At 58.7% G+C, this 57671-nt stretch carries 51 protein-coding genes, 1 pseudogene and 1 riboswitch (1 of these 53 running past the window's edge); of the genes and pseudogenes, 19 read left to right on the top strand and 33 right to left on the bottom strand.

What is annotated here, in order from left to right:
- A protein-coding gene (locus ACXAH8_RS15700; protein WP_475219769.1) for a proton-conducting transporter transmembrane domain-containing protein crosses the window boundary here: on the bottom strand, positions 1-74 show its 5' portion. The gene continues 1477 nt to the left of window position 1, outside the view; 74 of the gene's 1551 nt are visible here — the first part of the coding sequence; its start codon is at positions 72-74; the stop codon falls past the left edge of the window.
- A 116-nt stretch (positions 75-190) separates the two neighbouring features.
- On the opposite strand from ACXAH8_RS15700, the gene ACXAH8_RS15695 reads away from it, so the two are divergent.
- Positions 191-1069 (top strand): LysR family transcriptional regulator, encoded by an 879-nt coding sequence (locus ACXAH8_RS15695; RefSeq protein ID WP_419740541.1) that lies wholly within the window; start codon positions 191-193, stop codon positions 1067-1069.
- On the opposite strand, the gene ACXAH8_RS15690 is transcribed toward ACXAH8_RS15695, so the two are convergent.
- From ACXAH8_RS15690 to ACXAH8_RS15665, 6 genes are all read right to left on the bottom strand, one after another.
- Positions 1063-2796, bottom strand: coding sequence for a thiamine pyrophosphate-binding protein (locus tag ACXAH8_RS15690; RefSeq protein WP_475219768.1), 1734 nt, complete (start codon positions 2794-2796; stop codon positions 1063-1065). The two genes, ACXAH8_RS15695 and ACXAH8_RS15690, sit on opposite strands and share 7 nt — an antisense overlap.
- Before the next feature lie 102 nt (positions 2797-2898).
- Positions 2899-3810: an SMP-30/gluconolactonase/LRE family protein gene (locus tag ACXAH8_RS15685; protein ID WP_475219767.1), complete on the bottom strand. Its 912-nt coding sequence runs from the start codon at positions 3808-3810 to the stop codon at positions 2899-2901.
- Entirely contained in the window at positions 3807-4781 is a 975-nt protein-coding gene (locus ACXAH8_RS15680; RefSeq protein ID WP_475219766.1) for an ABC transporter permease, read from the bottom strand. The genes ACXAH8_RS15685 and ACXAH8_RS15680 overlap by 4 nt, the downstream gene beginning before the upstream one ends.
- Positions 4778-5704 carry an ABC transporter permease gene (locus ACXAH8_RS15675; RefSeq protein ID WP_475219765.1) on the bottom strand — a complete coding sequence of 309 codons (927 nt, stop codon included), beginning with the start codon at positions 5702-5704 and terminating at the stop codon, positions 4778-4780. Before ACXAH8_RS15675 ends, ACXAH8_RS15680 begins: the two co-directional genes overlap by 4 nt.
- Position 5705: 1 nt before the next feature.
- Entirely contained in the window at positions 5706-7175 is a 1470-nt protein-coding gene (locus tag ACXAH8_RS15670; protein WP_475219764.1) for a sugar ABC transporter ATP-binding protein, read from the bottom strand.
- A 4-nt stretch (positions 7176-7179) separates the two neighbouring features.
- Positions 7180-8193: a substrate-binding domain-containing protein gene (locus tag ACXAH8_RS15665; RefSeq protein ID WP_475219763.1), complete on the bottom strand. Its 1014-nt coding sequence runs from the start codon at positions 8191-8193 to the stop codon at positions 7180-7182.
- A 224-nt stretch (positions 8194-8417) separates the two neighbouring features.
- Here ACXAH8_RS15665 and ACXAH8_RS15660 point away from each other — a divergent pair, with 224 nt between their 5' ends.
- Entirely contained in the window at positions 8418-9608 is a 1191-nt protein-coding gene (locus ACXAH8_RS15660; protein ID WP_475219762.1) for a GAF domain-containing sensor histidine kinase, read from the top strand.
- Positions 9581-10336, top strand: coding sequence for a response regulator transcription factor (locus ACXAH8_RS15655; RefSeq protein WP_475219761.1), 756 nt, complete (start codon positions 9581-9583; stop codon positions 10334-10336). The genes ACXAH8_RS15660 and ACXAH8_RS15655 overlap by 28 nt, the downstream gene beginning before the upstream one ends.
- A gap of 8 nt (positions 10337-10344) precedes the next feature.
- On the opposite strand, the gene ACXAH8_RS15650 is transcribed toward ACXAH8_RS15655, so the two are convergent.
- The 11 genes and pseudogenes from ACXAH8_RS15650 to ACXAH8_RS15600 form a co-directional block, all read right to left on the bottom strand.
- Positions 10345-11355: a FecCD family ABC transporter permease gene (locus ACXAH8_RS15650; RefSeq protein WP_475219760.1), complete on the bottom strand. Its 1011-nt coding sequence runs from the start codon at positions 11353-11355 to the stop codon at positions 10345-10347.
- A 1-nt stretch (position 11356) separates the two neighbouring features.
- Positions 11357-12307: an ABC transporter substrate-binding protein gene (locus tag ACXAH8_RS15645; protein WP_475219759.1), complete on the bottom strand. Its 951-nt coding sequence runs from the start codon at positions 12305-12307 to the stop codon at positions 11357-11359.
- Positions 12308-12319: 12 nt separating this feature from the next.
- On the bottom strand, positions 12320-13096 hold the full coding sequence (locus ACXAH8_RS15640; RefSeq protein WP_475219758.1) for an ABC transporter ATP-binding protein: 777 nt from the start codon (positions 13094-13096) through the stop codon (positions 12320-12322).
- Positions 13093-13440, bottom strand: a complete 348-nt coding sequence (locus ACXAH8_RS15635; protein ID WP_475219757.1) for a DUF1636 family protein — start codon at positions 13438-13440, stop codon at positions 13093-13095. The genes ACXAH8_RS15640 and ACXAH8_RS15635 overlap by 4 nt, the downstream gene beginning before the upstream one ends.
- Before the next feature lie 106 nt (positions 13441-13546).
- Positions 13547-13751: riboswitch (cobalamin riboswitch) on the bottom strand.
- Between the two features lie 34 nt (positions 13752-13785).
- Positions 13786-14274, bottom strand: coding sequence for a hypothetical protein (locus ACXAH8_RS15630; protein WP_475219756.1), 489 nt, complete (start codon positions 14272-14274; stop codon positions 13786-13788).
- On the bottom strand, positions 14271-14492 hold the full coding sequence (locus ACXAH8_RS15625) for a hypothetical protein (RefSeq protein ID WP_475219755.1): 222 nt from the start codon (positions 14490-14492) through the stop codon (positions 14271-14273). The genes ACXAH8_RS15630 and ACXAH8_RS15625 overlap by 4 nt, the downstream gene beginning before the upstream one ends.
- 119 nt (positions 14493-14611) lie before the next feature.
- Positions 14612-15277, bottom strand: a complete 666-nt coding sequence (locus tag ACXAH8_RS15620) for a D-lyxose/D-mannose family sugar isomerase (protein WP_170690525.1) — start codon at positions 15275-15277, stop codon at positions 14612-14614.
- An 18-nt stretch (positions 15278-15295) separates the two neighbouring features.
- A complete protein-coding gene (locus ACXAH8_RS15615; protein ID WP_475219754.1) occupies positions 15296-16222 on the bottom strand; it encodes a carbohydrate kinase family protein in 927 nt (308 codons plus the stop codon).
- Positions 16223-16250: 28 nt separating this feature from the next.
- Positions 16251-17213: a glucokinase gene (locus ACXAH8_RS15610; protein WP_475219882.1), complete on the bottom strand. Its 963-nt coding sequence runs from the start codon at positions 17211-17213 to the stop codon at positions 16251-16253.
- 63 nt (positions 17214-17276) lie between these two features.
- Positions 17277-18578: pseudogene (locus ACXAH8_RS15605) on the bottom strand (GH1 family beta-glucosidase); the annotation flags it as partial.
- Complete coding sequence (locus ACXAH8_RS15600) at positions 18575-19612, bottom strand: LacI family DNA-binding transcriptional regulator (protein ID WP_475219753.1); 1038 nt, start codon at positions 19610-19612, stop codon at positions 18575-18577. The pseudogene ACXAH8_RS15605 and the gene ACXAH8_RS15600, both read right to left, overlap by 4 nt.
- Before the next feature lie 216 nt (positions 19613-19828).
- Here ACXAH8_RS15600 and ACXAH8_RS15595 point away from each other — a divergent pair, with 216 nt between their 5' ends.
- The 10 genes from ACXAH8_RS15595 to ACXAH8_RS15550 all read left to right on the top strand — a co-directional run bounded on the left by ACXAH8_RS15595 (position 19829) and on the right by ACXAH8_RS15550 (position 32468).
- Entirely contained in the window at positions 19829-21187 is a 1359-nt protein-coding gene (locus ACXAH8_RS15595) for an ABC transporter substrate-binding protein (RefSeq protein WP_475219752.1), read from the top strand.
- 55 nt (positions 21188-21242) lie between these two features.
- The gene (locus ACXAH8_RS15590) at positions 21243-22250 is read left to right on the top strand and encodes a carbohydrate ABC transporter permease (protein ID WP_170377422.1); all 1008 of its coding nucleotides are present in this window, start codon (positions 21243-21245) and stop codon (positions 22248-22250) included.
- Positions 22251-22253: 3 nt separating this feature from the next.
- Positions 22254-23402, top strand: coding sequence for a carbohydrate ABC transporter permease (locus ACXAH8_RS15585; RefSeq protein WP_475219751.1), 1149 nt, complete (start codon positions 22254-22256; stop codon positions 23400-23402).
- Between the two features lie 9 nt (positions 23403-23411).
- On the top strand, positions 23412-25067 hold the full coding sequence (locus ACXAH8_RS15580) for an alpha-glucosidase (RefSeq protein WP_475219750.1): 1656 nt from the start codon (positions 23412-23414) through the stop codon (positions 25065-25067).
- Between the two features lie 3 nt (positions 25068-25070).
- Positions 25071-26153: an ABC transporter ATP-binding protein gene (locus ACXAH8_RS15575; RefSeq protein WP_475219749.1), complete on the top strand. Its 1083-nt coding sequence runs from the start codon at positions 25071-25073 to the stop codon at positions 26151-26153.
- Between the two features lie 80 nt (positions 26154-26233).
- A complete protein-coding gene (locus ACXAH8_RS15570; protein ID WP_475219748.1) occupies positions 26234-26980 on the top strand; it encodes a sugar phosphate isomerase/epimerase family protein in 747 nt (248 codons plus the stop codon).
- A complete protein-coding gene (locus tag ACXAH8_RS15565; protein WP_475219747.1) occupies positions 26981-28021 on the top strand; it encodes a LacI family transcriptional regulator in 1041 nt (346 codons plus the stop codon). It abuts the gene before it with no gap.
- A 27-nt stretch (positions 28022-28048) separates the two neighbouring features.
- Complete coding sequence (locus ACXAH8_RS15560) at positions 28049-28798, top strand: basic amino acid ABC transporter substrate-binding protein (protein ID WP_419740815.1); 750 nt, start codon at positions 28049-28051, stop codon at positions 28796-28798.
- Between the two features lie 65 nt (positions 28799-28863).
- Positions 28864-30510 (top strand): amino acid ABC transporter permease, encoded by a 1647-nt coding sequence (locus ACXAH8_RS15555; RefSeq protein ID WP_475219746.1) that lies wholly within the window; start codon positions 28864-28866, stop codon positions 30508-30510.
- Positions 30507-32468 carry a beta-galactosidase gene (locus ACXAH8_RS15550; RefSeq protein WP_475219745.1) on the top strand — a complete coding sequence of 654 codons (1962 nt, stop codon included), beginning with the start codon at positions 30507-30509 and terminating at the stop codon, positions 32466-32468. The genes ACXAH8_RS15555 and ACXAH8_RS15550 overlap by 4 nt, the downstream gene beginning before the upstream one ends.
- A gap of 10 nt (positions 32469-32478) precedes the next feature.
- Here the strand turns inward: ACXAH8_RS15550 and ACXAH8_RS15545 are convergent, their stop codons facing one another.
- From ACXAH8_RS15545 to ACXAH8_RS15500, 10 genes are all read right to left on the bottom strand, one after another.
- A complete protein-coding gene (locus tag ACXAH8_RS15545) occupies positions 32479-34392 on the bottom strand; it encodes a beta-galactosidase (RefSeq protein ID WP_475219744.1) in 1914 nt (637 codons plus the stop codon).
- The gene (locus ACXAH8_RS15540; protein WP_475219743.1) at positions 34389-35249 is read right to left on the bottom strand and encodes an SMP-30/gluconolactonase/LRE family protein; all 861 of its coding nucleotides are present in this window, start codon (positions 35247-35249) and stop codon (positions 34389-34391) included. The genes ACXAH8_RS15545 and ACXAH8_RS15540 overlap by 4 nt, the downstream gene beginning before the upstream one ends.
- The gene (locus ACXAH8_RS15535) at positions 35246-35851 is read right to left on the bottom strand and encodes a 2-dehydro-3-deoxy-6-phosphogalactonate aldolase (protein WP_475219742.1); all 606 of its coding nucleotides are present in this window, start codon (positions 35849-35851) and stop codon (positions 35246-35248) included. Before ACXAH8_RS15535 ends, ACXAH8_RS15540 begins: the two co-directional genes overlap by 4 nt.
- Positions 35848-36741 (bottom strand): 2-dehydro-3-deoxygalactonokinase, encoded by an 894-nt coding sequence (locus tag ACXAH8_RS15530; RefSeq protein WP_475219741.1) that lies wholly within the window; start codon positions 36739-36741, stop codon positions 35848-35850. Before ACXAH8_RS15530 ends, ACXAH8_RS15535 begins: the two co-directional genes overlap by 4 nt.
- A 4-nt stretch (positions 36742-36745) precedes the next feature.
- Positions 36746-37510, bottom strand: coding sequence for an SDR family NAD(P)-dependent oxidoreductase (locus ACXAH8_RS15525; protein ID WP_475219740.1), 765 nt, complete (start codon positions 37508-37510; stop codon positions 36746-36748).
- The gene (locus ACXAH8_RS15520; protein ID WP_475219739.1) at positions 37510-39219 is read right to left on the bottom strand and encodes an IlvD/Edd family dehydratase; all 1710 of its coding nucleotides are present in this window, start codon (positions 39217-39219) and stop codon (positions 37510-37512) included. Before ACXAH8_RS15520 ends, ACXAH8_RS15525 begins: the two co-directional genes overlap by 1 nt.
- A 55-nt stretch (positions 39220-39274) precedes the next feature.
- Entirely contained in the window at positions 39275-40615 is a 1341-nt protein-coding gene (gene melA / locus ACXAH8_RS15515) for an alpha-galactosidase (protein WP_475219738.1), read from the bottom strand.
- 22 nt (positions 40616-40637) lie between these two features.
- Positions 40638-41486, bottom strand: a complete 849-nt coding sequence (locus tag ACXAH8_RS15510; RefSeq protein ID WP_170377452.1) for a carbohydrate ABC transporter permease — start codon at positions 41484-41486, stop codon at positions 40638-40640.
- A 1-nt stretch (position 41487) separates the two neighbouring features.
- Entirely contained in the window at positions 41488-42411 is a 924-nt protein-coding gene (locus ACXAH8_RS15505) for a carbohydrate ABC transporter permease (RefSeq protein WP_475219737.1), read from the bottom strand.
- Between the two features lie 93 nt (positions 42412-42504).
- Positions 42505-43764 (bottom strand): ABC transporter substrate-binding protein, encoded by a 1260-nt coding sequence (locus tag ACXAH8_RS15500; RefSeq protein ID WP_170377456.1) that lies wholly within the window; start codon positions 43762-43764, stop codon positions 42505-42507.
- Positions 43765-43913: 149 nt separating this feature from the next.
- On the opposite strand from ACXAH8_RS15500, the gene ACXAH8_RS15495 reads away from it, so the two are divergent.
- The 4 genes from ACXAH8_RS15495 (at position 43914) to ACXAH8_RS15480 (ending at position 49366) form a co-directional block, all read left to right on the top strand.
- Entirely contained in the window at positions 43914-44720 is an 807-nt protein-coding gene (locus ACXAH8_RS15495) for an IclR family transcriptional regulator (protein ID WP_475219736.1), read from the top strand.
- Positions 44717-45775: a sn-glycerol-3-phosphate ABC transporter ATP-binding protein UgpC gene (locus tag ACXAH8_RS15490; RefSeq protein WP_170472620.1), complete on the top strand. Its 1059-nt coding sequence runs from the start codon at positions 44717-44719 to the stop codon at positions 45773-45775. Before ACXAH8_RS15495 ends, ACXAH8_RS15490 begins: the two co-directional genes overlap by 4 nt.
- A 123-nt stretch (positions 45776-45898) precedes the next feature.
- Positions 45899-46930 (top strand): trans-3-hydroxy-L-proline dehydratase, encoded by a 1032-nt coding sequence (locus ACXAH8_RS15485; RefSeq protein ID WP_475219735.1) that lies wholly within the window; start codon positions 45899-45901, stop codon positions 46928-46930.
- A 222-nt stretch (positions 46931-47152) separates the two neighbouring features.
- A complete protein-coding gene (locus ACXAH8_RS15480) occupies positions 47153-49366 on the top strand; it encodes an NADP-dependent isocitrate dehydrogenase (RefSeq protein WP_475219734.1) in 2214 nt (737 codons plus the stop codon).
- 376 nt (positions 49367-49742) lie between these two features.
- Here the strand turns inward: ACXAH8_RS15480 and ACXAH8_RS15475 are convergent, their stop codons facing one another.
- The 5 genes from ACXAH8_RS15475 to ACXAH8_RS15455 form a co-directional block, all read right to left on the bottom strand.
- On the bottom strand, positions 49743-52163 hold the full coding sequence (locus tag ACXAH8_RS15475; RefSeq protein WP_475219733.1) for a GcvT family protein: 2421 nt from the start codon (positions 52161-52163) through the stop codon (positions 49743-49745).
- A gap of 194 nt (positions 52164-52357) precedes the next feature.
- Entirely contained in the window at positions 52358-52597 is a 240-nt protein-coding gene (locus ACXAH8_RS15470; protein WP_475219732.1) for a hypothetical protein, read from the bottom strand.
- Complete coding sequence (locus tag ACXAH8_RS15465) at positions 52579-54051, bottom strand: aldehyde dehydrogenase family protein (protein WP_475219731.1); 1473 nt, start codon at positions 54049-54051, stop codon at positions 52579-52581. Before ACXAH8_RS15465 ends, ACXAH8_RS15470 begins: the two co-directional genes overlap by 19 nt.
- Positions 54048-55205 (bottom strand): aromatic ring-hydroxylating oxygenase subunit alpha, encoded by a 1158-nt coding sequence (locus ACXAH8_RS15460; RefSeq protein WP_475219730.1) that lies wholly within the window; start codon positions 55203-55205, stop codon positions 54048-54050. Before ACXAH8_RS15460 ends, ACXAH8_RS15465 begins: the two co-directional genes overlap by 4 nt.
- Before the next feature lie 103 nt (positions 55206-55308).
- The gene (locus ACXAH8_RS15455) at positions 55309-56214 is read right to left on the bottom strand and encodes a LysR substrate-binding domain-containing protein (RefSeq protein ID WP_475219729.1); all 906 of its coding nucleotides are present in this window, start codon (positions 56212-56214) and stop codon (positions 55309-55311) included.
- A gap of 256 nt (positions 56215-56470) precedes the next feature.
- Between ACXAH8_RS15455 and ACXAH8_RS15450 the strand changes: the two genes are divergently transcribed.
- Entirely contained in the window at positions 56471-57415 is a 945-nt protein-coding gene (locus ACXAH8_RS15450; protein ID WP_475219728.1) for a PDR/VanB family oxidoreductase, read from the top strand.
- Positions 57416-57490: 75 nt separating this feature from the next.
- The coding region (locus tag ACXAH8_RS15445) for a hypothetical protein (RefSeq protein ID WP_475219727.1) at positions 57491-57671 on the top strand (181 nt) is incomplete at its 3' end.

Genomic DNA, 57671 nt, shown 5'->3' with positions numbered 1-57671 from the left:
GGATTGCGGCTGGCATAGTAGGCCGATGCCAGCAAGATCAGCGGGCTGAGCAGGGGTAGAAACAGATAGGTCATGATGCGCGTTCCTTGTGAGTCCAGCCTGATTTGGCCGGTTGAGTAGGACATATTGCGCAATCTTTCGTATGAAAAATTCATTGTTATGGAGATTACGTTCTACTAAATAGAACGATATGCCACTTAACTATCATCACCTGCGTTACTTCTGGGCGGTCGCCCATGATGGCAATCTGACCCGGACAGCCCAGCGGCTGAACCTTTCGCAATCCGCGCTCTCTGTTCAGATCAAGGAGCTTGAGGAACGGCTGGGTCACCCCCTGTTTGAACGTCGTGGCCGCAAGCTGCATCTGACCGAGGCCGGGCGTATCGCGCTGGACCATGCGGACGCAATTTTCGCGACAGGGCAAGAACTTGTGGCCACTCTGCAGGATGAAGGCAACGCGCGCACGGCGCTGCGGGTTGGTGCGCAGGCGACGTTGTCGCGGAACTTTCAGATCGGCTTTCTGCGCCCAATGCTGGCGCGCTCAGATGTTGAGGTGATCCTGCGATCAGGCAATCCCAGCGAGTTGCTTGAGGGGCTGGAGACGCTGAATTTCGACCTGGTTCTCATGAATCATGAGCCTGCCAGTGACAGCTTGACCAGTTTTGAAACGCACCATCTGGCGGAACAACCCGTCAGCATCGTCGGCACGCCGGCGCGACTGGATCCGAAGCGCCCGATCCGGGATCTGTTGGAAGAGCAGCCCTTTATCCTGCCAACCACCAATAGCAGCGTCCGCACGGCGTTTGATTCGATGGCCAGCCGCATGTCCGTCCGGCCTCAGATCGCGGCCGAAGTGGATGATATGGCCATGATGCGCCTGCTCGCGCGTGAAGATATCGGGCTTGCACTTGTAGCCCCGATCGTTGTGCAGGATGAGCTGTCCTCGGGCCGTCTGGTCGAGGCCGAGGAACATCCCCGCATCAATGAAAGCTTTCACGCCGTCACCTTCAAACGTCGTTTTCCCAATCCGCTGGTGCGGGAGTTGCTGACCTATAGCCTGCCTCAGTAGAAGTGGGGCAAGTTCTTTGCGCGCGCGACGCGGACCCAATTGGGCACGAAGGGGATGATCTTGTCTTGTGAGGGCACCATCATCTCAATGAAATTCGCACCGGGATTGGCGATGGCGTCGGACAGGATGGGTTCGATATCGACCTCGGAGGTGATCCGGGCGGTTTTGAAGCCGAACCCTTCTGCAACCTTGCAATAGTCGACGCGTCCGAAATCGGTGGTCCAGGGCTCATCCACATCGTCGAGCAGGATCGCCTCACCCCTGATCCATCCAAACGTGTCGTTGCGGGTCAGGATGACGGTGATGTTCTTGCCGCTGCGCTTGAGGGTTTCCATGTCGCCGATGACGAACCCAAACGATCCGTCTCCGGTGAAGGAAATGACCGGGCCGTCATGGGCATAGATCGCGCCCACTCCGGCAGGCACCGAATATCCCAGCGCCCCCATCGAGTAGTTGGTGATATAGCGCCGCCCCGGTTTGCGGAAGGTCAGCAGCGCCGAAGGATAGATCGCGCTGACGCCGGGCTCAGAAGTGACAAGCGCGTCATCGGGCATGATCCGGTCCAACACCTGAGACAGCTTGACCGGTGAGATCGTACCTTCGGGCATCGGGATGTTCGAGTTGAAGACCTTGTCCAGCGCCCTTTGTTTTATCGGGTTTAAATCCAATGGCGTCCGTTGAAGGCCGGGATGCTCAGCCTTCAGGATTTCGATCATATATTCAATCGTTGCGCGGGCATCCCCTACAAGGCCAACCTTCAGCGGGAAGGTGTTTCCAACATGCGCCTCGGCAATATCGAGGTGCAGGAAGTTTTTGGTATAGGGATCGCCGTAGAGCTTCCAGTGATCCGTTCCAGCGCTGTCGGTATTTGAGCCGATGAAGAAGATCGTGTCCGCTTCGAGAAGGTATTGGTTCGAATACTCCATCCCGCCGCGGCCACCGATGACGCGCAAGGCCAGTGGATGATCCTCGGGGATTGTGCCTTTGCCGGGCGTGGTGGTGCCGACCGGGATTTGCAGCCGTTCAGCCAGTTCAAGGATCGCATCCGAGGCTTGTGAGATCAGCGCGCCCTGGCCACAGACAATCGCAGGTTTTTGCGCCGCCAACAGCACGTCGATTGCAGCGCGGATCTTGCTGTGATCCGCGACCGGCCGGTGCGCGGGATAGGTGCTGTAGTCCGGTTCGGCATACAGGTCGGTGATCTCGGCCTCTTCGCCAAAAATGTTGATCGGCACGCGGATATGAACCGGCGCCGGGCGGCCCGAGGTCGCCACGCGAAAGGCCCGTCGGATCAGGAACGGGATTTCGCGCGCATTGGTCAGCACGAAGCTTTCTTTGCAGATACTGTTATAGAGCCGAGTTTGATCGACGCCGGTCAGACCGTGCTTTTTGTCCTGATTGATCGGAATGTCCGAGCTGAAATAGATCACCGGAACCGAGCTGAGGAACGCCTCAGTAATGCCTGGGGTGCAATGGGTCACACCGGGGCTGGGCGCTTCAAGTACGGCGGGGCGACCTGTGATCTTTGCATAGGCCTCGGCCGCGAAAGCTGCGGTGCGTTCATCGCGGGTCAGCACGAACTCGATCCCGCTATTGGCGCGCCATTCCTTGTACCAGCCAATCGTTGTCTCACCGGGCAGACCGAAAACATGGGAAACGCCATGAAGCTCCAGCATTTTCAGGATGATCTGCGCGCCATTCTTGCGCGTCGTTTGGGGCTGGTTCATCAGGTGGACCCTTGTTGGTGGCATGTTTCGGGCAAACCCTTTTGAGGGGGTTTGCGTACATCGCCACCATGTCTAGGCGAGGATCGGAAGTCCAGAATTTGCTTAGCCGACAGCGCCCTTGGTGTTCACGTGAACTGCGTAGACGCTGGTGGTTGCGGTGATGAACAGCATATTGCCGCGCGGGCCACCGAAACACAGGTTCGCGACGGTCTCGGGCGTTTTGACCTTGCCCAGCAGCTCTCCATCGGGTGAGAACACATGCACTCCGTCCGCCGCTGAACACCAGACGTTGTCGTATTGGTCTACGCGTAGCCCGTCGGGCAGACCCTGATCAATCGCGGCGAAATCGCTGGGTTTGCCAAGCCCGCCGTCCGGCCGGACATCAAAGACCTTCAGTAAAGAAGGAACGTCCGGATCATGACTGCTGCCGGATTCGGCGACGTACAGGCGGTTTTCGTCTTTCGAGAATGCCAGCCCGTTCGGCTGCACGAAATCACGCGAAACGATGGTGGGGTCCGGAGCGCCGGGATCAAGGCGGAAGACAAAGCTGCCCTCCTGTTCGGGCGTGGCTTTGTGACCTTCAAGATCAGAGAGGATGCCGTAAGTCGGATCCGAGAACCAGATCGAGCCATCCGACCGGGTGATCACGTCGTTGGGCGAATTCAATCGGCGGCCATCATGATGGTCAGCCATTGTTGTCAGTTGCCCATCATGTTCGGTCCGCACCACTGAACGGGTTGCGTGCTGGCAGGTCACCAGCCGCCCCTCGCGATCACGCGTGTTGCCGTTGGAGTATTTCGAGTTCTGGCGGAACAAGCTGGTGCCGCCATACGGGGTCCAGCGATACATGTGGGCATTTGGTATGTCCGAGAACAGCAACGTTTCATGCGCTGGAAACCAGACCGGCCCCTCGGTCCAGACATGGCCCGTCGCGATCCGTGCCAGCGTGAGGTTGGAGTGGATCAGGTCCCGAAACACGGGACGGATGACCTCATATGTCTGCAAATGACTCATGCGCTATATCCCTTCCGGCTGGCCAGAGTGACTACGCCCACAATCACAAGCCCGGTCAAAATCAGGCGAATTCCGGCGCCCAGACCGTATGAATTCAGCATCGATACGATCAGGAACATGAACAGTGCCGCCCCCCAGATGCCCGGCACGTTCGAATTGCCTCCGCCAATGGACGACCCACCGATGACGACGACTGCAATGGACATCAGCATGTATTCGGTGCCCATGTTCAGGTTGGCCCCGCCCGAGAAGCTGGCCAGCAGAAACCCCACCAAGGCGGCACAAACGGCCGAGTTGACATAGATGCCAAAGCGCACCGCGTTCACCGGGACTCCGCTGAGCCTTGCCGCGCGCAGGTTTTGCCCGATGGCCGAGATCCACCGCCCTGCAATCGCGCGTTCCAAAAGCAGCCATGCGCAGACGGCCAGCGCAATGCCGACCCACGCGACATTCGGAACCCCGAACGTCCCACCCGAGGCGAACTCGGCCAGGGGGTCCGGTGGCTTGATACGCAGCCCCCGGTTCGACCAGATCGCCAGCGACTGGTACAGGAAGGAGGCAGACAGGGTTGCTATGATGGGCGGGATGCGCAGTATCAGGATCAGCGCAAAGTTCACGATCCCGCAACCGATGCCTATCCCGATTGCAACCAGCAGGCCGGGCAGGATCAGCGCGGTTTGCGTGTCCATGAACTTTAGCGCCAGTGTGGCGGCCAATGTCATTGTAGCTGGAACAGAAAGGTCGATATTGCCGGGACCAAGCGTAATCACCAGCATCTGCCCGATGCCGACAATGGCCGAGAAAGAGGCAAAGGTCAGCGCCGCATAAAGCAGCGACCCCGCCCCGGACCCGGCCAGTAGGCTGGTGGCAACAAAGGTGATCGCCGCAGCCAGATAAGCCCAGAGCCACGGTTTCTGCACGAGTGCCCGCAAGGGGTTGGATCCCGCGTCAGAGGTAGTTTGGTCACTCATGCCGAGACCTCCCTACGGACAAAAAACAGGCGCACGGCCAGAACGAGGATCAGGATCGCGCCCTGTGCACCGATCTGCCAATCTGGCGAGAGGCGCAGAAAGGACAGGAAACTGGCGGCAAGGGTCAGGGTCAGCGCCCCGATAACGGCCCCGAAGGGCGAGACGCGGCCACCGACAAATTCGCCTCCGCCAAGGATCACGCCCGCAATCGACAACAGCGTATAGCGCAGCGCGATATTGGCATCCGCCGCAGTGGTTAGTCCGACAAGGCACATGCCTGCCAGCACTCCGAACAGGCCCGCCAATCCATAGGCAGAGGCCCGCAGGCGGACGACCGACCAGCCAGCGCGCTCCATTGCGCGTTCATTGCCGCCAACGCCCTGAAGAACCACGCCCACCCAGGACCGCTTGATCAACAGATGCACGGCAAAAGCCAAGACCAGTGGAGCGATCACGGCCACCGGCACCAGCGGGGTTTTGAAATTCATCAGGGTTTTTAGCCACTCAGGTGACGCTCCGCCGGGTGAAGGCAGGATCAGCACCGCCAGCCCGCCCCAGACGAAAGACATGCCGAGAGTCACTACGATTGCGGGCAATCCGCGCAGTTGGATCAAGGCCCCCAGCGCGGCATAAGCCAGAACCGCCCCGGCCAGAATGCCATAGCCCAACAGAGGTGTGTCGTGAACGAATGTGGCTGTGACACAGGCGCAGAAACTCACGAAGGTGCCGATGGACAGGTCGATGTCGTTGACCATGATGATCATCATTTGCGCAATGGTCGCCAGGGCCACCGGGATCGCCAGATTGAACAGCAGGTTCAGGCCAAAATAGCTCATCGCGCGGGGTTGCAGATAGAATACGGCGCCCAACAGGACGGCCAGAGACAGAACGGGCAACAAAAGGCGCAAACGGTCGCTGGTCATCTCAGGCCTCCTGCATCTGGAAAGAGGCGTGCAGTATGTTCTCCTCGGTGATCTCATCACCTTCCAGCTCGGCGGCAATCTGACCGGCGCGGAATACGAAGACCCGGTCACATTCGAGGATTTCGTCGGTCTCGGTCGAGTAACAGAGGAAGCTGCGGCCTCTTGCGGCTTCTGCCTGGATCATCTGATAGACGTCTTTCTTGGTGCCCACATCCACACCGCGCATCGGGTCATCCATCACGACAATCGGTGCTGAGGAGGCCAGAGCGCGGGCAAACAGAACCTTCTGCTGGTTGCCGCCCGACAAAGACAGGATCGGGTTCAAAAGATTGTCGGTGCGAATGCCGATACGGTCTTTCCAGGTTTGAACCATGTCCGCCTCGCTGCTGCGATCCACCATCACTTTTCGGCTGAACTCGGGCAGGGTGGTCAGCGAGAGGTTCCGCAGGATCGACCAGAGCGGCATGATCCCGTCGCGGGCGCGGTCTCCGGCGACAAAGACCACCTCGGGCTGGCGCGCGGATTTCCATTTTGGGGCGTGGTCGAAGTAGATTTGCGCCAGTGCTTCGGCCTGTCCGTGACCTGCAAGCCCGGCCAACCCGACTATTTCACCCGCGCGGGCGTTCAACCCGTTCGCCGCCCGCACGACCTCGGCCCCGAGGGTCCGATCTGCCCGCCCGGCGCCCGAGGTGTCTTCATCAGGCGCGACATGCCCCATCGCATCCACGATCGAGGCGCGGGTGAACTGGCTGGCAGGTTGGTCATCCACGATCTGGCCATCTTTCATGACGACGATCCGGGTCGAAACTTCGAAAATCTCACCCATCATGTGCGAGATGAACAGAACCGCGCCGCCCTTGGCGCAGAACCGTTTGATATGGTCCAGCAATTGTTGCGCGATGGCGGCGTCAAGGGATGAGGTCGGCTCGTCCAGAATAACAAGGCTAGGTTCTCGGTCACGGTCGGCAAAGGCGATAGCGATTTCCACCATCTGACGCTCGGCTATGGTCAGGTTTCCAACCGTGGCGCGTGCGTGGATGCCATGACCCGGAAAGACAAGATCCAGCGCGTCGAGCATCTTTTGCCGCGCAACCCGCCGCCAGCCTTTGCGCGGCATGTTGCGATAGGGGATACGCAGGTTCTCCAAAACGGTCAGGTTCGGGCAGAGCGACAGCTCCTGAAACACGCTGCGAATACCTGCCTTCTGCGCGTTTTGACTGTTGCGCAGGGCGGGATTTGCGTTCCGATGGTGAACGGTCCCCTGAGTTTGCGTCAGGCGGCCGTTGATCACATTCGCCAGCGTGGATTTCCCGGCCCCATTGTGGCCGACAAGTCCAACGCATTCCCCTGCGCTGATGCTCAACGTCGCACCACGCAGGGCAAGAACAGGCCCATAGGACAGATGGGCCTGCTCCAGAGAGACAACCGGTGCAGCGGTGGCTCCGGGTCCCGTTTTCTTGTCAGTCTTCACGCGCTTACTGGGCCGACGCGATGACGTCTTTGGCCTGATCCTGCGTGTATTCCACGTTGGCGACCGAGCCCTTGGGCGTTGTTTTCAGGGCGTCTTTCAAATCTGCCTGATCGATTCTCAGGAAGGGTACGGTCAGGTCCTTCGGAACCTCTTGCCCATCCAGAATCTGCTGGGCGACCCAAAAGGCCAGCGTGCTGACGCCTGGAGCAATCGACAGAGAGGTTGTCTGATATCCGTTTGCGTCCTGCTCATCCGACCACCACTGAAGTTCGTCCTGACGGTTGCCCATCACGATGGTTGGCATTGGACGATCCGTGGCCCCGATGGCCTGCGCCGCCCCATAGCCGTCACCACCCTGGGTTACGACGCCCACGATCTCGGGCAGGCTGGGCAGGATACCGGCGACGGCCTTCTGAGCCACATCCTGCGCCCAATCCCCGTGGACCGAGCCCACGATCTCGAACTTGGTGTTCTTCACCTCGTCATGAATACCAGCGCTGATCTCGTCATCGACGAACACTCCGGCCAGACCGCGGATTTCCAGTAGGTGGCCGCCATCAGGATAGCGCTCGGCCAGGTATTTAACCTGCTCGCGCCCCATCTGCTGAAAGTCGACCGCAATGCGCCACGCGCAGGGTTCCTGAACGATGCCGTCGAAAGATACCACCGTGATACCCGCATCGCACGCAGCCTTGACCGCGCCATTGATTGCGGTGGGTGACGCGGCGTTGATCACGATCGCATCATAGCCTTGAAGGATCATGTTCTGAATCTGAGCCGCCTGCTCGGTGGCCTGATTTTCCGAGGTCGTAAAGGCGTCAGCAGCGGCGACAACACCATCCGCGACGGCCTGATCTCCGTTTTTCTGCCAGCTTTCCAGCATGGCTTGCCGCCACGAATTACCTGCGTAGTTGTTGGACAGGGCAATGCGTTTGTCGGATGTATCCGCTTCGGCAGCCGGGGCTGTCAGGGTGATGATCCCGGCCGCAGCGCCGAGCAATATGGCCTTTAGTGTCATGTTTTCCTCCCAAAGCGGCCCAAGCGCCGCACGATTTTGGTGCCAGCCTGACGGGGCCGACTTGCCTAAAATTCCTAAAGGACACGCGCAAAGTAAGAGTAGGACGCGCGCATTCCTTGCGGGTTCCCGCAAATAGGCTGCGGCGACCCGCATGACACTCGATCCGCTGGTCGATATACTCGCCCATGCCGGTTGCGGCAGGCTGGCGCTGCGAAAGAGAACACATGGCCGATCTTGCCTATTACTTGCGGATTTCGAACCATCTGGCGGGCAATCTGGATATCAAATCCGCATTGCGGTCGGTCAAATCCGAGATCGTGCGCATTTTGGAAATCGATCACCTGGATGTCTGCCTGATAGACGAGGAAGGGCGGCTTAACACAAGCTATGAGGTCGGCCTGCGCACCAGTTGGAGCCGCACCCGCGCCCCGGTCGAGGTCTCGCCCGTGCGCGATATCCTGCGGGGAGATTGCGACTACATGCTGACCGGAAACGCGCCGGAGGACCCGCGATATGTGTTCGAAGGCGGGGACTATGATCCCATCCTCAAACACAATATGCGCAGCCGCGTGAATGTGGCGATGAAAGTGCTGGGCCGCACGATCGGGTCCTTGAACTGTTCGTCACAAAAGCTTGATTTCTATGATGAACAGGCCGTCGAACAGGTGCGCAATATTGCTGACATTCTGGCCCCGTATTTCTATGCGCTGCGTGCGAATGAACAGGCTCGGCGTGAGGCGATCATGCGGACCGAGGTGCAGGCGCGGGAAGAGGGGCTGCGGCTTGGGGCGCTCAGCCTTACAGATGCGCTAGAGCTGGAACGCCAACGGATAGGGATGGATCTGCACGATCAGACTCTGGCCGACATGACGCGGATCAGCCGGGATTTGGAGCGGTGCGAAACGCCTCAGGATCTGGACGGGCTGCGCAGCAGTATGAGGAACTGCATCCAGGGATTGCGCGAGATAATCGATACCTCGATTCCGTCTTTGCTGGAGCTGTTCGGCTTTCAGCACGCCGTGCGAACCCATCTTGAACGCGCTATTGACCCGGATGAAGGGGTCGAAATTGACGTTCGTGACCTGTCCGGCGGGATGGTCGACCGGCTGCCGCAAACCAAACGCATCGCCTTGTTCCGTATCGCACAAGAGGCCATCAACAACGCAGTCCGACACGCCTCGGCCAGTCGTATTGAGGTCGAGATTGAATGCGTGGACGGGCTGCACCTTCGCGTGCGGGACAATGGGCGCAGCATGGGGGCGATTGAAATCCGGCAGGCCTCGGGCGGGTTGACGCATATGCGAACCCGCGCCCGGCTGATCGCGGCGCAGTTTGACATCCGCTACAATGGCGGGACCGAGATTACGGTCTGCCTACCGGCTTCTGAATGCCCCAAAGCCGAGGTGTTGGCATGAAGGTTCTGCTGGTCGAAGACGACGCCATGCATGCGAATTACCTGCGAGAGTTGGTTCAGGATGCCTTGCCTGAGGTGACCGACCTGAGCCTCGCCTCGAACGGTCGGGAAGGGGAAGAACAGGCCCGACAGAATGGTGTTGAGGCCATCGTCATGGACCTGCGCATGAAAGAGCGCAACGGGATCGAGGCCGCGCGGACCATTTGGTCGGAACGCCCCGCGACCCGCATTCTGTTCTGGTCCAACTACTCGGATGAGGCCTATCTGCGCGGCATTGCGCGGATCGTTCCGAAAGAGGCCGCCTATGGCTATGTTTTGAAAACGGCCAGCCCCTCACGAATGCATCTGGCTTTGCGCGCCGTTTTGATCGAGGCGCAGATCATGGTGGACCGGGAAATCCACCAGATCCAACGCGAACAGAGCCGCTCGGGTGAGGCGCTGACGGAGGTTGAGTTGGCAATCCTATCCGATCTCGCCCTTGGTTTGCCCGACAAAACCATCGCGCTGCGTCGTAAGCTGGCCCTGAGGACGGTGCAGAACCGGCTACTGTCGATCTATGAAAAGCTGGATGTGGGCGATCTGCCGGTGGATGCCAGCGATATTGCGATTAACAAACGCGTGCGGGCGGTCTCAAAGGCCATGACCTCTCAGATACTGAACCGTGAGAGCATTTTTTCGGCGGAAAAAGAGCTGGGAAGCTGGCTTGAACGACGGCAAAACCTGGGATGACGACCGTGCTAGTCAGATCGTGAGGATTTGAACAGGTAGAGGAACACAAACAGCGACCCGATCGAGGTTGTAACGATCCCCACCGGCAACTCTTGCGGGGCCAGAAGCAGCCGAGACAGAATGTCTGAAAGCGTCAGCAAGATGGCCCCGACGACGGCGGATGTGATCAAGAGATTGCGGTGGAGCGTTCCGGCAATGCCTCGGGCGATATGGGGAACCATCAGGCCGACAAACCCGATCACGCCTGCCACCGACACAAAGCTGGCAGTGGCCAAGGCCGCGACAAGAAACATCCGGAATCGCAGGCCTTGCACTGGAATGCCGAGTGTTGAGGCCGTGAAATCCCCCGTCAGAAGGGCGTCAAGCCAACGGCTTCGGTAGAGGGAATAGCCCAGGATCAGGGTCAGCCCTAGCACGACAAGTGGAAAGGTCTCCCACCGGGCCAGACCAAGGCCGCCTAGCATCCAGAAAATGACGGAATGCGCGGCGCGGCTGTCGCCTGCGAAGATCAGATAGTTGGTGATGGCCGAAAACAGAAAAGATACAGCCAGGCCTGCAAGGATCAGTTTCTCTGGCGCACTGGTGCGCAGGCTCTGAACCAGGGCCAGAACAATGCCGGACGCGATCAGGCCCCCGCAAAAGGCCGCAAGTGGCAGGGTCCAGATGCCCAGAACATCGCCTGTCACAGTGATGACGAGAACGGCGCCCGCAGCGGCCCCGGACGAGAGGCCAAAGAGAAACGGGTCAGCCAGGTCATTGCGCGTTGTCGTTTGTAAAACGACCCCGACAACACCCAGCCCGGCCCCAATCACTGCCGCAAACAACGCGCGGGGCAGGCGCAGGTCAAAGACAATCCGGTGCAGAGGGGACATGTCGCCCTCAGTCACACCAGTACCCAGCCCAATCGCGGTGAAAACCTCGGCCAAGGGGATCGGGGTAGTTCCGTAGATAGTCGACAGCAGCAAAAGGGCGGTCAGAATGACCGCCCCCAACAGGACCGCCCGGCCCGTTTTCGTCATCTTAGCTGTTACCCCGGTGCATCGCCGTTGCCATCTTCTCGATCGCTTCGATGTTTGCCGGTCCCGGTGTCAGCTCTTCGTAACGCAGGCCGATCCAGCGCTCGTTCTTGACTGCATCGGTCTGCGACATCACCGGGTGTTCCTGCAGGAACTTGAAGGTATCCGCCGCGCCGTTGCCGGTTTGATAGTCCAGCAGGACAAGGAATTCGGGGTTCGAGGCGGCGACAGCCTCCCACGAGGTGCGGCCCCAGCTAGTGTCCATGTCATGGGTGACGTTGACGCCGCCAGCCGCTGCGATCATCGCGTCGGGAATGGCATATTTGCCTGCGGTAAAGGGCGCATCGGCCGGGCCGTCCAGCAGGAAGACGCGGGGTTTTTCCAGATCGGCGGTTTTGGCCTCGATCGCGGCCAGTTGGTCTTTCCAGCCCGAGACCAGCGCGTTCGCCTTGTGTTCGACATGCATGACCGTGCCGAGACGCAGAACATCATCAAACAGCAGGTCCATGCTGGCTTCGGGACGGTCTGTGTTCAGGTGAATGCAGCTTTCGGTCAGAACCATGGTCTTGATGCCAAAGGGCTCCAGCGTGTCGGGGGTGACGTCGCCGCCGGGTTTCATGCCGTAATACCATCCGGCAAAGAACATGTCGGGCTCAACCGCGACGAGGTTCTCGACCGTCGGGTATTTCGGAGCGAGTTCGGGAATGTCACCGCGCTGCGCGTCGAAATCAGGGCTGGTCTTGTACCAGCCGGTGATGCCGGTCAGGCCAACGATGCTGTCCTGAAGACCCAGTGCAAAGGCCATGTCGGTCATGTTCATGTCATGAACCACGATCCGCTCGGGCTTGGTGTCGAACACCAAAGGTTCACCGCAATTGTCGACGGTGATCTCTTGCGCGGCAGCGCCGCCCGCTAGTGCACTTAGTACCGCAGCGGACAAGAGTTTCAGTTTCATCAATCTCTCCTGTTAAGATGAAAGCTTTCGTTTTCGGATGTCCAGCGCGGGGATCACGCGTCCTTCGTGCTGGAAACACAAATAGTCAACACCAAAAGTCTCGCGCACGCGGTTTGGCGTCAGAACTTCGGAGACCGGGCCGAAGGCCGTCAGCTGCGCGTTCTTCATCAGGGCCACGTGGCTGGCGAATTCGGGGATCATGACCAGATCATGCACGATCATCACAACCGTCACGCCCAACTCGGCGACCAGAGACAGCATGTGCCCCTTGGCATCCGGGTCCAGATGGTTGGTCGGCTCATCCAAAAACAGCAGCGAGGGGTTCTGGGTCAAAGCCCGTGCGATATGGGCGCGCTGGCGCTCACCGCCGGACAGTTTTGCCATCTGTTTGCCAGCCAGATGGGACAGTTCGGTGGTGTCTAATACGCGCTGCAGATCCGTTTTACGAGCTTCGGCGGATTTGTCGGCCCTGATCGGGATTTGCCCCAGGGCTACATAATCGCGCAGTTGCAGCCGCCCGTCGGGTATTTCCTGCTGGCCGACAACGGCAATCCGTCTGGCCCGTTCTAGCGACGACAGTTTCCGCAGGCTTTGACCCTGAATACGCACATCGCCCAGCGCCAGTTTTGCGACCCCGCACAAGAGGTTGAGCAGCGTCGTCTTGCCGGCTCCGTTCGGGCCAGCAACGGCCAATATCGCGCCTTCCTCCAGCGTGAACGAGGTGTCGCGCAGCAGAACATCGCCGTTCAGGGCGTAGTATTCCAGATTTTCAGCGACCAGAAAGCTCATGCCGTGTCCTCCGTTGGCAGGCAGGGCATGCGCGACAGAGTTTTGGTGTAGAGCGCCAAAGGACGGGTCGAGGCGCTGGTCCAGCCATCCTCGCTGTCCCGGAATTGATGGGCGAACTCCGCCAAAGCGCTCAGATCGGCAGGGGATTGAATGTCGCCAAACAGATATTGCGCCTTTCCCTTGGCCTGCAGCCCAACCGTCATAGGTCGGTCGCACCCGGCCATACAGTCGATCAGGCGTGTCGAGAACCCCTCGGGCAGCTGGCTATCCAGCGTTTCCTTCGCCTTATGTGCGGGGATCGGCCCATTGCAGGTGCCGCATATCAGGACAAAATGATCAGCCATGGCACGGGTCGCCAACTTGAACAAAAGCCAAGTGAAGGCAAAAGCCATGAGTTGCATCAGCACGCAGATGTGCCATCGAGCCTCCTTCCGGGACACCCCGCCCCGGGTTGGTTAAACTGTGATGGCAGGTCTCCTGACTTGCGGGTCGTTGCTTGGCCAACCTTCCCGACCTTAGGGGCCAGTGGTTCTGTGGCGTCGCTCTCCGCTTACAGTTGCGGGGGCAGTCACGGCATTGGCCCTCGGGCCGCACCGTATTCCCATTTTCATCCCTCAGGCACAGGCCGTCGGGAACCATCCAGAGCAGCTAGTCTGCTCACGCTCCTATTGTCAAGCGCCGGAATCGCGCTAGCGGACCACGCGCAGGGTCGGCCTGCGGGCGGTTTGGCCCGGTCTGACGCCATTTGTTGGGAACTGGCTGGCCAGGGTCAAGCCGGCCTGTATCAGGTGCGCGTCCGGGTAGCCTCCGGTCAATTCGTTCAAGGCATCGCGCGCCGCCGGAGTTTCGTCGCGACGCATGTGATGCAGCATCCGCAACAGTGCGCGTTCGTCACATGTCAGTTCTTGTCGTGTTTCAAGACAAAGCGGGTCGTTGAAGGCTAGTCCCATAGGGCGGGTGTGTAGCGTGGCCTTGATGATCTTGAAGACCAGATGCGCCAAAACCAATCCTTGGTCGCGCCCCCAGCGTTCGGTTGCGACGGAAAAGGCATGTTGCCACGCCTGCGTTTCCGGCTCTGTGAAGCTGTGAATGAAGTGCCGCATGACAGGGAGCATACCGCGTTCGAAACCGTCAAAATCGGTGAAGGTCAGTGTGTGGTTGGATGCCGAGTGTTTCATGCGCGTTCCCTTTTGGGTTTGAGGGATTTCGCAACCAATGGGTGGACGTTTCGCGAAAGGGTGCAGGGGTCGACCGGTGTTTCAGGACGCGGTGATGCAGCGCGGACGGAAAAGCTGAGATCAGCCTCGATCGCCTGCCTCAGTTTTGGTTTCAATGCGCAGCCATGGCGGCTGGCAACGGCGTCCATGGCCAACAGGTCGGCGAGGGATTTTCGCATGTGAGGTTATCTTTCGGTCGCAAAAATGGGACCGGGCGATGATTCCAAGGAATCTGACTGGGTCAGTCGTTAACTGACTAAATTAGTCAGAAAATGCAAGCGCGAAATTCTTAATGAAATCAGTAGTCGGCAACCAACAGGAAATCCGGTGCCGTGTCTTCTTCGATTGTTGCAAAGCGCGGGATCGGGTCTTCAAATACGTTGTCCGTCCGGTCGTCATTCACGGTTGAGACTTCGCCAATCAAGCAATCCCCACCTTCCGCCCAGAAGGCATGCCAGATGCCGGGCATCAAGGTCACGCTCTGACCTGGCTTCAAGCGCAAATGCTCTCCGGGCCGTATGGTGACAGGGCAGGCATCGCTGGGAACGGTGACCGGGGTATCGCGGTCGACACCGCCATCGGGGTCCGAGGCATAGATTTCCATAACCAGATCGGCGCCCCCACGGTTGATGATGTCCTCGGCTTTGACGATATGGCGATGCATCGGCGATAGCTGTTTGTCGCGAGAGATCAGCAGCTTTTCGGCATAGAGCATACCGCGTCCCCGGCTCAGATCGCTGACGTTACCGTTGCGCAGGGTGAACAGAAACAACCCAAGCTCATCGAACTTGCCTTGACCGTAATCGGTGATATCCCAACCTAGCCCATGGGCACGAATACTGTCCGCCTGGGCGCTGCGCATCTGCTCAGGTGTCCAATCTGCGAAAGGTGGCAGAACGGCACCAAATGAACTGATGAATGCCTGGGCTTCGGTCTTGATACGGTTGATTTCGGATCGTTTCATCTCAGACTCTTCGTAGGGCTATATTTCATGCAACCAGGGCGGGTTGGCTCCGGCGCGTGAGACGGTCACAGCAGCCACCTCTGCGCCCAAGGTCAAGGCGTCGCGTAGCGCGTCTGGGGACAGTGCTTTCAAGCCGGGCTTTGTCAGCTTGCCAGCCTGTTCCAGCGACGCCAAAACCCCTGCATTGAACGTGTCACCCGCGCCAACCGTATCAACAACTTGCACCGGTTTGACAGGAACTGAGACCACCGCACCGCCGGCCAGATAGCCCGAGGCGCCCTCGCTCCCACGGGTAACGAGGACGGCAGAGGGGCCTGCTTGTAGCAGCAGGGGGACTTTCTGATCGTGGCTTTCCGGGCCTGGGATGATCCAGTCCAGATCCTCATCCGAGACTTTGACGATATCGGCCTGTTCGATCATCTGGTTCAACCGCGTGCGGTAGCGGGTCTGATCCTGTATGAAACCGGGTCGGATATTGGGGTCCAACATCACAGCACAGTTCGCGCCATGTTGCGCCAGCATCGCGGCATAGGCATCCGCGCAAGGCTCACAGGCAAGGCTGATGCCACCAAAATACAGCGCTGAAACCGCGGGGAGTTGGCGCGGCATATCCTCTGCACGTAGCATCCGACCTGCAGTGTTTTCATCGACAAACGTGTATGTCGCGTGGCCGTTCTTCAGTTGAACAAACGCCAGCGTGGTCGGCCTGTCCGAGGCAATCACATGTGTCGTATCCACGTGGCTGTCCCGCAGGTCATCGGCCAATTGCTGCCCGAACATATCTGAGGACAGTCCGGTCAGCAGTCCAGCGGGCGCGCCCAACCGGCCCAAAGCGATAGAGGTATTGAATATAGCTCCGCCAGAATGGGGAACGAAACCGTCCCGCCCGGACAGGGTCGGTTCGGCAATCATGTCGATCAGGGCTTCTCCGCAACACAGGATCATCCCACATCCTCTTCCAAAATACGCTCAGTTATCGCTGAAGCGCATTTTTACAGAAGTTGTTAGCGCCAACAATGCCAAATTCAGCCTGTTCAGAGATATAAAGATTCATCGACTGCCGCAACTCGCTGAAACGCCCGCCTGCATTGAACGCGTTGCGGAAGATTTCGCCAAACATCCAGCGGTTTTTCTCAGCTACGCCTCCCAGAAGGAAGACGCCACCGGCGGGCATCACGGTGACGGCCATGTCACCCATCAACGCACCCAGATGGCTGATGAACAAATCTGCGGTGCGAACGGCGATTGGGTCCTTGCTGTCGTGTGCGTCCTGCAGAATATCTCGGGCGGTGCGAACCGGAGGCTGAGCTTGCCCAGCCGCCATGCCTGCGGCCTGATACAGGATCGGCAAGCCGGTTCCGCTGAGGAACATTTCGGCCTCAAGCACTAGGCTGTCGTCGAAAAAGCATTCGGGTGCCAGATGGCGCGCGGCGTCGAAGATATCGACTTCATCCCGCGTGCGTGGGGACAGGCCCACATGGCCGCCTTCGCCTGACACGGTGTGGAAATGCCCTTCGGAGTAGAGCAGTGCACCGACACCCAAACCGGTTCCAGGCCCGACGACCAAACGCGTACCCATCGGCGGAGTGGCAGAGCCTTGCAGGACGGATACGTCAGCCTCTGTCACTTCGGCCACGGACCAGGCTGCTGCGGTGAAGTCATTGATCACATAGGTGTTGGCGGCCCCTGTCGCCTTGGCCAGGGCCTCCTCGGACAGGTCCAAATTCGCGTTGGTCAGTTGGATGCGCCCGTCGCGCACCGGTCCGGCCCCAGCCGCGACCACGGCTTGTGGCGCGGTGCCAACTTCATCGCGTATATGATGCAACGCGTCCAGCAGATCGGGCAGGGTGCCCGTCGGGTGTTTGTGCAATGCGGTCAGCTTACCATCAGAGACAATGCCCAGACGCGTATTCGTTCCGCCGATATCGGCTACCAATGTCCAATGCGGGCGCAAAGACCCGGACGGCTGGCGATAGGCCTGCCGGTCGGCGGCATCCTCGGAAAGTGCGGCCTTTACGGCAGCGAAGGAGGCTTTGGGGCTGCGGTCCAGCGTCTCAAAATCCACGTCTACCAATCCAAACCGTTTTTCATAGCCATAGGCCCATTCGTAGTTATCCAGCAAAGACCAGATGAAGTACCCCTTCACGGGAACATCCGCAGCCAAAGCCTGTTGCACCGCCGTCAAGTGATCGTCCAGATAGGCGATGCGCTCATCGTCCTGCTGGCGCTCGGCGCTCGCCATGCCGTTCTCTGTAACATAGATCGGAAGATCACCGGTATAGTCTTCTGCGGTCCTTTTCAGAAATCGGGTCAGGGCGTCGGGGTCGATCTCCCAACCCATCTGAGTTTTGGGCAGAGGGCCCGGCACTTCGGTCAGGCTTGGCCAGGCGCTGTCTGCCGAGGTGATCAGCTTGCGGGTGTAGTAGTTCAAGCCGCACCAATCAACGGGCGCCCCAATGGTGTCGAAATCATCTTGCCAACCCTCGGGCAAATGAGGCTCCAGTCCCTCCAGCACGTTGTCGGGATAGGCTTTTTTGAACACGCCGCCCAAAAAGAACCTGTTGTAGATCCCGTCATAGAGTGCTGCCGCGCGTTGAGCAGCAGCACTATCATCAGCGGGCTCCGCCCATTCGAGGTTGAAGACAGCACCCAGATTGGACATGCCCAAACTACGCATTGTTTGAATGGCGCTGCCATGGGCCAGAAGGACATGATGCATCGAACGTGCGGCCGCACGAATATCGCGCAAACCCGGTGCGTGATGGCCTTCGAAATGGCTGAGCCAGCTGACGCACCAAGGCTCATTGATCGGCGCGACCGAATACATGCGGTCTCCGATACGGCCCATGATCACCTGAGTGAAATCGGCGAACCATCCGGCGATATCCCGATTGCGCCAGCCCCCCAGATCGGCAAGCGTCGAAGGCAACTCCCAGTGGTAGAGCGTCGCACAGGGGCGGATGCCGCGTTCAAGCAGCGCGTCCGCCAGGCGGTCGTAATAGTCCAGCCCGGCTTGGTTTACATACCCCCGACCCTCGGGCAAAACACGCGCCCAACTGGTCGAAAAGCGGTAGCAATCAAACCCTGCATCCTGAACCAGATCAAAGTCTTCCTCGAACCGATTCAGGTGATCGCAGGCGATTGCGCCATTTTCCGCGCCGACGACGTTTCCAGGCGTGCCCGCGAAACTGTCCCAATGCGTCCGGCCAGCACCGCCCTGTGCATGGCCTTCGATCTGGTAGGCCGATGTTGCGACGCCGAATAGAAAATCGTCGGGGAAGTCGTTGCGTGTATATTTCATCGTCGAACCCCACTGGGCGCAGGCCCGGTTGATCGCCCGACGACCAACTCGGCCTCAAGCAACCTCTTATGTGCCGGCGCACCCGGAGACTTGATCCGTTGGATCAGCATCTCGGCCGCCATTTCGCCAGCGTCCCGAACGGAGGACCGCGTTGCTGTGAAGATCGGCACATCCTGACCATTTTTCAGGTAGGAAAGATCATCGTCATGGGCGATGACCGAAATATCCCGCCCCATCTGCAACCCTGCTTCTTCCAAGGCGCGGCGCACACCAATGGCCGTGATCATCGACGAGGCCAGAATCGCGGTCGGTGGTTCTGCGATCTGCAGCATCTGATGGGTTTCCCGGTGGCCATAGACCTCGGTCATTTCAGCGCTGCGCATTAAGGCGGCATCCGGCGTCAAGCCGGCTTGCTGTAGAGCGTCCAGGTATCCGGCTCGACGGCGTTGAGCAAAGTCCATATCCTCCAGCCCGTTGATCAGGGCGATGCGACGGTGGCCCAAATCAATCAGAAACTGCGTCGCGCGCTGGAACGAACTCTTGTTGTTCACATCAATCCAGTCATATTCAGCCTGCACGCCGGTTGAGCGGCCATGAACGATGAACGGCACCGCCATGCGCGTCAGAACCTCGATCCTTGGCTCGTTGACCTTTGGACCCTGCAGCACGACGCCATCGACCGCCCCGCGTTGGAACAGGTTGCGATAGGCCGCCTCGATCGAGGTGTCATCCGCGTTGGTGAACATCATGTCATAGCCATGCTCGGCATAGGTTTTAGATGCTCCGGCGACGAAATCGCCGAAGATCGGGTTCACCATTTCATGCCTTGATGAGCTGGGGATGACGTGACCGATGACCATGGACTTGCCCGTCGCCAACCCCTTGGCGCGGCTGTTGGGGCGGTAGCCATGTTTGGCCGCTGCTGCCTCGACCCGCAGACGTGTTTCAGCGTTGACCTCAGGATAGCCGTTCAGCGCCCGGCTGACCGTGGTTTGCGAAAGACCCAGTGTTTCAGAGAGCTGCTTGAGGTTCATAGGTAGTCAAAGCGCCTTCAAATCGAAGGCATTACTGGTGAGATCCTGTTTTGTGCGCCTGCCAACCTGTTGTGAAAACAGACAAGCATGTTTTTCTGACTTATTCGAAAACACGACTCATTGACAGAGTAAAAATGTTAGCGGATAACATTAATCATTCAAAGCGCTTTGAAAAACATGAAGCGAAGCCGCTGGAGAGTATTGGGAGGAGATTTCATGAAACGCACGCTGTACGCAGGTGTGGCCACGTTTGCCCTGACTGCCGGGGCTGTTCACGCACAGGGTCAAATGATCCACCCCGTTGGAGAGGGTGGCTTTGACTGGGATGGGTTCCAGGCCTTTGCAGACGCTCATGATCTGAGCGGTCAGGACCTAACCATTTTCGGCCCCTGGCTTGCGGGCGAAGGACAGTCCTTCGAAAACTTGGTCGCCTACTTCGATGAGGCAACAGGCGCAAGCTCCAGCTATGTCGGCTCGGACTCGCTGGAACAGCAGATTTTGATCGACGCAGCAGCCGGATCAGCGCCAAACCTGACGGTTTTCCCGCAGCCCGGCCTCGCGGCGAACATGGCCAAAAACGGCTATTTGACGCCGCTTGCCGATGGATCGGCGGACTGGATCAAGAACAATTTCGCGGCCGGTCAGTCCTGGGTCGATCTGGGAACTTTCGAAAACGCAGACGGAGCCAAGGATTTCTACGGCTTCTTCTTCAACGTGAACGTCAAGTCTCTGGTTTGGTACATCCCTGAGAACTTCGAGGACTTCGGCTACGAGGTCCCTGAGACCATGGAAGAGTTCAAAGCGCTTATGGATCAGATGGTCGAAGACGGTGAGACCCCGCTGTGCGTCGGCCTCGCATCCGGTGGCGCGACGGGTTGGCCTGCGACGGATTGGGTTGAGGACCTGATGCTGCGTACACAACCGCCCGAGGTTTATGACCAGTGGGTGTCGAATGAGATGAAGTTCGACGACCCGCGCGTGATTGCCGCGATTGAGGAATATGGCAGCTTTACCCGCAATGACGACTATGTGGTTGGGAACGCAGACGACACGGCTGCGATCGATTTCCGCGATAGCCCCAAAGGCCTGTTTGACAGCCCGCCTGCCTGCATGATGCACCGTCAGGCCTCGTTCATACCGGCCTATTTCCCGGAAGGGACAGAGCTGGGCGTGGATGCCGATTTCTTCTATTTCCCGGCCTACGCTGAGAAAGATCTGGGCACACCGGTTCTGGGCGCGGGCACCTTGTTCACTATCACAAACCCAAGCCCGGCGACTGAAGTGTTTATGGAGTTCCTCAAAACTCCATTTGCGCATGAGATCATGATGTCTCAGGACGGGTTCCTGACGCCGCACCTGGGGGCAAACCCCGAGAATTATGCCAATGACACGCAGCGCGGGCAGGGTGAGATTCTGACCAACGCCACCACGTTCCGCTTTGACGGCTCAGACCTGATGCCGGGTGCAGTCGGTGCGGGCACGTTCTGGACAGGAATGGTCGACTATTCCTCGGGCGCAAAGGACGCGGCCACTGTTGCGGGTGAAATCCAGTCGTCGTGGGATGCCGCGAAGTAACTGACGCTTCGGGGCGGCTATTTGGCTGCCCCGTTTCCAAACCGACGAGGGCATCATGACACCGGCACTTCAGGGCCTGCTGACCATCATCATCGGTGTGTCGGGTTGCGTGGGCTACTTCTACCTCTCGAACCAATTTCTGGACAAAGTCCTGTTCCCGCCGCGCGGGCCGAACGCAGGGCGCAATATCAACCGTGCGAACATGATCCGGCCATGGCTGTTCCTGTTCCCTGCGCTGGCGGCGCTTGGCCTCTATCTGGCCTATCCGGTGGTTGAGACGTTGCGCCTTTCACTCACGGAGCGCGTGCCTGGCGGCGGGTACAGATGGGTTGGTCTGGACAACTACACCCAGATGGCGGCTGAGCCGAAATTCTGGGAAGCCATGCGTAACAATATGTTCTGGCTGATCGTCGTACCCGCAATGTCGACCGGTTTTGGTCTGCTCGTGGCGCAGTTGACCGACCGTATCCGCTGGGGCAATTTTGCCAAGTCGCTGATCTTCATGCCGATGGCGATTTCCTTCGTCGGGGCCTCGGTGATCTGGAAATTGGTCTATGACGCACGGCCAGCGGAACAGGATCAGATCGGTATCCTAAACGCCCTCTATATCTTTTTCGGCGGGACTGAACCGCAAACATGGCTGACCGTTCCGTTCTGGAACAGTTTCTTCCTGATGATCGTTCTGGTCTGGATTCAAACCGGGTTCGCGATGGTGATCTTGTCGGCTGCCTTGCGCGGCATCCCAGAAGAAACCGTCGAGGCCGCCATTCTGGACGGTGCCAACCCGTTCCAGATCTTCTTCAAGATCAAAGTGCCTCAGATCAAGACAACCATTCTGGTGGTTTGGACGACGATCACAATCACTGTTCTCAAGGTCTTCGACATCGTCTTTGCCATGACCAATGGCCAATGGGAGACGCAGGTGCTGGCCAATTACATGTACGACAAGCTGTTCCGCGCCAATGATTGGGGGGTGGGGTCGGCCTCGGCCATGGTGATCATGTTGTTGGTCACTCCGATCCTGATCTGGAACGTGCGCAATGCGCGCAAGGAAATGGAGTAGGCGATGAGCGATATTGCAGGAACCAAACCGGCGCTGCGCTGGGTCGTCCATGCTTCGGTTGTTTTTCTGGTGGTGCTTTGGGTGATCCCGACCCTCGGTCTGCTGATTTCGTCTTTCCGGACTGCGGATCAGATCTCTGGCAGTGGCTGGTGGCGGTCGATCTTTCCGTCTGAGCAGAACCTGACCCTGCGCAGCGCCGCACCTGAAACGCAGGTGCTGAAGAACGGCCTCTACGTGATCCAAGGTCAGCTATTCGGGGATGACGAACAGGTCAAGATCTCGAACTGGGGTATCAGTGCCCGTGAGGTTGATGCCTTTGTCCCCGGCGACACCGCCGAACTGCGTCGGGGCGGCACGATCACCGTAGATGCGGACGGCGCCTACAGGATGGAGAACACCGAAGAGTTCACCGGAAACCGAGGCGCGCGCGTGTTCGTCACGGCCGAACTGCCGCCGGAATTCACCTTGGATAACTACAGAAAAGTCCTGCTGGATCAGAGCAGTTCGGACAGTATGGCCAAAGCCTTCTTCAACACGCTAACGGTGACAATCCCCGCGACAATCATCCCGATCCTCGTTGCGGCATTCGCAGCTTATGCACTGGCGTGGATGGAGTTTCCGGGCCGTGCACTGCTGATCGCGGCCGTCGTTGGGCTGTTGGTCGTGCCCTTGCAATTGGCGCTGATCCCGCTGTTGAAATTCCACCTGAACATCGGGATCGGGAAAGGCTATCTGGGCGTCTGGCTGGCCCATACTGGCTTTGGTATGCCACTGGCGATTTACCTGCTGCGCAACTACATGGCCGGGTTGCCGCGGGATCTGATCGAGAATGCTCGCGTCGATGGCGCGACCGAGTTCCAGATCTTCACCAAGCTGATCCTGCCGCTCAGCTTCCCGGCACTCGCATCCTTTGCGATCTTCCAATTCCTATGGACATGGAACGACCTTCTGGTCGCCAAGGTCTTCCTGATCGATGCGACCGGCCAGACCACAGTTATGACAAACCGCATCGTCGAGCTTTTGGGTACACGAGGCGGCAACTGGGAAATCCTCGCGACGGCGGCCTTTGTGTCGATCTTTGTGCCGCTGGTCGTGTTCTTCGCAATGCAAAAATACCTGGTCCGGGGCCTGTTGGCCGGATCCGTCAAATAGAGGCGTCTGATGAACGTGCAAAACACCGTAGACCAATCCAACTCAACCAAAGCGCCGTCAGACTGGTGGCGGGGCGGGGTGATCTACCAGATCTATCCGCGCAGCTTTCAGGACAGCAATGGCGATGGGATTGGAGATTTGAAGGGTGTCACCCAACGGCTCGACTATATCGCCTCGCTCGGCGTCGATGCGATCTGGATTTCGCCTTTCTTCAAGTCGCCGATGAAGGATTTCGGCTATGACGTGAGCGACTATCGCGATGTGGATCCGATGTTCGGCTCGCTTGAGGATTTCCAAGAACTATTGGATCACGCCCACGCAAAGGGTCTGAAGGTGATGATTGATCTGGTGCTGTCACATACTTCGGACCAACACCCTTGGTTCACCGAAAGCCGTGCTTCAAAGGATAATCCGAAGTCCGATTGGTACGTCTGGGCTGACCCCAAACCAGATGGGACGCCGCCGAACAACTGGTTGTCGATCTTCGGAGGGTCTGCCTGGCAGTGGGACCCGCGCCGCCTGCAATACTACCTGCACAACTTCCTGACGTCGCAGCCGGACCTGAACTTCCACTGCGTAAAGGTACAGGACGCGCTGCTGGACGTGGCCCGGTTCTGGCTGGAGATTGGGGTCGATGGCTTCCGTCTGGACACGATCAACTTCTATTTCCACGACAAGCAGTTGCGCGATAACCCCGCGCTGCCGGTTGAGGAGCGCAATGCCTCGATTGCACCCGCAGTGAATCCATACAACCACCAGAACCATCTCTATTCCAAAAGTCAGCCGGAAAACATCGCCTTCCTGGAGCGGCTGAGGGCGCTGACAAACGAATACGAAGGACGCGCCTGTCTGGGTGAGGTCGGCGACGCGCAGCGCGGGCTTGAGATCATGGGGGAGTACACCTCGGGTGATGCGCGTATGCACATGTGCTATGCGTTCGAGTTCCTGGAAAAACGCGCGTTGACAGCGTCTTACGCGAAGCAGGTGTTTGACCAGCTTCAGGCCAAGGCCGGAGATGCCTGGCCTTGCTGGGCGTTCTCGAACCATGATGTTCAACGCCATGCCTCCCGCTGGAACCTCAGCGATGCGGCAACGCGTCAGCACGCGGTTCTGATGATGTGCCTGCGCGGTTCGGCCTGTTTGTATCAGGGCGAGGAATTGGGCCTACCTGAGGCCGACGTGCCCTTCGAACGCTTGCAAGACCCCTATGGCGTTGAATTCTGGCCTGAGTTCAAAGGCCGTGACGGATGCCGGACGCCAATGGTCTGGGCAACTCAGGATGAACAATCGGGCTTTAGCACCGGCGAGCCATGGTTGCCTGTTAGTGATACGCAGTCCGAACGTGCGGTTGATCGTATGGAGGCGGACGACCAATCCATGCTGCACCACTATCGCCGCGCGATTGCTCTGCGACATGCGCATCCGGCGCTGGCTGCGGGGGCGCAATCAGAGATGGTGCAAGTCGGCCCGATCCTGATGTTCCGCCGCGAAAACGCCAGCGAGGAGGTGTTTTGCGCCTTTAATCTGGGACGAGGGGCGGGGCAGGTCGATCTGCCCTCGGGCAGCTGGCAGGCAATTGGTGAGGACATTGGCAGTGTCACGGGTGAAGGTCGCGTCACGCTGCAACCTGCCGAATTCTGCCTGATGCGCAGGGACAAGGGGTAAGTCATGTCGGAACTCAAACTCACAGATGTGGCGAAATCCTATGGACCAGTTGATGTCCTGAAACACATTGATCTGGATATCGAGCAGGGCGAGTTGATCGTCTTTGTCGGCCCGTCCGGATGCGGAAAATCCACTCTGCTCCGGATGATTGCGGGGCTGGAGAAGATCACCGGCGGTACGCTGGAGATCGAAGGTCAGGTCATGAATGACGTTCCGCCCGCGCAGCGCGGCATTGCCATGGTGTTCCAGTCCTATGCCCTTTATCCGCATCTGACCGTGCGCGAGAACATGTCTTTTGCGCTTAAGATCGCCAAGCGGACCGCCGCCGAGATTGACGCCGCTGTAGAGCGCGCGGCGCAAATTCTGCAATTGGACCCATACCTTGATCGCCTACCCAAGGCCCTTTCCGGCGGTCAGCGCCAGCGCGTCGCGATCGGGCGGGCGATTGTGCGGGATCCTAAGGTTTATCTGTTTGATGAACCGCTCTCGAACCTAGATGCAGCGCTGCGCGTCGCCACGCGGATTGAGATTGCGCGCCTCAAAGAGGCGATGCCCGACAGCACCATGATCTATGTAACCCATGATCAGGTCGAGGCGATGACCTTGGCCAGCCGCATCGTTGTGCTGGCCAACAAAGGCATAGCCCAGGTTGGCACCCCGCTTGAGTTGTATGAAACTCCGGACAATGAGTTCGTGGCTCAGTTCATCGGGTCGCCTTCGATGAACCTGTTACCCGGAACAATCACGGGCACTGGGCAGATGACGACGATAGCCTTGGAGGGCGGAGGTTCAGCGATTTCCGCGATCCCGACCGGACCCGAGGATGAAGGCAAGCAGGTAAACATCGGCGTCCGGCCCGAAGATTTCACTTTGACGGATAGCGACCCGATCCTGAGCGGTGAGGTTGATTTCACCGAAGCATTGGGTGAGGTGACTCTGCTATATTTTGCCAAATCCAACGACGCGGATCAGGTCATCGCCAAACTGCCCGGTATCCAACGGAACCTTCGCGGGCAACAGGTTTCGGTTACAGCACGGCCGGAAAAAGTGCATCTGTTCCATAATGGTCTGTCCATGCGCAAGTGACTTGGCGCGCGCTGCTTCAAGCCGCTTGACAACTCATACAACCCCGTTCAACCATTATTGAAACGTTTCAATGGTGGTAAATGCGGATCTCTGCGCAGCTATACACAGTCAGGAGTTGTGGTGATCTTGGCGATCAACTGCAAATGGCGGCGGCCTGTGGCTATGCAGATGTCGAAACGACAGGGTTGCACGACCTGACGGCGCCTCAGATGGCCCGGATCGTTGCGCAATCCGGTTTGCGGGTACGTTCGGCGCATTTCGACTGGGAAGAGTTCGAGAGGCGTTTACCCGAAATTCAGGACATTCTGGAACGATTGGAATGCCCGGTCGCCGTCATGCCTTGGCTGGCACCAGCGGCGCGGCCCGACACCGCCGAGGGATGGAAGGCTGTGTCGGGCCAGTTATCGCAATGGGCTTCGCAACTGTCAGGTTCGGGCGTTCGACTGGCCTATCACAACCACGATTTCGATCTGGCCGGATATCCCTCGCAGACGCCGCTAGAGATGATTCTTGAGAAGGGGAACGTCTTCTGGCAGCCCGATATTGGTTGGCTGGGGGCGGCCCACCTGGATCCGGCCGGATTGATTAGGCGATATGCCGATCGTGTAGTCTCCGTCCACGCCAAGGACGTGGACCCCAGCCAACAGGGCGACGCCCGGTGGCGAGATCTGGGGCAGGGCGACATAGACTGGAGCGCGGTTCTTGACGCGCTGGATCGTACGGCCTGTTCGGATCTGTTCGTTGAGCATGACGAGTCGCCGAGCCCGGCGACGACGCTGACAACAGGCCAGCGCTTTCTGAGCGACCTTTTGAAAGGTCGTATCTAGATGGCCCGCGCAACGATCAAGTCTATCGCCAAGCAGACAGGCTACTCCGTCGGGACCGTATCCAATGCCTTGCGCGGAGAAGACTCGGTTAAACGCGAAACCCGTGAAGAGATACAGAAAGTGGCCTTGGAGCAGGGTTACAAAGTGAACCTTGCCGGGCTGAAGCTTCGCACGAACAAATCCTACCGGATCGCGGTACTGGTGGGCGTCTCCACCGACGCCGCCGAGGAGTGGGAGGGCGTAGAATTCACCCGAATTGTGGCTGGTATCTCAACCGCATTGCAGGGGTCACGCTATGAGCTGAGCGTGTGCAGCGTAGCCGATTTGGACGACACGATGACGGCCCTGCGCACGATTGTTCAGGAACGCTCGGCCGATGGGGTGATCTTTTCGGGCACCCGACGTAGCGACCCGCGTATCGCCTATCTACAAAGCCAGAACTTCCCCTTTGTGACCTATGGCATGAGCGACAGTCTTGAACCCCATCCCTATGTCGATTTCGATAGTGAAAGCGCGGCGCGCGACGCCACAGAGCGGCTGTTGCGTTTAGGTCATCGACGAATTGCCCTTATAAATCCACCCGCCGAATTGGTTTACACCGGACAACGTCAGACTGGCTATGCCGCCGCGCTACAGACTGCGGGCGTGCCCGTTCAACCCGAACTAATTTACAACGGCCCCACAACGGCGCAAAGCGGGCAAGAGGCTTTTCGCAGCCTCATGCAGCGCAAAGACCGCCCGACCGGCATCATCTGCGCCAACGAGGCGATGACGCTGGGCGTTTTGTCGGCGGCCGCCGAAGATGGCATCAGGGTCGGGCGCGATGTCGTGGTCATTTCGACCGATGACCTCCAACTCAGCAAGTATTTCGTACCCGCGCCCAGTGCCTATTACGTGCCGATTGACGAGACCAGCCGGTTGCTGGGCGCGTTCATGTTAAAATCACTGGACGGGGTCGAACCGTCCGAAATTCAAAAGAAGATCAGGGCCACATTAATCGAGCGGCAACCTGACACACCTCCGCCGAACCCGGCGATCTGACCTGACCCAACAAAGGAGAAACCAAACATGTTCAAACATCTACTTGCCGCTGCAGCCGTTGCCACGATGACGGTTCCGGCCGCTTTTGCCGCTGATTTGGAAGGGCGCGTATTAAAGATAGGAACGGACGCGACCTATCCACCGATGGAGACCGTCGACGAGACAACGGGCGAGATCGTGGGCTTTGACGTCGATGTGATGAATGCCATTTGCGAGCGCGTGAACTGCGTGCCGAATTTCGTCAATACCGCGTGGGACGGCATCTTCGCAGCCCTTCAGCAAGGTGAGTTTGATCTGGTCATCTCGGGCGTTTCGATCACTCCGGAACGGGAAGAGACCATGGATTTCTCGGAACCGTATATCGTGGTCAGCCAGGCCATTCTGTTGCAAGTCGACAAGGGCGACACGACCCTGGATGACTTCAAGGCCGGAGGTCTGAAACTGGCCGCTCAAACCGGAACAACCAACGCTCAGCTAGCGGAAGAGCTGGTCGGGCGCGAGAATGTCAGCCTCTATGACAACTTCTCGGCCGCCATTCTGGCGTTGCAGAACGCAGACGTTGAGGGCGTGATCATTGATGGGACTTCGGCCACCGCCTATGAGCAGGAATTCGCGGGCGAGTTGACCGTGGGCATCACGGGCCTTCAATCCGACCCTCTGGGCATCGTGTTTCAGGAAGGTGATCCGACCGTCGATGCGATCAACGAAGGTCTGGCCGCCATTCAGCAAGACGGCACGCTGGATGAGCTGAAAGCCAAATACTGGGGCACCAACTGATCCTTTGAACCCCTTCCAGCCCCGGCGGGTTCTGCCGCCGGGGCTTTGACTTAGCGGAGAACACCATGTCGCGCCTCAGCTCGATCCGCCCGAGCAACCTCGTGTTGCTCGCAGCCGCGCCGTTTATCATCTATCTGTTTGCCACCTCATCCAAATACCTGCGATCTCTGGTCGCCATTCTGGGGATCGGCAACAATGCAGGGCCGATATTCGTGGGGTTCCTGCTGGTCCTTGCGACGACGATCCTCGGCTATCTGTGCGCCCGCCATACCCGGTTCGCAGCGCAAGCGCCCGCATGGCTGCGGATTTCGGCTTTGGCGGCGTTTCCAGCTGCGGTTGGCCTGTCCATTCTGGCTTTTGTCGCCCCGCATGTCCTTATGCCCTTCGCCGAGTCCGTCTTTTTTCATGCGCTCAGCGAGAATACCTCGAACCTGATTGATCGCACCAACCAAACGTGGGTTTTGTTTCCCGAAGTGGTGGCACAAGTTCAGAGCGGCCTGCAGTTCCTTCTGGCGGTTTATGCTGTGATCATCGCGTTGTGCCTGATCTCTGGCCGCTTGGCGAAACCTTTGCGCGGGCGCGTGCAGCTTGGGTTCGAAATTCTAACGGGCGCCGTGCTGTTCTACCTGATGTTCATGGCCCATTGGCAATTCGCAACAGGCGTCGCCATCACGTTCCGCGCCGCGATCTTTGCTTATATCTTCGCAGCGATCCTGGGTCTGATCTGGGTGGGGCTGCAGTCTTTCAAGCCAAAGGCCCGGACAACGATGGTCTATGGAGCGATCAGCCTTGCGTTGCTTGCTGTGTCCACCTTTTTCTTCATGCAACCCAAGGTCAGCTATGTCCTTGTCGGCAATACTGAGGGCCGTATTGCCATTGTGCGCGGTACCCCTCAGGCGCAGGCCGATGTGATCCGCTTCGGCGAATTCGAGGGCGGCGGCGATCAGCAAATCCGGATCCGGAGCGCGCCTGACGCTGCATCCGCGATTGAGCAGATTGAGACCGTCGACAGCGTCTCGGGCGCGTTTGTTCCGGTTGAGGCCCATACGCAAGCCTACCCGGTGATCTGGCAAACCAGCTTCCTGCCAGACAAGTTCCGAGATCCGGGGTTGGCTTTCGCGGTTTTCGGTTTCCTTTTGCTGACACTGACAGTCGGTGGGTCTCAGCACAAATTGCATCCGCTTGCGGTCGGGGCCGAGTTTTTCGTGGACACGATCCGAGGCATTCCGATGCTGGTGATCATCCTCTATATCGGCCTTCCTCTGGCGGGCGCGGTCAAGGATGCCACCGGTGGCGGGATCGACATGACCAACATGACCCGCGGGATCATCGCTATTTCGGTTGGGTATTCTGCCTATATGGCCGAGATTTTCCGATCCGGCATCGAAGCCATACCGAAAGGCCAGCTTGAGGCTGGCAGCTCTCTGGGCCTGTCGCGCTGGCAAACCGCGCGGCTGATCGTACTGCCGCAGGCCTTGCGGATCGTCACACCGCCCTTGGGCAACGAATTCATCGCGATGATCAAGGACACCTCGCTGCTGTCGATCCTGTCTGTGCGCGACATGACTCAGCGAATGCGCGAGTTCCAGGCCTCCAGCTTCCTCCCATTCGCACCCTTCAACACGGCGGCGATCCTCTATGTCGTGATCACTCTGGGTTGCGCCAGCTTCCTGAAATGGATCGAGCGGCGAACCGCGAAGGACGCCAGATGAGCAAGCTTGAACTGGGGGTTTGCTACTACCCCGAACAATGGGATCCGTCCAAATGGCGAGACGATGCTGCGCGTATGGTCGATATGGGCCTCGATTGGGTGCGGATTGCCGAGTTCACCTGGGGCCTGATCGAGCCCCAGCGTGGTCACTTCGAATGGGGTTGGCTGGATGAGGTGATCGGGATTTTGGGCGACGCTGGGCTTCGGGTCATGATGTCTACGCCAACGGCTTCGCCCCCCAAATGGCTGATCGACGAGTATCCAGAGATTTTGCCCGTCGGCCCTAACGGTCGCGTGCGCGGCTTTGGATCGCGACGGCACTATTGCTTTTCGAGTGAAGTCTATCTGGAGGAGTCCAATCGGATCGCCACCGAATATGCCAGGCGCTATGGGCAAAACCCGCATGTTCATGCGTGGCAGATTGATAATGAATACAATGACCACGACACCGTCCTCAGCTACTCAGACGCTGCCCGCAGCGGGTTTCGCCGATGGCTGCAAGATCGATACGGCGCGATTGAAGAACTCAACCAGCGATGGGGCACAGTCTTCTGGGGCACGCAATACGCGAGTTTTAACCAGATCGAGCTACCAAACAGCTTGGTCGCGGCCGCGAACCCGACGCAATCTCTGGATTTTGCGCGTTATTCCTCCGGCCGGGTCCGACTGTTCAACAAGGCTCAGGTAGATATTCTTCGGGCGCATTCTCCGGGCCGGGACATCACGCATAACTTCATGGCGGGCAGTTTCGAGTATGATCACCACGCGGTGGCCGCCGACTTGGATATCGTAGGCTTCGACAGCTACCCGCTGGGCAATCTGCTGGGATCATCCCTGTCTGATCAGGACAAGCATCGCTACTTGCGAACCGGGGCGCCGGACTATCAGGGGTTTCACTGCGATCTGTATCGCTCGCAAGGGCGCGGGCGCATGTGGGTGCTAGAGCAACAACCCGGTCCCGTCGACTGGGCAGAAAAGAACCCTTCGCCCGCAGATGGCATGGTTCGGCTATGGACCTGGGCGGCCTTTGCCCATGGCGCGCAGGCGGTGATGTTCTTTCGCTGGCGGCAGGCAAAGTTCGCTCAGGAGCAGTTCCACACTGCGCTTTTTCGGTCGGATGGTAGTCCGGATCAGGCAGCGGTTGAGCTGGCGCAGGTGGTGAAGGATCGCGCGGCATTACCCCCGGCCAAAAGGCAGAAGGCCCAAGTCGCAATGCTGATCGACTATACGTCGATCTGGGCGGCGGAATTCCTGCCGCATGACGATGCGTTTCCAAATGCGAACATCCTGCGAGACTGGTACGCGGGTTTGCGCGGTTTCGGTGTCGATCTGGATTTTGTCGGGCCGGAGGATGACCTGAATGGCTATGCCTTGATCGTGCTGCCGCAGAGCATGATCGTCAGCGACGGGTTGGCCTCAAGACTTCAAGCGTCGTCAGCGAAACTGTTGATCGGGGCGCGGTCGGGTAGCAAGACGCCAGATATGCACAGCCCTGACACCCTCGCACCGGGAGTGTTGAGCGATTTGACAGGTGTTCGCGTTTTGAGGGTCGAGTCCTTGCCTGACCTTGCAGACGAAGCCGTGCAGTTGGGCGAGCAAAACCCGCTGCACTTCACAGGTTGGCGCGAAATTGTCGAGACAAGTGAACAAGCTATCGGCCATTTCGTCAGCCGATATCAAAATGGCAGTCCGGCGGTCATACGCTCAGACAGGGCGACCTACCTTGCGATGGTTCCGAGCGGCGCGTTGTTGCAAAACATCTTGCGCGACGTGTTGGATTGGGCTGGGCTGGAGGTCTCCGAAACGCATCACGATTTGCGGCTCACCCGACGCGGGGACCTGCGCTTTGCCTTTAACTTTGGCGATCAAGACCAACCACTGCCCGCGAACACAAAGCGCTCGCTTCTGGTCGGAGAAGACCCGGTCGCCCCCCACAACCTTGCGATCTGGAAGGAGTAGCGCGCCCGGCTCAACCCTCCGGTGACGCGTTTTCGAGGACAATAACATCGCAGCCCGCAATGGTGTGTCCGTTCCATTCCACCGGATCGGCATTGTAGTTGATCAGGAACGTATGCGCGGCTGATTCCCGAAGCCTCAGGCCCTCGGGCAACGGCTGCAAATTCAGCCCGGTGTGGTCCGCCGCCAGCCCGATTAGGCGATCCCAGAGCGCCTCGTCGGGGAAACCCGCCAGATACCAGATGCCGTCCCCCGTTTTCAAAGCAGGGGTACCATCTTCAAACTGCAAAAGGTCCTCTCCGCCTCCTGACAGACGGTCGATCCAGTGCTGCGCGGCTCCGCCCCCGACGACCGGGCGTTTGACATTGGGCGGCAGGGTTTCAACCAGATCGACATGGCAATCGACGCCATCAAGGCCGGGGCGCCTAGACAGAGGGATCTGGAAATCACGGGTGATCGCGCCGCTGCGTGGGCCAAGGATGGCAAGATCGCAGGCCTCAGCCAAACGCGCTTCCAACGCGGCATTGATTGTGGCCAGCCCCGGCGCAAGGATCACCGCGTAACCTTTCGGCAGGTCCTGAGGTGAAACGATGTCCACCGACAGCCCGGCCCGACGCAGAGCGCGATAGGCCGAGAATACTAGCCGGAAATAGTCAAAACCTGCGCCCTGCGGCTGCGTGGTCCACGCCCAATCCGAGGCATAGTCGAACAGGATCGCAACCTGCGCCTGTTTCTGGTGAACCGGACCGATGGCCTTCAATTCATGCGCCGTCTGGCGCGCCTCAGCCAGACCGGGGGCCGCGCGGCTGTCTGGTGTCAGCAATCCGGCGTGCATCTGCTCTTGCGCAAAGGGCGCTTGTCGCCAGCGGAAGTAGCTCACCACCTCGGCCCCGTGCGCCACGGCCTCAAGCGACCAAAGCCGGACCATGCCGGGCAGAGGAGCAGGGTTGTACGGAGCCCAGTTCACCGGGCCGGGTTGTTGCTCCATCACCCACCAGCGACCACGGCCAACTGCACGATAGAGATCGTGGTGAAAGCCCTGCATATCCGGATCGCCCTGTTGCAGGAATTTGGCCTTGTGTTCGGCGTCATCTTCCAATCGGTCGGACAAGAAGCCGATCGGATAGCTATCCCAAGTGGCGATATCGAGGTCCGCACCGACACCGAAATGGTCGAACTCAAGCACGCGCCCCATGTAGTTGTGCGACAGCGGCGCATCGGTCAGAGGGCGCAACACATCGGCCTGAGCCTTGTTGAACGCCACTACCTGATCCGAGCTGAAGCGGCGGAAGGCCAGAACATGGGCCGGGTTCGGCTCGGTCACGGTCAGGTTTGGCAGGTCGATCTGGTCAAAGTGGTCGTATTCCATCGACCAGAACACATTGCCCCAAGCCTCGTTCAGGGCGTCGATGCTGCCATATTGATCCGCCAGCCAAAGACGAAACGCCTTTAGCGCCGGGGCGCTGTAGCTGATCGTGGTGTCGTGGCAACCGTATTCATTGTCGATTTGCCAGGCGACGACGTGTGGATTGCGGCCATAACGTTCGCCAAAGATCCGGGCAATGCGGACGCACTCTTTGACATAGCCCGCATGGCTGAAGCAATAGTGCCGACGTGACCCGAATTTACGCGGTTGACCTTGGGCGTCGACGGCCAGCATATCGGGGTGTTTGTCCAGCATCCAGCGCGGAGGCGTCGCTGTGGGTGTCCCCATAACCACCTTCAAACCGGCCGATCCCAGCACCTCGACCGCGCGATCTAGCCAGTCGAATTGCAGATCGCCGGGGGAGGGTTCCAGCCGACTCCAGGCGAATTCGCCGATACGTACCCAGCTCAGGCCCGTTTCGACCATATGCGCGGCATCTTCGGCCCAAACAGCCTCGGGCCAGTGTTCGGGGTAGTAGCAAACGCCTAGTTCGGGGGTCATAGAAGGACTCTGTGTTCCGGTTGACCGTGGCCTGCGTTCAGTTCGGCAAAGGTCATTCCGTTAGTGGGTTGTGTTTCAAGCGTCTCAGTGCTCAGCCCTTCGCGGGCGGTTGTGCAGAATAGTGTTGTCAGGTCGTCTCCGCCAAAGGCGGGGCAGGATGTATGGGCGGCGTCTACCGCGACTTCGCGCAGGAACTGTCCTGCTGGATCATAGGCCGCGACCCGGCTCGCGCCCCATTGAGCGATCCAGATGTTGCCGGCGGTATCAACCACCGCGCCATCCGGGTTCAAACCGTCTTCGTTCAGATCCAGAAAGACCGAAGGTTCCCCCTCGGGCCAGCCGGTCTCGGCGTTCAGACCCCACCGCATTACCTGTCGTGTCGCTGTGTCTGCGTAGTAAGCGCAGCCCCGGTCCGGAGCGAAACAGATCGCGTTTGAGATGGTGATACCCGGCGCCAAACGGCGCAACTCGCCCTTGTAGAACCGGTAGATTGAACCAGCACCAGGTTCCGCGCTTTTGCCCATCGTCCCGATCCAGAACCCGCCCCACGGATCGGCGCGGCCGTCATTCGAGCGGGTGACGGGATTTTCAGCCTCTAGCGGGACAACCAGTGATTTCTCACCCGTGGCCAGCGAAAACCGCCACAACCCGGTTTCTGAGGCCATCAGCAGAGTATCACGGTCCACCCAGCCTGTGGCCGAGACATATTCGTCGAAATGCCAGCTTTTCTGCGCCTCGCCTTCGCGGGTTAGAAGGCGTTTGCCAAGGATGTCGAACCAGAACAACTGTTTCCGCTCGGGATGCCAGAGGGGACCTTCGCCCAGCATACAAGGGCGGTCGTCGAAAGTGACGCTCATGCAACGGCCTCGTCATAGGCGGCTACGATCCGGATGGCGCGTTCCGAGATTTCCGCGATCTCCATGTCGGGCTTGAACAGTGCCGACCCGATGCCGAACCCGTCCGCGCTGGCTGCGATCCATTCGTCGAAGTTGTCTGTACCCGCGCCGCCAACCGCGAAGACCTGCGTGCCTTCTGGCAAGACCGCCCGCAAAGCAGACAGACCTGCGGGGCCTGCCAAGGAACCGGGGAACAGCTTCAAACCGGTTGCACCCGCTTTGAGGGCCGAAAAGGCCTCGGTCGGGGTGAAGATGCCCGGCCAGGATTGCAGCCCCAGTTCACTGCTGCGCCGGATCACATCAGGATCGGCATTGGGCGAGACAATCAGCTTGCCGCCCACATCCCTTACGGCCTCAACCTGTTCGGGTGTCAACACCGTGCCCGCGCCGATTAGGGCGCGATCGCCGAAAGCCTCGACCAGAATCCCGATGCTCTCAAGAGGATCCGGAGAGTTCAGCGGCACCTCGATCCGGTCGATCCCGGTTTCGATGAGAAGTCGACCGACTTTCTCGGCGCTCGAGGGGGTCAAACCTCGCAGAATGGCAATGATATGGCGGCTCATACGGTTTCTCTTGTCATATTGCGGGCTTTGTTCAGCCCGGCCAGAGTGGATGTGGTGGCGTCGGCCATCTCGACAAACGCGCCTTGCGGTTGCAGCGCTTGTGCGTAGGCGGCCGATAGCCCCTCGGCCCCGATGATCGCGATCTGCTGACCCAGCCAATAGGGGCGTGAGGCTGCAAGTTCGGCCCCGATCAATAGTCCGGACAGACGTGCGCGGGCCGTGGTGCCATCCTGCCCGTGCAGCAGATCTGCCGCACGCAGACTGAACAGGCGGGCGGCAAGCTGTTCGGGTTTGGACAGAGTATCCTCGACAGCCTCAGAAAACGCGGCCTCGTCCCAGCCTTCACTTACCGAGTGTCGAAGGACAGATTGAGCGCGCAGCAAGTCGAATAACTCTCCGGTCATGAAGGTGCGGAAGCTGACGACCTGATTCGCACTGATCTGCACCCATTTCGTGTGGGTGCCGGGCAAGCAGATCACTCCGTCCCAATTGGGATGTGTATCCAGAAATCCCGCAATCTGCGTTTCTTCGCCGCGCATCACATCCGGCGGGGACACCTGTTTCAAACCAGGCACGACAAAAGCACGGATCCGAGGGTCGGTGGCGGGCACGCGGATCGGAACGCCCTGCACAGGCGCGGTTGGAACAGCAGCATAGGGTGCTTCAACCCATCCCTGACGGGCGCCGACCATGCCGCAGGCGACGACATCGACAGGAGCACTGCCCAACCAGCCTTCGATCAATGCCAACAGGGCGTCCTCAAACCCACCTTTGGAGACGCGCGCCATGCCCATGTCCGACTGAGCTTGGTCAACAGGGGTTGGCCCCTCCATCGCCCAGACACGCAAGTGCGAGGTGCCCCAGTCCGCTGCGATCCATTCTGGTTTCATCGTTCTACCCCGTTACCACGACGCCACCATCAGCAACCATGCATTGTCCGGTCATGGCGCGGCTGGCGTCCGAGGCCAGAAACAAGGTGGGTCCGATCATGTCGTCGGGCTTTAGATGTTCTTTAAGGCATTGGCGATCCAAATGTGCGGCGAGGTCTTCGGGCGTGGCCCACATGTCCATCTGCTTTTGCGTCAGAACCCAACCGGGGGCCAATGCGTTTACGCGGATGCCTTTCGGTCCAAGCTCGCGCGCCAGCGAGCGGGTCATTCCGGTAATCCCAGCGTTCGAGGTCGTGTAGATCGGATAGCCTGCGTTGCCCATCATGTAGCTGATCGAGCTGAAATTGATGATTGAGCCGCCATTCCCCATCTGGCGCGCGGCTTCCTGACAGGCGAAATAGTAGGCCTTCAGGTTTACCTCGATCATCCAGTCCCAGAACTCAGAGGTCGTCTCTTCCAGAGAGTGGCGCTGATCGTTGGCGGCGTTATTGACCAGCACTTTGATTGGGCCATGGGCCTCGGCAGCCTTCTGCATGGTGGCGTGCAACAGTTCTGTATCGGTCATATCGCCCTGCATGAACAAGGGCGCGCGGTCGTGTTTGGCACGCATTTCTTCCACGAAGGCGCTTGCGTCCGAGCGGCCGATAAAGGCCACGTTGGCCCCTTGCGCCATGAACCCGTCGGTCAGCGAAGCGCCAACGCCCGAGCCGCCGCCGGTGATATAGACTGAGGCCCCTTTCAGGTCCTGGAATACAGCAGGTTGGTCCATTAGTGGCTCTCTCTTGTAACGAGGCGTGTGTCTTTGCCGACAAGGAAATCAAGGTCAGCGCCCTGATCGGCTTGCAGCACGTGGTCGATGTAAAGTCGGGCGTAGCCGCGCGTGTAATGCGGTGCCTCCGGTTGCCAGGCCGCGCGGCGGGTGTCGAGTTCCGCCTCATTGACCAGCAGCTCAAGCTCTCCCTTGCTGGCTGAGACGCGGATGCGGTCGCCGGTCTTGACCAGCGCCAGAGTGCCACCGGCCTGCGCCTCGGGACTGACATGCAGGATGACAGTACCGAAGGCTGTGCCCGACATGCGCGCGTCCGAAATGCGGATCATGTCGCGCACGCCTTCTTTCACCAGTTTCGCCGGGACCGGCATGTTGCCGACCTCGGGCATGCCGGGATAGCCCTTGGGTCCACACCCTTTGAGAACCAGAATGGTCTCAGGCGTCACAGGCAGGTCTTCGCGGTCGATATTGGCCTTCAGATCTTCGATGCTTTCGAAAACAAAGGCTTCGGCTTCGGTTTCCAGCAGTTCATCCGTAGCCGCCGAAGGTTTTACGATGGCCCCGTTCGGCGCAAGGTTGCCGCGCAGAACGCGCAGGCCGGCAGCGGGTTTCACCGGGTCATCGAAGGGGCGGATCACGTCGCGATTGTAGCACTCTGCCCCGTCGTAGTGGGCCGAGATATCCTTGTTCAGAACCGTTTTCGCAGGGTGCAGGAAGGACTTGATTTCATTCAGAACCACAGGCACGCCGCCTGCGTAACAGAAATCCTCCATCAGGTATTTGCCGGACGGCATGCAGTTGACCAGCAGGGGAATTTCCGACCCAATTTCAAAGTCTTTCAGCGTCAGATCGACACCAACCCGACCCGCCAGCGCCAGCAGGTGAACCACGGCGTTGGTCGAGCCACCTACGGCGGCGTTGGCCAGAATGGCGTTCTCAAATGCTTCCTTGGTCAGGATGTCAGAGGGTTTGAGGTCTTCGTCCACCATCTCGACAATCCGCTTGCCGGTCAGGTGTGCCAGAGCCATGCGGCGGGCGTCAACGGCGGGCAGCGCGGCGTTGGTTGGCAGCGACATTCCCATGGCTTCGACCAGCGAGGCCATGGTTGAGGCCGTGCCCATCGTCATACAAACTCCGGCGCTGCGTGACATGCCGGATTCAGCGTTCATGAAGTCCTGCAGCGTCATCTCACCTGCGCGGACCTCTTCCGAGAATTTCCATACATCGGTGCCTGATCCGATATCCTTACCCTTGAACTTGCCGTTCAGCATCGGACCGGAGCTGACAACGATAGAAGGCAGATCGACCGAGGCCGCGCCCATCAGCTGCCCCGGCGTGGTCTTATCACACCCGCCCAGCAGAACAACGCCGTCAATGCCGTAGGCGCGGATGGATTCCTCAACATCCATGGCCAGCAGATTGCGGAACAGCATGGCGGTGGGCTTCATCTGGGTCTCGCCCAGCGACATGACCGGGAATTCGACCGGGAAGCCCCCAGCCTCCCACACACCGCGCTTCACGCCTTCGGCCAGATCGCGCAGGCCCGAGTTGCAGGGCGTCAGTTCCGACCAGGTGTTGCAGATGCCAATGATGGGCCGCCCATCAAAGGCATGATCGGGGAAGCCTTGGTTTTTCATCCAGGAACGGTGGATGAACCCGTCTTTGTCGAGTTTTCCGTACCAATGCGATGAGCGGCGTTTCTTTGTCATTCTGGCTTCGGTTCTTTGGCTGGGGCTGGAATTGCGGTTCTTGAAAAATTGAAGATCATGCGGCGCGGAGCGGGCGGCACCAGTCTGGCAGCCAGTCCGAATGCGCAGTCAGAAGGTCCGTGACAAGGCTGCGGATTTGGCGCAGGTCCAGTTCGGCCGCGGTATGCGGATCCATCATGGCGGCATGGTAAATGTATTCGGCGTTTTGCTCGGTCAGCGCTCGGACGGTCAGCTCTTGCACGTTGATTTGGGTGCGCATCAGCGCCACCAGTTGCGGCGGGATGTCGGTAACGACCGAGGGCTGAACGCCGTTTGAATCGACCAGACACGGGGTTTCCACCGCAGCGCCCAAGGGTAATTGCGGGATCTGACCCGTATTGGGCAGGTTTCCATAGGCCGTATAGGGCGTGTCCGTGACGACGGCGTTCATCAGATCCGCCGCAAATTCGTGGCTGCGAATAACCGAGACATCGCGCCCGTCTGTCAGTGTCTTGGCCTGTTCCTTCCAATCCGCGACCTGCTCGACACAGCGGGTTGGGTATTCATCCAGCGGGATCGAGAATTGTTCGATCAGGTCGGGCCGACCGTCCTTGATGAACCACGGCACGTATTCGGCCAGATGTTCCGAGCTCTCGGTGCAGAAGTAGCCCAAGTGGTCCATCACCTCATACCGCACCTTGTTGGGGCAGCGTGGCATCAACAGAGGTGGTTTCGGCAGAGTACCGTGCGCGTAGCCCCGGCGTAAGGCCGGGTAGAGGTCGCGGCCCTGATGATCCAGCCGCAGGAAGAAGGCCACGTGGTTCACGCCTGCGACCTTGTAGCGGATCTCATCCTTAGGCAGGTCCAGATCGTGAGCAAGCTCTTCGACCGTATTCTGGACCGAGTGGCAAAGGCCGACGTGTTTCAGGTCCGGGAATTGCTCGGCCAGAGCCCAGGTGTTGATCGCCATCGGATTCACATATTGCAACAGCGTCGCATCGGGGCAGAGCTGCATCATATCCTGCGCCACGCTCCACAATACCGGGACGGTGCGCAGGCCTCGCATAATCCCTCCAATCCCGAGCGTATCTGCGATGGTCTGGCGCAACCCGTATTGCTTGGGGATCTCGAAATCCGTCACCGTGCAGGGTTCATACCCGCCGACCTGAAAGGCGGTGATGACGAAATCAGCCCCCTCTAACGCCGCGCGGCGGTCGGTGTGGGTGGTCACCGTTGCTCCGGTGCCGACCGAACGGATCATGGCCCGCGCCACGGTTTCACTTTCGGCCAGGCGCTGCGGGTCGATATCCATCAGCGCGAAATGGCTGTCGGCGAGGGCAGGGGTCAGCAGCGCGTCGCCCACGATATTGCGCATGAAGATCGTGGAACCCGCGCCGATAAAGGTGATTTTGGTCATTTTGCAAAACTCTCGTTTGGCGTTATTTAACAGCTCCAAGGGTCAAACCCGCGATGAAGTGTTTCTGCATCAGGAAGAACATGGCCACAGGCGGCAAGGCGGCAACGAGGGAACCCGCGCTCATCAATTGATAGGCCGCGCGGTACTGAGCGTTGAAGCTGGTGATCCCAGCCGTCACAGGTTGGCTTTCGGCCCCTTGGGTCAGGACAACGGCCCAGAAATAGTCGTTCCAGATGAAGGTGAAGATCAACACGCTCAGCGCCGCGATGGCGGGTTTCATCAGCGGCAGGACCACGTACCAGAAGATACGGACCTCGCTGATGCCCTCGACCCGGGCGGCTTCGATTAGCTCAAAAGGCAGCGCACGGATGAAGTTTCGCATGAACAGTGTACAGAACCCGGTCTGGAACGCGATGTGGAACAGAACCAGCCCGGTTTTAGTATTGTAGAGGCCAAGTTCCAAAGTCAGGTCGCGGACTGGAACCATAAGGATCTGGAAGGGGACAAAGTTGCCCGCCACGAACATGAAGAAGATCCACAGGTTCGACTTGAATTTGTAGATCCCCAGCGCGAACCCGGTCATGCAACTGAGCGCAACCGCTCCGATCACCGTCGGGATGGTGATCATGAATGAGTTCAGCAGATATCGCGGCATGTCCGAGTTGAAGAAGACCTGCCCGTAATTAACCGCGCCCTCAAACCGGGACGGCAGGCCCCAGTAGTTTGCGTTGGTGAAATCCGCCTCGGGTTTGATTGAGAACAAGGCGACAGCAAGCAAGGGACCGAGCCACAGCAGCAGGGCAATGGGCAGCATGGCCTGATAGGTGATCTGCGCCGCGCGGGGTTGTTTTTCGATGGGTTTGGGAAACATCTCAGTGCCCCCTTTCTTCGCGGTACATCGACCACAGGAAGTAGGCGATGAAGCACAGCATGATGAGGAACAGGATCACAGCGATGGCGGCGCCATATCCCATGCGGAAGCCGTATTCGGACAGGGCGACCTCGAACATGTAATAGGCTAGCACGCGCGACGACCCGAACGGCCCGCCCTGCGTCATGATCGAGATCAGGTCGAAGGACCGCAGAGCGCCAATGATTGTCACGACAAAGGCGATAAACGTCGCCGGGCGTAGTTGCGGCAGGATGATGTGCCACAACATCCGCCCGCCTTTTGCACCGTCCAGACGTCCGGCCTCGATCTGTTCGGGGTCCACGGCGTTCAAGCCGGTGAGATACAGGATCATGCAATAGGCCGTCTGCGGCCACAGGCCAGCGACGATGATGCCGTAAGTGACCAGTTTTTCATCTCCCAGCACATTCAGCGGGCCAAGACCAAAGAAACTGAGGAATTCGTTCAGTAGCCCGAATGTCGGATCGTAGAACCATGTGAAAACCAGCCCGACAACGACCTGAGAGATCACGAACGGAAAGAAAAATAGAGACTTGTAGAGTCGAATGCCCCAGACCGTCTGGTTCAGGAACAGGGCGATGAACAGGCCCGCCGGGATCGCTGCCAAATACAGGATCAACCAGATCAGGTTGTTCTTGAGTGAGATGTAGAACGCGTCGCGGTCAACCCACTCCCAGTACAGGTCCTCGTAGTTGCGGAACCCTACATAATCTGCGGCGCCAAGCCCATCCCATTCGTAGAGTGACAGGTTGAAGGACTGAAAGACCGGGATGATCACATAGACCATGAAGAACAACAGGCCCGGCGCAAGGAAAAGCCAGGGCGCGATGCGTTGTTGGTTGCGATGGAACCAGCTTTCCTGTTCCGGTGTGTCGACGGCTGACATGGGCTATCTCGGATCTGGGGGCGAAGGCGAGCTTCAGCCCGCCTTGCAATTGAGGAAGGCGTAGGCCGGGTTTTCTACCCGGCCCCTGCCAGATCAGTTGTCGTAGATACGGCTACGAGCGCGTTCCAGCTTGGCCAGAATCTTGTCCAGATTGTCGGGCTTGACCATGAATTCCTGGAAGCCTTCCATAGAGACCTTGGCCATTTCCGCCGGTGCGTCGCGGTCCCAGAACTGGGCGACACCGCCGGGGCTGTTCGAGGACAGCATGGTGAAACCTTGCTGCAAGAACTTGTCATCATCCACCGAAGATTGCGCGTTAACCGGAAGCTGACCCAGGTTTGAGCCATTGTTGATTTCGGTCTGAACGTCCGGAGACACGACGAAGCGCAGGAACTCGCGCGCGGCTTCCTTGTTCGAAGCGTTGGCCGGGATGTGGAACGTATCGGTCGGGGCATCCTCGGCCAGTTCAACATCGGGGTTGATCGCGACGAACTGGTAGAAGTCCAGCTGGTCGTCGCTCAGACCCGCTTCGCGCAGAGGAGCAACGGCGAAATTGCCCATCAGATAGGCGGCGGCGTCTCCGTTCACCATGAAGGGCAGGGCTTCCTGCCAGCTATAGGTCTGGTGGTTGTCAATGAAAGCACCCATGTCGACCAGCTGTTTCCAGTTGGCGAAGGTCTGCTTGACCCGGTCGTCTTCCCAGCTGATTTCGCCATTGGCGAGCTGGTTGTGGAAGTCGAACCCGTTGGTGCGCATGTTCAGATAGTCAAACCAGCCGCCGGCGGTCCACAGGAACTTGGTCCCGATGGTATAGCAGGCGCGGCCCGAGTCGATGATCTTCTGGCAGTTCGCCAGTTCTTCTTCCCAGGTCGTCGGCTCGGTCAGGCCCAGCTCATCAAAGATGTCTTTGCGGTAGTAAACGCCCCACTGATAGTAGGTATAGGGCACGCCCCACTGCTTACCATCAAGGGTCATCGCGCCTTTGGTCGAGGCCAGATTCTCGGCGATCTCAGGCTCTGCCCACAGGTCCGAAACATCTTCGAACAAACCCGCCTCAACATAAGGCTTCATGCGGTTTGCGGCATACCATGTCGCAACATCCGGCGTATCAGCCGTCAGGAAGTTGCGGATCTGCGTCTTATACGCCTCGCGGTCGATCACTGTGGTTTCGATGGCCAGATCCGGGTGCTGGGCCTGAAACTGTTCGATCATTGCTTCCATCGTCGCACGAGGCGCCGGGTTCGAGGTGTCAAGAAAGATGCGCAGTTCGCCGGTCAGTTCGGCGGCAACGGGTGCAGCTAGTGCCACACTCGCCGCCAGAGCGGCAGCGGTGCGCTTGAACATGGAATGCATGGTGTCCTCCCTTAGCTTCCATTTTAGTTCCAAATAGTGAAACCGTGTTTTATATATTGAAAACTACACATCGACTCGGCTAGTCTTGTCAAGACCCTCGTGCAAACACCGTGGTTGAACGGGGGTCAAACGGAGGAGAACACACACCCGTGGCTGGTGACGGAACAATAGGCAAAGCATGTGATGTGCTGGAGCACGTGGCCTCGTTCGAGCGCCCTGTGCGGTTTGCAGAACTGTTAGAGAGCAGCAGCTTTCCCAAAGCGACGCTCTATCGCTTTCTGCAATCGCTGACCAATCAGGGCATGCTGGCCTATGAGCCAGACCGGCAGACCTATTCGCCGGGCCTGCGGCTGGTCCGTCTGGCGCATACGGCGTGGACGCAAAGCTCTTTGGCCCCTATTGCGCGGCCGTTTTTGGATACGCTCAGTTCCGAGACGGGGGAAACGGTGCATTTGGCGCAGCTGGACTCCAATCAGGTGCTGTATGTCGACAAACGAAACGCAGCGCAGCCGGTCGAGATGTATTCGCAGGCTGGCAAGGTTGGCCCGGCCTATTGCACCGGCGTAGGCAAGGCGATGATGGCGTTTCTGGATGGTCCCGCATTGGATCGCGCCGTATCCCAGCAAAGCTATCACCGTTTCACGGACAAGACGTTGACCTCGGAGGCGGCTTTGCGGGCAGATCTGGAACTGATTCGCAGTCGAGGCTACGCGATCGACGATGAAGAGCATGAACCCGGCATTATCTGCGTCGCCTGTCCCGTTCTGACCTCGGGCGGGCGCGTTTTGGGTGCGATTTCCGTGACCGGTTCAACCGGGCGGATGGATTTCAATCAACTAGAGGCCTGGGTCCCTCGGGTGCGGCGCGTTGCCGACCAGATCGCAACCGAGGCGCAGGCTTGGCGGTTCCCTGAAACCCGCCCGAATGTACAGAACAACAGGATGCAATCGACATGACAGGTGTAACGCTCAATCAGGCGATCAAACGCTACGGCCAGACTCAGGTGATCCACGGGATTGATCTGGAAATCGAAGATGGTGAATTCTGTGTGTTCGTCGGCCCCTCGGGCTGCGGCAAGTCCACCCTACTGCGGATGATCGCGGGGCTTGAGGAAACATCGGAAGGCCAAATCCATATCGGTGCGCGCGAAGTGACCCATATGGATCCGGCAAAACGCGGCGTGGCGATGGTGTTCCAGACCTACGCTTTGTACCCGCATATGACGGTCGCCGAGAATATGGGTTTTGGCCTGCGCATGAACGGCGTTCCCAAGGCAGAGATTGACCAGAAGGTTCAGGATGCCTCCGGCATTCTGAAGCTGGATCAATACCTGAAACGCAAGCCCAAGGCCCTGTCCGGTGGTCAACGTCAGCGAGTCGCTATCGGGCGCGCGATTGTACGCGGCCCCGAAGTGTTCCTATTCGATGAACCGCTCTCCAATCTCGATGCCGAGCTTCGGGTTGAGATGCGGGTCGAAATCGCGCGCCTCCATCAAGAGATTGGCGCCACCATGATCTATGTGACCCACGATCAGGTCGAAGCGATGACAATGGCCGATAAAATCGTCGTGTTGCGCGATGGCCGGATCGAGCAGGTGGGTGCGCCGATGGACCTGTACCGCGATCCGGACAATCGCTTTGTGGCGGGCTTCATCGGCTCGCCAGCGATGAACTTTCTCGAATGCGACTATGCAGACGGCCACGTCACGCATCCGGCCCTTGGTCAACCGTTGCCGGTATCGGCCCAAGTTCCGGCTGGGGTAAACAAAGTGACCCTTGGCATGCGGCCCGAACACATCCAGATCGACCGCAGTGCCGACACCTGCACCGTTGATTTGACCGAGGCGCTTGGGGGCGTGTCCTATTCCTATCTTCTGACCCCGAATGGCGACAAGCTGATCGTTGAAGAACGGGATGACCAACGCAGCACTACAGGCGAGAAGATCGGGATCACGGTCCAACCCGAACGTGCCATGGTGTTCGACCCTGAGACTGGCGTTCGGTTTAGGTAGCAGCGGTTCAAGTTCAGCCGGGGTGTTCTGAGTACAGGTTTAGGCTTGACCGAAACGGGGTCGTTCTCTGAACTGGCCCACACGAGGCCAGTCGGCCCGACTCATTTCGAGTAGAGAGGCCTCATGCGCAGCGTCAAAACCGTCCACGTGATCTCAGCCCATGCGGAAGGCGAGGTGGGCGACGTCATCGTCGGTGGCGTGCAACCTCCACCCGGAGAAACCCTGTGGGATCAACGCACATTCATTGCGCAGGATCAGAGCTTGCGCAATTTCGTGCTGAATGAACCCCGAGGCGGCGTCTTTCGCCACGTCAACCTGCTAGTCCCTCCGAAACATCCGCAGGCGGATGCGGCGTTCATCATCATGGAGCCGGAGGACACGCCGCCCATGTCGGGGTCAAACTCGATCTGTGTCTCCACTGTTCTTCTGGACAGCGGCATCATCCCCATGCAAGAGCCGGAAACGCGTATGACACTCGAGGCTCCCGGCGGTTTGGTACGGGTCCGGGCAGAGTGTGGGGATGGTAAGGCCCAGCGTATCCATGTGCAACACCTGCCAAGCTTTGCCGACAAGATCGCGGTCCCTCTGGAAGTGCCGGGCGTGGGCACCCTTACCGTGGATACGGCCTATGGAGGCGATAGTTTCGTGGTGGTCGATGCGGATGCTATGGGGTTCGAAGTTGTGGAGGCCGAGGCCCGCGATATCGCCCGTTTGGGCGTTGCCATCACCAATGCCGCCAATGATCAGCTTGGCTTTACCCATCCGCATAACGCGGCTTGGGATCATATCTCTTTCTGCGCGTTTTGCGGGCCTTTGAAGACAACCGAAACCGGACTCACAGGGAAATCCGCTGTTGCGATCCAGCCCGGCAAAGTTGACCGCTCGCCAACCGGAACGGCGGTCTCGGCGCGCATGGCCCTGATGGCCGCGAAAGGCCAGATGAAGGTTGGTCAATCTTTCGAGGCCGTTTCTATCATCGGATCGCGTTTTACCGGCCGGATTGTCGAGGAAACCAAGGTCGGGGAGCGCGCGGCCATCATCCCCGAGATTAGCGGCCGAGGATGGATCACTGGAGTTCATCAGCACATGCTGGACCCGGATGACCCATGGCCCGGTGGATATCGGCTAAGTGATACCTGGGGCGTTGGGCGCTGAAGGGCGCGAAATCACAGGCCCATCGGCGTGTTTTTCCCCAACCGTGGCAATTTGCGCCCCCAGTAGACGATTGATCCCAACGCAAACCTGATTTAAGGGAAGCCCTGTCAAATCAGAGTCACTCAGGGGTGTTATGTCATTAGCGCCCCTCCCGCGCCGCAATGAAGCGGCCCAAACTCTTGCAGCGATTGCCCCTTAAAGGCTTAAAAAAGGTGAAAGAATATGGCAGATAAATCGAACTTCGACATATTGTATACCATTGTAGACGAAGCGCCTGAGCTGGCCAGCGCCTCATTTCTGCCCATCATTCGCAAATTCGCCTCGGCGGCGGGTGTCAGCGTTGGCACTAAGGATATTTCGCTTGCAGGCCGTATCATTTCGACGTTCCCAGAGAAGCTGACCGACGCGCAGCGCATCACCGATGATCTGGCCGCGTTGGGCGATCTGGTAAAAACGCCCGACGCCAACGTGATCAAACTGCCAAACATTTCGGCCTCGGTTCCTCAGCTTGTCGCCGCGATCGAAGAGCTGCAGTCGCAGGGCTACGACATCCCCAACTACCCCGAAGAGCCTTCGAGTGACGAAGAAAAGGCGATCCGCGCGCGCTATGACGCGATCAAAGGCTCGGCTGTGAACCCGGTTCTGCGCGAAGGCAACAGCGACCGCCGTGCGGCGCGCGCGGTGAAGAACTACGCCCAGAAGAACCCTCATTCGATGGGGGAATGGGTCTCGGACAGTAAGACCAAAGTATCCTCAATGTCCGGCAACGATTTCTACGCCAATGAGAAATCGGCGACGATCACCGCGGCGCAAGCCGGTGACGCGAAGATCGAATTTGTCGGCAAAGATGGCAACGTGACCGTGCTGAAAGACGGCTGGCCGCTGGAAGAGGGAACCGTTGCCGATGCGACCTTTATGTCGGTCAAAGCGCTGTCGTCCTTCCTAGCAGATGCCATTGAGGACACCAAGAAAGACGGCACCATGTTCTCGCTGCACATGAAGGCGACGATGATGAAGGTCAGCGACCCGATCATCTTCGGCTATGCCGTTCGCGCGTGGTTGGCCCCTGTGTTCGAGAAATTTGGCGCAGAGCTTGAGGCCTTGGGTGTTAACCCGAATTCGGGTCTGGGGGATCTGCTGGAGCGCGTGAAGGACAATGCCGACATCGTGGCTGCCATCGACGCGATCAAGGGTGATCGTCCGTCCATGTATATGGTCGACTCGGACCGTGGCATTACCAACCTGCACGTTCCGTCCGATGTGATCATCGACGCCTCGATGCCCGCCGTTATCCGCGCAGGCGGCAAAGGCTGGGATGAAACCGGAGCCAAAGGCGACACCAACTGCGTGATCCCTGATCGCTGCTATGCGTCGGTTTATGACGAATCCATCAACTTCTTCAAAGCCAATGGCGCGCTGAACCCGGCCACTGCCGGTGCGGTTGCCAACGTTGGCCTTATGGCGCAAAAGGCCGAAGAGTACGGCTCGCACCCGACCACGTTCCAAGCACCTGCGGATGGCACGATCCGCGTCGTTCTGGCCAATGGCGAAACCCTGCATTCTCATGAGGTCGAGGCCGGAGACATCTGGCGAGCCTGCACAGTGAAAAAAGCGCCCATCGAGAACTGGATCCAACTGGCGATGGATCGTCAGCGCCTGACCGGATCCGAGGCGATCTTCTGGCTGGACGCAAACCGCGCGCATGATGCCGAGTTGATCCAATATGTTAAGCCCGCGCTGGAAGCGGCTGGTGTTGCTGATAAATTCCTGATCATGGCTCCGCGTGAGGCGACACGCCAGTCGCTGGAGACGATCACCGCTGGCAATGACAGCATTGCCATCACCGGCAACGTGCTGCGCGATTATCTGACTGACTTGTTCCCGATCCTTGAACTGGGCACCTCGGCCAAGATGCTGTCGATCGTCAAGCTGATGAACGGCGGTGGTCTGTTCGAGACCGGCGCAGGCGGGTCCGCTCCGAAGCACGTGCAGCAGCTGGTCGAAGAAAACCACCTGCGCTGGGATTCGATGGGTGAGTTCTGTGCGCTGGGTGAATCCCTGAACTTCCTCGCCGACAGCAAGGGCAACTCCAAGGCGGGTGTTCTGGGTGCTGCGGCCGAAGTGGCAACGCAGGGCATTCTGGACAACAACCGCTCCCCCAGCCGTAAGGTTGGCCAGCCGGATAACCGTGACAGCCATTACTGGTTCGCACGCTATTGGGCCGAAGCGCTGGCCGCGCAGTCGGATGATGCGGAACTGGCAGCTGAATTTGCCCCGCTTGCAAGTGCTCTGTCCGACAAGGAAGAGCAGATCCTGGGTGAGCTTGCTTCGGCCCAGGGTGGGGCTGCCGATCTGGGTGGGTACTACCACACCGACCCTGCCAAAACAGCGGCTGTGATGCGTCCGAGTGCGGCGCTGAACGCCATCATCGGCTAAGAAAACGACCCGCGCCTTAGTGGCGCGGGTCTTGCCCACTGGTGCGGAAACCCGACCAGTTTTTCCTTTCGCTTCAGACTGTTGCGAAACTTTTCCCGCGAGACGTGACTAAAACTGCATGATCTACGGGATTCCCCCAATACACTGATCCGTCCCCGCTTGATAACTTGTCCAAGACAAGAGATTCACCGGTGAGGCCTTCGGGCCTATCACTCACTCGAAAGTGGCCAGCATTTGGGGTGCTGGCCATTTGTTTGTCTGAAATCTGCTTGCGCGTAGCTGGGTTGAATGCGCCTTTGCAGTGCCACGCGACATTAGTGCAGAAATGAAAAAGCCAGCCCAGAGAAGGACTGGCTTAAACATGATTGTTCGACGTTTAGCCCCGAAGGACTTTGCCTGCCGCGTCAAAGGGCGGCTCGTGCAGGATGGTGGCTTTGTGAGGTTGACCCAGAACCATCACTTCAACCTCGTCCCCAGGTTGGGCGTTTTTGACGTATCCCAAGGCCAGCGACATGCCCACGGTATAGCCATAGGTGCCCGAAGTGACGCGACCGATGCCTTCGCCGTCCTTGAAGATCGGTTCACCGCCTGTGGCGTCCGCGTTGGAGGCCGTCACGTCGGCCACATCCAGATGCAGCATGACAAGCTGTTCACGTGCAGGGTTCTCCAGCACTTTCTGGGCGGCGTCTTTGTTGAGGAAGTCCTTCTCGAACTTGCACAAACGGTCCAGACCCACCTCATGCGGCCAGTATTCGGGGCTGTATTCGCGGCTCCATGAGCCATAGCCCTTTTCCACGCGCATCGACATCAGGGCACGGCTGCCAACAGGTCCTGCGCCGAATTCTTTGCCCGCCTCAAGCAGAGCATCGTATAGTCGCGCCTGATCTTCGGTCTTGCAGTGCAGCTCCCACCCCAGATCGCCGGTGAAGGAGACACGCAGGGCCAGAAGTTCAACACCTGCCAGCTCGATCCTGGCCGAGCGCATGAAGGGGAAATCCTCATTCGCCAGCGAGGTGTTGGTCAACCGCTGCAGGATCTCGCGCGATTTCGGACCGGCGACGTTGAAGCCGCACATTGCTTCGGTGTGGCTTTCAAATGTGGTTCCTTCGGGTAGAGTAACCTGCTTGAAGAAGCGCTTGTGATAACGTTCGGCCATACCGGAACCGAGAACCCAGAACTCATCCTCGGCTACGCGGGTGACGGTGAAGTCCCCGGCAATGCCACCGCGTTTTGAGATTAGCGGAGTCAGGCACGACCGACCGATCGCCTTGGGCATGTTGTTGGCGAACACGGCATTCAGCCAATCCGCAGCGCCGGGGCCTTTGCAGATGTACTTGGCGAAGTTCGAGATGTCGATGATCCCCGCACGCTCGCGCAGCATCTTGCATTCTTCGCCAACCGGGGTCCACCAGTTCTGACGAGTGAAGCCGTTTGTATCCACGACACCCGGCTCATCAGCGAACCAAAGCGGGTGTTCCCAACCGACGTTCAGGCCAAAGACAGCGCCCATGGCTTTTTGGGTTTCGTAGATGGGGCGCACGCGGGCAGGGCGGCCTGCGCTACGTTCTTCGTTCGGGAAGTGAATGGCGAAACGGTGCGCGTATTGGTCTTGCACCTTGGCCTTGGTGAATTCCTTGGTGGCCCAGGTGTCAAAGCGCGCCATGTCCCATGCGAACATGTCGTATTGGGTTTCACCTTCGATGATCCACTGTGCCGCCATCAGGCCCATGCCGCCCGACTGCGAGAATCCTGGGATAATGCCGTTGCAGCAGAAATAACCATCCACCTCGGGTACTGGTCCCATCAGCACGTTAGAGTCCGGAGACCAGATCATCGGGCCGTTGATTACGCGCTTGATCCCGGCCTCAGCCACGGCGGGCAGGCGTTCGATCGCGTTCATCATGTTCTCTTCAATCCGCTCCAGATCGTCTGGGAACAGGTCATGGGCGAAATCCAGAGGTGTGCCTTCCTCGGCCCAGAATTTCATGTCCTTTTCATAAGCGCCAACCAACAGGCCATTACCTTCCTGACGCAGGTAATACTCGCCATCGCGGTCCGAGACAGAGGGGAGGCGGGTGCCGTGGCCTTCGACGTCAGACATTGCTTCCGTCACGAAATATTGGTGTTCGGTGGGCTGCAGCGGCAACTCGATGCCAGCCAGCTTGGCCACCTCGCGGCCCCAGAGGCCTGCCGCGTTCACGACCCAAGGCGTTTTGATGTCACCTTTGGGCGTTTTGACGATCCAAGTGCCGTCTTCCTGCTGTTCAGTCGCGGTGACGGGGGTGAAACGATGGATCTCGGCCCCACGCTGGCGGGCACCGACCGCATAGGCGTTAGTCACGCCCGACGGGTCAACATTGCCGCCATCGGGTTCGAACATCACGCAACGGATGCCTTTGTAATTGACCAGCGGGTTCAGTTTTTGCGCCTCTTCAATGCTGATCTCGTAGAAATTCATGCCATAAAGCTTGGCCTTTGCGGCCTGCAGTTTCAGCTGGTGTTCCCGCTCTTCGGTCTGAGCCAGATACAGCGAGCCGGGCTGGAAGACACCGCAGCTTTGGCCGGTTTCTTCCTCCAGCGAGTTATACAGGTTCATCGTATAGTGCTGGATACGGCTGATATTGGTGCTGTCATGCAGACCGTGAATGTTGGCTGCCGCATGCCAGGTTGAGCCAGAGGTCAACTCATCCCGCTCCAGCAGGACCACATCGGACCATCCCAATTTGGCCAAATGGTAGAGGATCGAGCAACCGATCACCCCGCCGCCGATAACTACCGCCTGTGCTTCTTCGCGCATTTCATCTTCCTGATTTGCTGTGTCATGTCAGAACCGGTCTTTCGTTAAGAATATGGCGATTCAGACCCATAACTGTTCTAAACGCGTCAACTGAGAACCCTGTTTGACCAGAGATGCAGCCTGCATTCACTTCTTGGGGATACGGGCACCGCCGGGTACCGCGCATTATTTCACCTATGCTTTGCCGACATTGCTCAGAACTCCAGTCTGTGGGCGCGGCCATAGTCAGCCAGCCGGTTGTTCAGATTGCTTGCCTCTGGGTGGCCGGATTCCAGTGCAAAAACGAAAGCGTGGGTAAGATAGAAACAGGCGGCATCAATGTCCTGGGCCTGCTCTCGTTCATCGGCGGCAATCGTATACAGGCGCACAAGCGCCTCTTGGTCGCAATTGGCATGTGCCTCTAGCAGTTCACGGTCTAAGGCTTCGCGATCCATGGCGATCCCTTTAGCGAAATGGCGATGTTTTTGGTGCGAACATAGTTGTAGAGCGCCTCAAGCCCCTTTTCGCGACCGAAGCCGGATTTGCCGACGCCACCGAACGGGGTTGAGACACCACCGGCGAACCATTCGTTGACAAAAACCTGACCCGCCCGCAATTTGCGCGCCACCCGATGGGCGCGGGCGAGATCGCGCGTGAAGATGCCTGCAACCAACCCGAATTCGGTGCCATTGGCCATGGCGACGGCTTCCTCTTCGGTATCGAAGGGCGTGAAGCAGGTGACGGGGCCAAAGACCTCCTCCTGCGCGATACGGCTGGAAGGGTCGACATCAGCCAGAATGGTCGGGGCCATGAAATACCCCTTGCGATCCAGTCGCGCGCCACCGGCAGCGACCCGCGCACCGTCCTGACGAGCGGTCGAGGTGATCTCTTCCACGCGCTGCAGCTGCAGGCTGGACACGACCGGAGTGTGATCGGGGTTCTCGAGCCCGTGACCGACGCTTAGGCCATTGGCCAGCGCAGCCGCACGTTCCACGGCCCGATCATAGATCGAACGATGCACCAATACGCGGGCCATGGCAGAGCAGACCTGACCGGCATTGTAGAAAATACCGCTTTTCAAGCTGGACATCAGCGTATCCAGATCCGCGTCGTCAAAGGCGACGGCTGCGGATTTACCGCCCAGTTCCATCAACGAAGGCACCACGTTGTCTGCGGCCGAGCGCAGAATATGCTGGCCGGTCGGTACCGATCCGGTGAAGACGATCTGGTCCACCTGCGACCTCGCCACTAGTTTCGCGCCCAGATCCGAGCCGATCCCGTTCAGGATCGATACCGCACCGGCAGGCACCTCGGCGCGTTCCAGCGCGACGCCCAACATGGCCAGCGCCAGCGGGTCCAGCTCGGGCGATTTGATGATGGTCGAGTTTCCCGCCGCCATAGACGGTGCGAGCGAACGACCGGCGATTGAAACAGGGAAGTTCCACGGCACGATCTGCGCCGACACGCCGTAGGGTTCAAATACAGTGAAATCAGCATAGTCTGGGCCCAGCGGGATCGACTTGCCCTCAATCTTGTCCGCGACGCCGCCGTAATATTCGAAATACTGAGCCGCCTCGATGAACTCATCCCGGGCCGCGTCCAGCGTTTTGCCGCTCTCACGGCACAGCAACTCAGCCCCTTGATCCGCGAGGTTGCGGATTTCCTGCGCGATGCGGATCATCAGGCGGCCACGCTCGGCCGGCTTCATATCTGCCAGATCACCGCGTTCGAATGAGGCGCGGGCGGCCTCAAGCGCCTGAGCCAGCGATTCCTCACCGGCTTGCGCGCAATCCGCCACGTGATCCTGATTGCCGGGATCTTCCACCGCGATGGAGGCGCCCTTGTCGCCCTCCACCCACGACCCGGCCAGGAAATTCCTGGCCAAGCCGTCGTTCAGAAAAGAGGTCATGCTTCCGCGCGCGCCTTTTCGATCTGCGTTGCGACCCAGTGGTGGAAACAGTGGGTGGGACCATCCATTGCGGGCGAGAAGCGACCACCGTCGAATTTGACGCCATGGCGGCCTTTCTGCATGCCTTCGACCACGAAGACGTCCTCTTCGAATACGGTTTTCCAAAGCGCCGCGTTTTGCGCACGCAGGCCTTCGTGTTCGGGGCTGTCTTCGGGTTTCTGAGCATAGTAAAGCTCAATCCGCTCGTTCGACCGCTCGTGCGTGATCGGGTCGATGATGAAGGCAAAACCGTGGTCGCGCTGAACGCCTAGCAGGGTGTTAGGGTAAACTACGATATATTCCGCGCCCTCGTTCCACTGCTCGCCCAAGCCGTCAAAGTCCGCCAGTTTCGAGCCATCTTCCCCTTCGAACTGACGATAGACAAGGGTGCCCTGACCTGAGTATTTGCCCAGTTCGTTGATGTTGTAGTGGTCTTCCAGACGCGAATAGCTGTTCAGACCGGGGTGAACCCAGGGCAGGTGGTAGCTTTCGCAGAAGTTTTCGACCGCCAGTTTCCAGTTCGAATCCAGCTCAAGCCGGACCGATGCGCCTGCACCGCCGTGATACATGGGCTGTTCGAACTCTTTCCAACGCTCCATCAGCTCACCGTGAACTTCTTCGAACTCGGGGGCGTTGCCGTCGACGTTAACAAAGATCACGTCGCGCCAGACATAGGAACGGATGCGGATCAGACCCAGTTCCGAGAAATCCAGATCTTCGTGGGTGTTCTGACCGGGGCCACCGACATGAGGGGCCGTGCGCAGCTCACCATTCAGGCCGTAGCACCAGCTGTGGTAGGGACAGCGGATTGCGCCGCGGATTTTCTGAGGTTTGTCGACCAGGATCATGCCACGGTGGCGGCAGGTGTTCTGGAACACGCCAATCTGACCGTCGCGATCACGAACCATCAACAGGGGCATGCCAAGAAAATCAATGGGATAAGCATCTCCTGCCTCAGGGATATCCTTGCCGAAGCCGATCCCGGACCAGTTCGCAAACAGGACCGAGTCACGTTCCTCGGTAAACACTTCAGGGTCGATATAATGCGCGTTCGGCAGCCCCTTTGCTGTGTTTACCGGGGTCAGAACAGACGAAAGCGGTGCATGCTTGTTCATCAGTCACTCCTAAGACTTTTGAATTGGCGTTTTCTAGGCTCCCATTGGCAGCGCAGAGGCCCTGCATTCAATACTAAAAATCCTAACCGATAGATGAGCGGAGCTAAACCGAATTCTCCTCAAGCTCATTCAGCAGCCATTCTTTCAAGGCCAGCGCCCCTTCTGGCAGGCTATCGTTTTCCCGTTCAACCAGATAGAAATTATGCGGCGCAGGGATGCTGAAAGCCTCTAAAGCCACAAGTTTCCCGGAATCCAGCATGGGTTTTAGCAAACGCTTCCAGCCGAGGGCGACTCCAGCGCCCTTTCTGGCAACCTGCAGGGCCAGAGCATAGCTGCTTACACGCGCTTGCGTCTGAATACTCTCATTAAACCCTAACGCCTGAAACCAGTCCGTCCATGTGGTCCAGTTGCTGTGTTTGGTTGCAAGGTGAATCAGGCGGTGTTCTGTCAGGTCTCGGAGGTTGGCCCCTTTAAGCTCTTCCGCCAGTTCGGGGCTGCAAACGGGTGTCAGGATATCCCGGTAAAGCTTGGTATGCGGCAGAGAGGTATTCGGGTCTTTGCCGTATCGAATGAAAAAGTCCACGTCGGAACGATCTGCGAAATACGTGTCCTCGGCCATTTGGTTCACTTTTACGTGTGGATAGTCCTGCCAAAACCGAATGACCGACGGGGAAAGCCATAAGGCAGCAACTGCTGTAGTGGACCCCACGGTGACATGATTGTCGGAATCCCCACTGCGAATCTGCTCAAGAACTTTCGAGATTTTCAGGAAAGAGCTTCCCAGTGCCTCTAGCAGCGCCGCGCCATCCTCGGTCAGTTCAACGCCGCGATGTTTACGTATGAAAAGCGGGGATGCCAGCTCGGTCTCCAGTGCTTTGATCTGATGACTGACAGCGCCGGGCGTGACAGACAATTCGCTTGCAGCAACCTTGAAACTGAGGTGCCGGGCGGCAGCCTCGAAGGCAGAAAGCGAGGCAAGCGGAGGCAGATTGTAGTGGCGTCGCGACATGGGGGATACGTGGCTCTGAGGTTTTTGATTGAGCTACCTTCACCTGAGTGCGAAAAATATTGCAATTGAAAACTATCTTTTTTTCTGCAGTTTGGCGCCCGATGAAGTTCCGCCTTTCTCCAAGGGCGGTATTGCAGTTCTTTGCCGTCCCTACGAGGCGCGCCCCGACCCAAGTCAGGTAGTAGTCAACACCAAGGCCGACACAATAACCGCCTTTCTGCGGTTCTTTTCGGCGCAAGATAAGATGAGTAGCCCGATGAACACTCAGAAAGCGCGTCTGATCCGAAAAACTGAACTTAGCTCGGACACTTCGGATTTCTGCTTCGAAATCGAACAGGGGCGTTTCACAGGCCTCGAACCCGGTGCGCACGTGGATATCCACCTTGGTGACGATCTGGTGCGTCAGTATTCTCTCTGGAGTTGGAGCCAGGACGGTCGCACCCTTAACGTCGCCGTCAAGCGCGAGGATGGTGGTCGCGGTGGGTCGCTGGCCATGCACGCCTTGGAAGAGGGGGTCGAACTCGCCATCGGAGGTCCGCGCAACCACTTCAAGCTTGAAAGCCATGATCGCCACGTGACCCTTATCGCGGGCGGTATTGGTGCCACCCCGATGGTCGCGATGGCCCGAGAGCTGCTGAACCGGGGTCAGGATTTCCGGGTCTACTATCTGGTCCGATCCAAGGACCTTGCCGCGATGGATGACAAGTTTCGCGCTTTGGGTCTGGATGAGTGGTACCATCTTCATTGCGACGACACAGACGGGCAGTTCGATTTGACCGCCGTCATGCAATCCATGCCGATGGGCGCTGATGTCTACACATGCGGTCCGGAACCGATGTTGAACGCGGTCCTCGAGTCAGGCAGCGCTCTGCGCGGTGGAGCCATTCACTTTGAGCGTTTTGCGGCTGCTTCCGATATCGAGCACGCGCCCAATGACAGCTTTGAAGTCGAGGTCCAGTCGACGGGAGCCGTCTACAAGGTGTCGAGGGATGAAACAATTCTCGACGTCCTAAGAACCAACGGGGTTCACGTGGATTTCGGTTGCTCCGAAGGTCTGTGCGGGTCGTGCATGGTGGACGTTGTCGAAGGTGAGGTGGACCACCGGGACGGCATTCTGACCCCTGAGGAGCAAGCCTCGAACAGCTTTCTATGCACCTGTGTATCCAGAGCAAAATCCGACCGTCTGGTCCTGGCACTCTAAGAAAACAACCTGACAGAAAGCCGGATTTTTTCGGTGCGCAACGTCTACAAGAAACGTGAAAATGGGAGGAAATTGATGTCGATTAAAGAACCGTTTACGGATTTGGACATTAAGACCGCGGATAGCGGTTTTTATGAGAATAACAGCGTTCCGATTGCGCTGATTAGTAAGGGTGTGATGGTAGCCCTTGTGCTTTGGGCGCTGATTTTTCCGGCGAACGCGAACAGCACTCTGGGCAGCTGGAACTCTCAGATTC

It is taken from the genome of Ruegeria sp. ABV3_008 (assembly GCF_056161185.1).
This window is presented reverse-complemented; position numbering and strand designations above follow the sequence as displayed.

Coding starts and splice junctions, on each gene's coding strand:
- ACXAH8_RS15695 (WP_419740541.1), top strand. CDS start 191: ATGCCACTTAACTATCATCACCTGCGTTACTTCTGGGCGGTCGCCCAT.
- ACXAH8_RS15690 (WP_475219768.1), bottom strand. CDS start 2,796: ATGAACCAGCCCCAAACGACGCGCAAGAATGGCGCGCAGATCATCCTG.
- ACXAH8_RS15685 (WP_475219767.1), bottom strand. CDS start 3,810: ATGAGTCATTTGCAGACATATGAGGTCATCCGTCCCGTGTTTCGGGAC.
- ACXAH8_RS15680 (WP_475219766.1), bottom strand. CDS start 4,781: ATGAGTGACCAAACTACCTCTGACGCGGGATCCAACCCCTTGCGGGCA.
- ACXAH8_RS15675 (WP_475219765.1), bottom strand. CDS start 5,704: ATGACCAGCGACCGTTTGCGCCTTTTGTTGCCCGTTCTGTCTCTGGCC.
- ACXAH8_RS15665 (WP_475219763.1), bottom strand. CDS start 8,193: ATGACACTAAAGGCCATATTGCTCGGCGCTGCGGCCGGGATCATCACC.
- ACXAH8_RS15660 (WP_475219762.1), top strand. CDS start 8,418: ATGGCCGATCTTGCCTATTACTTGCGGATTTCGAACCATCTGGCGGGC.
- ACXAH8_RS15655 (WP_475219761.1), top strand. CDS start 9,581: ATGCCCCAAAGCCGAGGTGTTGGCATGAAGGTTCTGCTGGTCGAAGAC.
- ACXAH8_RS15650 (WP_475219760.1), bottom strand. CDS start 11,355: ATGACGAAAACGGGCCGGGCGGTCCTGTTGGGGGCGGTCATTCTGACC.
- ACXAH8_RS15645 (WP_475219759.1), bottom strand. CDS start 12,307: ATGAAACTGAAACTCTTGTCCGCTGCGGTACTAAGTGCACTAGCGGGC.
- ACXAH8_RS15640 (WP_475219758.1), bottom strand. CDS start 13,096: ATGAGCTTTCTGGTCGCTGAAAATCTGGAATACTACGCCCTGAACGGC.
- ACXAH8_RS15635 (WP_475219757.1), bottom strand. CDS start 13,440: ATGGCTGATCATTTTGTCCTGATATGCGGCACCTGCAATGGGCCGATC.
- ACXAH8_RS15630 (WP_475219756.1), bottom strand. CDS start 14,274: ATGAAACACTCGGCATCCAACCACACACTGACCTTCACCGATTTTGAC.
- ACXAH8_RS15625 (WP_475219755.1), bottom strand. CDS start 14,492: ATGCGAAAATCCCTCGCCGACCTGTTGGCCATGGACGCCGTTGCCAGC.
- ACXAH8_RS15620 (WP_170690525.1), bottom strand. CDS start 15,277: ATGAAACGATCCGAAATCAACCGTATCAAGACCGAAGCCCAGGCATTC.
- ACXAH8_RS15615 (WP_475219754.1), bottom strand. CDS start 16,222: ATGATCCTGTGTTGCGGAGAAGCCCTGATCGACATGATTGCCGAACCG.
- ACXAH8_RS15600 (WP_475219753.1), bottom strand. CDS start 19,612: ATGAACCTCAAGCAGCTCTCTGAAACACTGGGTCTTTCGCAAACCACG.
- ACXAH8_RS15595 (WP_475219752.1), top strand. CDS start 19,829: ATGAAACGCACGCTGTACGCAGGTGTGGCCACGTTTGCCCTGACTGCC.
- ACXAH8_RS15590 (WP_170377422.1), top strand. CDS start 21,243: ATGACACCGGCACTTCAGGGCCTGCTGACCATCATCATCGGTGTGTCG.
- ACXAH8_RS15585 (WP_475219751.1), top strand. CDS start 22,254: ATGAGCGATATTGCAGGAACCAAACCGGCGCTGCGCTGGGTCGTCCAT.
- ACXAH8_RS15580 (WP_475219750.1), top strand. CDS start 23,412: ATGAACGTGCAAAACACCGTAGACCAATCCAACTCAACCAAAGCGCCG.
- ACXAH8_RS15575 (WP_475219749.1), top strand. CDS start 25,071: ATGTCGGAACTCAAACTCACAGATGTGGCGAAATCCTATGGACCAGTT.
- ACXAH8_RS15570 (WP_475219748.1), top strand. CDS start 26,234: ATGCGGATCTCTGCGCAGCTATACACAGTCAGGAGTTGTGGTGATCTT.
- ACXAH8_RS15565 (WP_475219747.1), top strand. CDS start 26,981: ATGGCCCGCGCAACGATCAAGTCTATCGCCAAGCAGACAGGCTACTCC.
- ACXAH8_RS15560 (WP_419740815.1), top strand. CDS start 28,049: ATGTTCAAACATCTACTTGCCGCTGCAGCCGTTGCCACGATGACGGTT.
- ACXAH8_RS15555 (WP_475219746.1), top strand. CDS start 28,864: ATGTCGCGCCTCAGCTCGATCCGCCCGAGCAACCTCGTGTTGCTCGCA.
- ACXAH8_RS15550 (WP_475219745.1), top strand. CDS start 30,507: ATGAGCAAGCTTGAACTGGGGGTTTGCTACTACCCCGAACAATGGGAT.
- ACXAH8_RS15545 (WP_475219744.1), bottom strand. CDS start 34,392: ATGACCCCCGAACTAGGCGTTTGCTACTACCCCGAACACTGGCCCGAG.
- ACXAH8_RS15540 (WP_475219743.1), bottom strand. CDS start 35,249: ATGAGCGTCACTTTCGACGACCGCCCTTGTATGCTGGGCGAAGGTCCC.
- ACXAH8_RS15535 (WP_475219742.1), bottom strand. CDS start 35,851: ATGAGCCGCCATATCATTGCCATTCTGCGAGGTTTGACCCCCTCGAGC.
- ACXAH8_RS15530 (WP_475219741.1), bottom strand. CDS start 36,741: ATGAAACCAGAATGGATCGCAGCGGACTGGGGCACCTCGCACTTGCGT.
- ACXAH8_RS15525 (WP_475219740.1), bottom strand. CDS start 37,510: ATGGACCAACCTGCTGTATTCCAGGACCTGAAAGGGGCCTCAGTCTAT.
- ACXAH8_RS15520 (WP_475219739.1), bottom strand. CDS start 39,219: ATGACAAAGAAACGCCGCTCATCGCATTGGTACGGAAAACTCGACAAA.
- melA (WP_475219738.1), bottom strand. CDS start 40,615: ATGACCAAAATCACCTTTATCGGCGCGGGTTCCACGATCTTCATGCGC.
- ACXAH8_RS15510 (WP_170377452.1), bottom strand. CDS start 41,486: ATGTTTCCCAAACCCATCGAAAAACAACCCCGCGCGGCGCAGATCACC.
- ACXAH8_RS15505 (WP_475219737.1), bottom strand. CDS start 42,411: ATGTCAGCCGTCGACACACCGGAACAGGAAAGCTGGTTCCATCGCAAC.
- ACXAH8_RS15500 (WP_170377456.1), bottom strand. CDS start 43,764: ATGCATTCCATGTTCAAGCGCACCGCTGCCGCTCTGGCGGCGAGTGTG.
- ACXAH8_RS15490 (WP_170472620.1), top strand. CDS start 44,717: ATGACAGGTGTAACGCTCAATCAGGCGATCAAACGCTACGGCCAGACT.
- ACXAH8_RS15485 (WP_475219735.1), top strand. CDS start 45,899: ATGCGCAGCGTCAAAACCGTCCACGTGATCTCAGCCCATGCGGAAGGC.
- ACXAH8_RS15480 (WP_475219734.1), top strand. CDS start 47,153: ATGGCAGATAAATCGAACTTCGACATATTGTATACCATTGTAGACGAA.
- ACXAH8_RS15475 (WP_475219733.1), bottom strand. CDS start 52,163: ATGCGCGAAGAAGCACAGGCGGTAGTTATCGGCGGCGGGGTGATCGGT.
- ACXAH8_RS15470 (WP_475219732.1), bottom strand. CDS start 52,597: ATGGATCGCGAAGCCTTAGACCGTGAACTGCTAGAGGCACATGCCAAT.
- ACXAH8_RS15465 (WP_475219731.1), bottom strand. CDS start 54,051: ATGACCTCTTTTCTGAACGACGGCTTGGCCAGGAATTTCCTGGCCGGG.
- ACXAH8_RS15460 (WP_475219730.1), bottom strand. CDS start 55,205: ATGAACAAGCATGCACCGCTTTCGTCTGTTCTGACCCCGGTAAACACA.
- ACXAH8_RS15455 (WP_475219729.1), bottom strand. CDS start 56,214: ATGTCGCGACGCCACTACAATCTGCCTCCGCTTGCCTCGCTTTCTGCC.
- ACXAH8_RS15450 (WP_475219728.1), top strand. CDS start 56,471: ATGAACACTCAGAAAGCGCGTCTGATCCGAAAAACTGAACTTAGCTCG.